Annotated in this window: 36 protein-coding genes (1 of these 36 only partly in view); 16 read left to right on the forward strand and 20 right to left on the reverse strand. The window is 65.7% G+C overall.

The features are described 5' to 3' along the window. From K1X74_14355 to K1X74_14370, 4 genes are all read left to right on the forward strand, one after another. Positions 1-480 carry the 3' portion of a sugar phosphate isomerase/epimerase gene (locus K1X74_14355; GenBank protein ID MBX7167508.1) on the forward strand. The gene continues 330 nt to the left of window position 1, outside the view, so the window shows 480 of its 810 coding nt (coding positions 331-810); its start codon lies beyond the left edge, outside the window; its stop codon occupies positions 478-480. 93 nt (positions 481-573) lie between these two features. Then, complete coding sequence (locus K1X74_14360) at positions 574-1473, forward strand: ABC transporter ATP-binding protein (GenBank protein ID MBX7167509.1); 900 nt, start codon at positions 574-576, stop codon at positions 1471-1473. Further along, positions 1470-2306 (forward strand): ABC transporter permease, encoded by an 837-nt coding sequence (locus K1X74_14365; GenBank protein ID MBX7167510.1) that lies wholly within the window; start codon positions 1470-1472, stop codon positions 2304-2306. Before K1X74_14360 ends, K1X74_14365 begins: the two co-directional genes overlap by 4 nt. Before the next feature lie 173 nt (positions 2307-2479). Next, on the forward strand, positions 2480-4258 hold the full coding sequence (locus K1X74_14370; protein MBX7167511.1) for a tetratricopeptide repeat protein: 1779 nt from the start codon (positions 2480-2482) through the stop codon (positions 4256-4258). Positions 4259-4271: 13 nt separating this feature from the next. Here the strand turns inward: K1X74_14370 and K1X74_14375 are convergent, their stop codons facing one another. From K1X74_14375 to metG, 4 genes are all read right to left on the reverse strand, one after another. Next, positions 4272-4766: a histidine phosphatase family protein gene (locus tag K1X74_14375; GenBank protein MBX7167512.1), complete on the reverse strand. Its 495-nt coding sequence runs from the start codon at positions 4764-4766 to the stop codon at positions 4272-4274. A 2-nt stretch (positions 4767-4768) separates the two neighbouring features. Then, positions 4769-5734: a hypothetical protein gene (locus tag K1X74_14380; GenBank protein ID MBX7167513.1), complete on the reverse strand. Its 966-nt coding sequence runs from the start codon at positions 5732-5734 to the stop codon at positions 4769-4771. 127 nt (positions 5735-5861) lie between these two features. Further along, entirely contained in the window at positions 5862-8921 is a 3060-nt protein-coding gene (locus K1X74_14385; GenBank protein MBX7167514.1) for a hypothetical protein, read from the reverse strand. Between the two features lie 43 nt (positions 8922-8964). Then, complete coding sequence (metG, locus tag K1X74_14390) at positions 8965-10590, reverse strand: methionine--tRNA ligase (protein MBX7167515.1); 1626 nt, start codon at positions 10588-10590, stop codon at positions 8965-8967. Positions 10591-11049: 459 nt separating this feature from the next. Here metG and K1X74_14395 point away from each other — a divergent pair, with 459 nt between their 5' ends. Continuing rightward, positions 11050-12732 carry a trypsin-like peptidase domain-containing protein gene (locus tag K1X74_14395; GenBank protein ID MBX7167516.1) on the forward strand — a complete coding sequence of 561 codons (1683 nt, stop codon included), beginning with the start codon at positions 11050-11052 and terminating at the stop codon, positions 12730-12732. Here the strand turns inward: K1X74_14395 and K1X74_14400 are convergent. The 5 genes from K1X74_14400 to truB all read right to left on the reverse strand — a co-directional run bounded on the left by K1X74_14400 (position 12713) and on the right by truB (position 20725). Continuing rightward, complete coding sequence (locus K1X74_14400) at positions 12713-14431, reverse strand: DUF11 domain-containing protein (protein ID MBX7167517.1); 1719 nt, start codon at positions 14429-14431, stop codon at positions 12713-12715. The genes K1X74_14395 and K1X74_14400 overlap by 20 nt on opposite strands. 194 nt (positions 14432-14625) lie before the next feature. After that, complete coding sequence (locus K1X74_14405; GenBank protein ID MBX7167518.1) at positions 14626-15888, reverse strand: hypothetical protein; 1263 nt, start codon at positions 15886-15888, stop codon at positions 14626-14628. Continuing rightward, on the reverse strand, positions 15885-16424 hold the full coding sequence (locus K1X74_14410; protein MBX7167519.1) for a sigma-70 family RNA polymerase sigma factor: 540 nt from the start codon (positions 16422-16424) through the stop codon (positions 15885-15887). Before K1X74_14410 ends, K1X74_14405 begins: the two co-directional genes overlap by 4 nt. A 238-nt stretch (positions 16425-16662) precedes the next feature. Further along, positions 16663-19431, reverse strand: a complete 2769-nt coding sequence (locus tag K1X74_14415; GenBank protein ID MBX7167520.1) for a DNA translocase FtsK — start codon at positions 19429-19431, stop codon at positions 16663-16665. Positions 19432-19834: 403 nt separating this feature from the next. Continuing rightward, positions 19835-20725, reverse strand: coding sequence for a tRNA pseudouridine(55) synthase TruB (gene truB / locus K1X74_14420; protein MBX7167521.1), 891 nt, complete (start codon positions 20723-20725; stop codon positions 19835-19837). A 366-nt stretch (positions 20726-21091) separates the two neighbouring features. Between truB and K1X74_14425 the strand changes: the two genes are divergently transcribed. After that, complete coding sequence (locus K1X74_14425) at positions 21092-22582, forward strand: response regulator (protein MBX7167522.1); 1491 nt, start codon at positions 21092-21094, stop codon at positions 22580-22582. A 61-nt stretch (positions 22583-22643) separates the two neighbouring features. Here the strand turns inward: K1X74_14425 and K1X74_14430 are convergent, their stop codons facing one another. Continuing rightward, positions 22644-23138, reverse strand: a complete 495-nt coding sequence (locus K1X74_14430; GenBank protein MBX7167523.1) for a hypothetical protein — start codon at positions 23136-23138, stop codon at positions 22644-22646. A gap of 88 nt (positions 23139-23226) precedes the next feature. Continuing rightward, on the reverse strand, positions 23227-24009 hold the full coding sequence (locus K1X74_14435; protein MBX7167524.1) for a sugar phosphate isomerase/epimerase: 783 nt from the start codon (positions 24007-24009) through the stop codon (positions 23227-23229). Between the two features lie 142 nt (positions 24010-24151). Here K1X74_14435 and K1X74_14440 point away from each other — a divergent pair, with 142 nt between their 5' ends. The 4 genes from K1X74_14440 (at position 24152) to K1X74_14455 (ending at position 30136) form a co-directional block, all read left to right on the forward strand. Then, positions 24152-26815, forward strand: coding sequence for a hypothetical protein (locus K1X74_14440; protein ID MBX7167525.1), 2664 nt, complete (start codon positions 24152-24154; stop codon positions 26813-26815). A 34-nt stretch (positions 26816-26849) separates the two neighbouring features. Beyond that, a complete protein-coding gene (locus K1X74_14445; GenBank protein MBX7167526.1) occupies positions 26850-27632 on the forward strand; it encodes a Nif3-like dinuclear metal center hexameric protein in 783 nt (260 codons plus the stop codon). Positions 27633-27743: 111 nt separating this feature from the next. Then, entirely contained in the window at positions 27744-28493 is a 750-nt protein-coding gene (locus K1X74_14450; GenBank protein MBX7167527.1) for a glycosyltransferase family 2 protein, read from the forward strand. After that, on the forward strand, positions 28490-30136 hold the full coding sequence (locus K1X74_14455; protein MBX7167528.1) for a hypothetical protein: 1647 nt from the start codon (positions 28490-28492) through the stop codon (positions 30134-30136). The genes K1X74_14450 and K1X74_14455 overlap by 4 nt, the downstream gene beginning before the upstream one ends. Positions 30137-30215: 79 nt before the next feature. On the opposite strand, the gene K1X74_14460 is transcribed toward K1X74_14455, so the two are convergent. Further along, positions 30216-30425, reverse strand: coding sequence for a hypothetical protein (locus K1X74_14460; protein MBX7167529.1), 210 nt, complete (start codon positions 30423-30425; stop codon positions 30216-30218). 19 nt (positions 30426-30444) lie between these two features. On the opposite strand from K1X74_14460, the gene K1X74_14465 reads away from it, so the two are divergent. Continuing rightward, entirely contained in the window at positions 30445-31740 is a 1296-nt protein-coding gene (locus K1X74_14465; protein ID MBX7167530.1) for a GNAT family N-acetyltransferase, read from the forward strand. Between the two features lie 49 nt (positions 31741-31789). On the opposite strand, the gene tkt is transcribed toward K1X74_14465, so the two are convergent. The 7 genes from tkt to K1X74_14500 form a co-directional block, all read right to left on the reverse strand. Next, entirely contained in the window at positions 31790-33847 is a 2058-nt protein-coding gene (gene tkt / locus K1X74_14470; protein ID MBX7167531.1) for a transketolase, read from the reverse strand. 316 nt (positions 33848-34163) lie between these two features. Then, positions 34164-34571, reverse strand: coding sequence for a hypothetical protein (locus K1X74_14475; protein MBX7167532.1), 408 nt, complete (start codon positions 34569-34571; stop codon positions 34164-34166). A gap of 19 nt (positions 34572-34590) precedes the next feature. Beyond that, the gene (locus K1X74_14480; GenBank protein ID MBX7167533.1) at positions 34591-35238 is read right to left on the reverse strand and encodes an RNA polymerase sigma factor; all 648 of its coding nucleotides are present in this window, start codon (positions 35236-35238) and stop codon (positions 34591-34593) included. A 51-nt stretch (positions 35239-35289) separates the two neighbouring features. Next, a complete protein-coding gene (locus K1X74_14485; protein MBX7167534.1) occupies positions 35290-36744 on the reverse strand; it encodes a hypothetical protein in 1455 nt (484 codons plus the stop codon). Then, on the reverse strand, positions 36745-38904 hold the full coding sequence (locus K1X74_14490) for a serine/threonine protein kinase (GenBank protein ID MBX7167535.1): 2160 nt from the start codon (positions 38902-38904) through the stop codon (positions 36745-36747). Positions 38905-39011: 107 nt separating this feature from the next. After that, a complete protein-coding gene (locus K1X74_14495) occupies positions 39012-40403 on the reverse strand; it encodes a hypothetical protein (protein ID MBX7167536.1) in 1392 nt (463 codons plus the stop codon). Positions 40404-40541: 138 nt separating this feature from the next. Next, complete coding sequence (locus K1X74_14500) at positions 40542-41342, reverse strand: hypothetical protein (GenBank protein MBX7167537.1); 801 nt, start codon at positions 41340-41342, stop codon at positions 40542-40544. Positions 41343-41600: 258 nt separating this feature from the next. Here K1X74_14500 and K1X74_14505 point away from each other — a divergent pair, with 258 nt between their 5' ends. The 4 genes from K1X74_14505 (at position 41601) to K1X74_14520 (ending at position 47186) form a co-directional block, all read left to right on the forward strand. After that, positions 41601-42764 (forward strand): hypothetical protein, encoded by a 1164-nt coding sequence (locus K1X74_14505; protein MBX7167538.1) that lies wholly within the window; start codon positions 41601-41603, stop codon positions 42762-42764. Positions 42765-42939: 175 nt separating this feature from the next. Then, a complete protein-coding gene (gene fbp, locus K1X74_14510; protein ID MBX7167539.1) occupies positions 42940-43998 on the forward strand; it encodes a class 1 fructose-bisphosphatase in 1059 nt (352 codons plus the stop codon). 105 nt (positions 43999-44103) lie between these two features. Continuing rightward, positions 44104-44511: a BlaI/MecI/CopY family transcriptional regulator gene (locus tag K1X74_14515; protein ID MBX7167540.1), complete on the forward strand. Its 408-nt coding sequence runs from the start codon at positions 44104-44106 to the stop codon at positions 44509-44511. Between the two features lie 2 nt (positions 44512-44513). Then, on the forward strand, positions 44514-47186 hold the full coding sequence (locus K1X74_14520; GenBank protein MBX7167541.1) for a hypothetical protein: 2673 nt from the start codon (positions 44514-44516) through the stop codon (positions 47184-47186). 298 nt (positions 47187-47484) lie between these two features. Here the strand turns inward: K1X74_14520 and K1X74_14525 are convergent, their stop codons facing one another. Beyond that, entirely contained in the window at positions 47485-49542 is a 2058-nt protein-coding gene (locus K1X74_14525) for a DNA/RNA non-specific endonuclease (GenBank protein MBX7167542.1), read from the reverse strand. A 290-nt stretch (positions 49543-49832) separates the two neighbouring features. On the opposite strand from K1X74_14525, the gene K1X74_14530 reads away from it, so the two are divergent. Further along, positions 49833-50180: helix-turn-helix domain-containing protein (locus tag K1X74_14530; GenBank protein MBX7167543.1), on the forward strand; the 348-nt coding region annotated here is incomplete at its 3' end.

Here is a 50180-nt window from a genome sequence, read left to right on the forward strand (position 1 = left end):
GTAGTGCCGTTGGAGTTGGCCGTGAAGCGCTATGGCCAGTTGCTCGACGTGAGTGTCGACCGCGGCGTGCCGGCCTCGGTCGAGTTCCTGGGCTTCGTCGACGGGATCAATACGCTCGAGGATGCCTGGGCGATTTGCGCTGGCGCGGCTCGCGCCGAGGGCACCATCACGCCCGACATCTGGCACATGTTTCGCGGCGGTTCGCGGCTCGAGACGCTCGATTCGATTCCGGCCGATCATCTATCCGTGTTTCATTGGAACGATTGCCCAGCCGAACCTCCCCGCGAGCAGCAGACCGACTCGCACCGCGTCTATCCCGGCGATGGCATCTACCCGATCAAGCAAGTGGCCGAGAAGCTGCGGGCCAAGAACTGGCACTGGGTGCTCTCGCTCGAGTTGTTCAATCCGAGCTACTGGGCCCAGGACCTGCGCGAAGTGGCCCGCATCGGCTTGGAAAAGATGAAAGCGAGCGTCGGCTAGAGCAGGTTCAATCCGAGGGACTCGGGTTGATTCACCACGCGCAGCCGACCGCCCCCGAAACGACGGGGCCAAGTGACCGCGAACCGAGAAGACATGGCAAAGCCGTTTGTGCTCACCGAGGCGCTGACGAAGCGCTACGGCTCGTTGACCGCCCTGGTCGACTGCAGCCTCGACGTGCAGGCCGGCGAAGTGTACGGCTTGCTCGGGCCCAACGGCTCGGGCAAGACCACGCTGATTCGCCTCCTGCTAGGCTTTCTGCAGCCCACGTCGGGACATGCCTGGATCGACGGCTTGGACTGCTACCACGACAGCGTGGCTGTGCACGAACGTACCGCATATCTACCCGGCGACGCGCGGTTGTTTCCCCAAATGCGGGGCACCGACGTGCTGCGTTTTTTTGCCCAGGTGCGGCCCGGTACCGACTACCACCGGGCCGTGGCCATGGCCGAGCGGCTCAAACTCGACCTGTCGCGGCAAGTGGCCAACTGTTCGACCGGCATGCGGCAAAAGCTGGCCCTGGCCGCGGTGTTGGCCAGCGACTGCGCGCTGGTGATCCTCGATGAACCAACCGCCAATCTCGACCCCAGCGTGCGCAGCGAGGTGCTCTTGCTCGTGGCCGAGGCCAAGGCCGCGGGGCGGACCGTGATCTTCTCGTCGCACGTGCTGTCGGAGACCGAGCAGGTGTGCGACCGTGTGGCGATTCTGCGTTTCGGCCAGCTCGTGCACACGCAGGTCATTTCGCAGTTGCGCAGGCAACACCGGATTCGCGCGCGATTGACCGGCGCCTTGCCGCCGCCGCCGGAGAATCTGGCCGAAGGCCTGCACGTGGAAACGGGGCCCGGCGGCCGGCTGACGATCGAAACGCCCGGCGAATTGCGGCCGCTGCTCGGATGGCTGGCGACGCTGCCGATGGATGAGGTCCAGATCGAGCCGGTCGGATTGCAGGCGATTTACGATCGCTATCACAACTTCGCGGCCGAGAGCGTCGCATGAACCGTGCATTGTGGACCAAGGGGCTGATCGAGGCCCGGCTGCTGCTGGGCAGCCTGATCCTGTTGATGTTCGTATTCAACTGGATCTTCGTGTGGATCACGAGCAAGGTCGAGCTGAAAGCGCTGCACACCTTTCTGCGGGCCCTGCCTCCCGAGATGACCGGTTTGATCGGCGTATCGATCGACGAAGTCGCGACGGTGGCCGGGCGGATCGCGCTGGCCTACATCGATCCGGTCGTGCTGGTCGTCGCGGCCATCTGGGGTATCGCGCGCGGCTCCGACGTCGTCGCCGGCGAAATCAACCGGGGGACGATGGAAATGCTGCTGGCACAGCCGCTACGGCGAGCGCAGATTCTCATCGTGCCTTCGATCATCACGCTTTGCGGGGCCGTGCTGTTGTCGTGCGTTGCCTGGTTGGGTACGACGGCCGGCATCCTCACGGTGAGCCTGGGCGAAAACCTCTCGCCGGTGCCCTACCTGATCGCGGCGACCAACCTGTTCGCGCTGATCTTGTTCGTCGCCGGAGTGTGCACGTTCTTGTCGAGCTGGGACAGCTATCGTTGGCGCACGATCGGAATCATGGGCGGCTTTTACATCATCTCGCTGGTCATGGAAGTGATGAGCAAGTCGGTGCCTGCCTTGAAGTGGCTGCGCTACCTGTCGTTTCTTGGCGCTTACGAGCCGCAAGTGTTGGTGACGACCTGGCAACGCGCGCCGGCCGAGGCCTGGGCCGCCGCCGGGCAGTACAACGCCATACTCGCGGGGATCGGCCTGGCGGGCTTCGTCGCCGCGTTGGCCGTGTTCACCCGCCGCGACGTGCCTGCGCCGCTCTGATGCCTGAGCGGCGGCGATGGAGGGGGCCGCACGCCGACGCGTCGCGGGAATCCCGGCGGGGGGTGAGGCTGCATAGCCAGCGGCGGACGAAAGGTCCATAATAACCGCAGCTATGCCGAGCGGGGGCCGGTCTCGGCAGCCACGCCTAGCCTCAGTTCAAGTCAGGACGCGCCATGACCCGGTGGACGTTGCGGATATTCGGAACGGTCTTGTTGTTGTCGGTCTCGGCCGCGTCCGCGGCCTATGCCGACGATCCTGGCCAGGAATCGCTCGACAAGGCGATCGAAAAAAAGATCAGCGCCTCGAACATTGCCGAATTGGGCGAGGTGATCGACCTTGCACAACAGGCGATCGACCAAGGCCTCGAAAAAGATAACCTCGAATTCGCCCATCAATTGCTCACGTCGTGCCTGTTGCAACGGGCCACGGCCATCTTCCAGACCGCGATCAAGGGCGCCCAAAACGATCCGCGCTGGATTCAGCAATTGCCCAAGATTCGCGAGCTGGCGCTGGCCGATCTGGAACGGCTCCTGGCCATCGATCCCAAGCAAAGCGAGGCGCAATACCTGGTCGGCCGGCTGCAAGCGCTGCCGGGCGGCGATCGGGCCAAGGGGCTGGCCGCACTCGACCAAGCCGAACAGCTCACCGAAGACCCCGCCGACAAGGCCAAGATCTTGACGACCCGGGCCACGCTGCAAGAGACGCCCGAAAAGCAGTTGGCCGATCTCGATGCCGCTTTGGCCATCGACGGCCAACTGGTCGACGCCTTGCAGCGTCGCGGTCGAGTGTTGCTCGAATTGGGCCAGGCGGAGAAGGCCCTGGCCGATTTCGACGCCGTCCTGGCCGAACAGCCTGACGAAGCGGGCATTCTCGAGGCCAAGGGCATCGCGCTGCTGGCCTTGAACCGCGTCGACGATGCGATGGCCGTGTTCGATCGGGCGCTCGAGATCGAGCCGCGGATGTTTGCCACGTATCTGCATCGCGCCCGTGTGCAGATGTCGCGGGGCAACCTGGAGCAGGCGGTTGATGAGCTCGACAAGTCGCTGTTGATCAACAACGGCAACGCGGCGGCCTACCTGTTGCGTGCGACGTGCCTGCAGATGCTCGGCAAGCACGAACAGGCGGCCAAGGACATCGATCGACTGTTGCAGGTGCAGCCGGGGAACGTCGGCGGCCTGCGGTTTCGCGCGGGCATGCTCGCTAATGCGGGCAAGATCGACGAATCGTTGAACATTCTGGAAGAGATTGCCCGGCAGTTGCCCGACGACGTCGAAGTGCGGCTGCAGCAGGCGTCGATCTTGCGGACGGCCAGCCGCGTGCAGGACGCGATCGACGTGTTGACCCAGGTGCTGGAGAAACAGCCCAAACTGGCCCTGGCGCTTCATACCCGGGCCGACGCGCTGCTGTCGCTCGGCCGTCAGGAAGAGGCGTTGGCCGATTACCGGGCGGCAGTCGAAATCGACGGCCAGAACCCGACGCTACTGAACAACCTGGCCTGGGTCCTGGCGACCTCGCCGAACGACGCCCTGCGCGACGGCAAGAAATCGATCGAGCTGGCCACCAAGGCCTGCGAGCTGACCGAGTTCAAGAAGGCTTTCATCCTCAGCACGCTGGCGGCCGCCTACGCCGAGGCTGGCGATTTCGAAAATGCCAAGAAGTACGTGCAGCAGGCGCTCGACACCGGCGATGAGGATCTCAAGGACGAGATTTCCAAGGAGCAGGCCAACTACTTGGAAGGCAAACCGTGGCGCGAGACGCAATCCGTCGAAGACCAGTCGCACGACAAGACCCCGGCCGAGGAAGCGCCGGCCACGACGTCGGCCGAGACGACGACGGCCGAAGGCAAGTCGCCGGAAAGCCCTCCCGCGGGAGACACCGCGCCGAGCGACGGCCAATCCCTCGACGCGCCGGGCAAGGACGAGCAGCCCAAGTCCGCGGAGCCTGATCGCTAGGCCGGATCGAGGCTCAACAGCCCAACTTCTTGGCGGTGAGCAGCCACAGCAGCCGTCCTTCGCCCAGCGTCACAGCGTCGTCGAATTCGATGGCCGCCGTGGCCCCCTTGGGAAACTTCTCGAGCTCGGCCGCCCCCGTCAGCGCAGCGGTCAGTTCGAGCACGTCGGGCGCATGACCTACCCAAGCGACCGCGGTCTGTTCCTGGGCATTGGTCCAAGCCACCAGCGCGTCGAGATCCGAGCCGGGCTCCAGGGCGGCCAGCTCGACCAGCGGCAGCGGCTGCTTGAGCCGCTCGAGCAGCAAGTCGGCCGTTTGCCGGCAACGAACCAGTGGGCTCGTGGCGATCAGCTCCGGGGCAAAGCCGTGTTTCTTGACCAGTTTCTTGGCGACGCACGCAAAGCGTTCGCGGCCTTCGTCGGTCAGCGGACGCAATCGATCGTCGGGCCAGCGCGGATCGCCGTACTCGCCGGCCCACGCATGTCGCACGATGTAGAGCAGTCGGGCCACGATTACACGTTCCTCCACAAGCTGTGATCGTCGATCCCCAAGGCCGCTTGCGCCGCGGCAATCTCGGCGCGAAACCGCCGGGCGTCGGTCGGATAGCCCGCCGTCCGGCGCAGATCGGGCACGTGTCGCTGCCAGAACGCGTTGAAGGCCTCCATCGCCAGTTCGCGCAGGTACTTGGCCGTCATCGACGCCAGCGCCGTGGGGGCCTCGCATTCGCCGCGCGGACGAAAGCGGAATTCAACCATCCGGTCGTCTTGCCGCCAGCGGTAATGGCTCAACTCGGCGCGTTCGACGAGCGTCGCAATCGGTGCATCGGTGGCGAACTCCTGCAGCAGGGCCGCATAGCGGTTTCGCCCCCCGTGCTTGTCGCAAAGCGCGCGCACCGTACCGGTGGGGCAGCGCTCGAGCAACTGCCGGGCTAGGCAGATCGTGACTTCCGAGAGCACCGCGCCCTTGGTCCCTCGCCGGGCAACGAGTTCGTTGAAGCGGCGCGGATCGATCACCGCCGCGCGAATGCCGCACAAGCGAACGCCGGCCTGCGCGAGTCCCTGCTCGAGACACGCGGCCGCGTCGTCGAGCTGTGCCGGGTCGACGGCCATGGGCAAAGCGCGGTCATAGTCGTCGTGCCCGGGCTGCGCCGCCAGCGCGTCGGCGTCGTCGGGTGCCAGCAACGGCCAGAGCTCCTGCCAGGTTTGCGGATCGAGGCCCGCTGCGCGGCAGGCGGCCAGCACGCCGCGTTCGATCGACGCGAGACCACGTTGAGGAGAGTAGAGCGCCTTCGAATCGGCCACGATGACGCGCCGATCGCTCGCGCCGCGCGGCGGAAACGCCGAAGTGATCGCGCCCGGCGCCAACTCGTACAGGCCAGCGTCGGCGCAATGGTCGGGGATTTCCCACGCGGTCGCCGCGACGACCAGGGGGCCGAAATTGGGCCCAAAGCCGGCTTCATCCGTGCCGATCAAATACATGTTCGCAGCTCTCGCGCGATGGCGGGGGGCCGAAAAGGCACCGCTCATCCAGGCCAAATCTCCGCCCATTAGACCGGCCCGGGAGACTGCGCCAAGCCGCACGGCGATGGAACTCGCGAGCGGGGCGCTATTCGAAGCGCAGCAAGCCACCGGCCGGCAGGATCGGAACGACGGCGGCCGGTTGCGTCCAGCTTTGCAGGCCGACGCCCGGCACGACGCGCTGGATGCCGAGCGCCCAGGTGTCGCCAGACACCGGAGGCTTTTCGACCAACTCGTTCCAGGCAATCGCGGCTTCGATTTGCCACGTGGTTTCGGTGCGTTGCGAGGCCACGAACCAAGGCGGATTCCAAGAGTCGTCACCCCAGCACGATTCCTGCGGATGACCGCGATGATCGATCGCCAATTGATACGCGGTTACCCAATCGCGGTCGACGTCGAATGTCCAGATGACTCGATCGTGCGTGGCCAGATCGTCGTCGTAACTGCGAGGGCCCAAGGCCGTGACGTACCTGGCCCCATCCGCGCGGCGACAGCTTGCCGCCAGGTAGAGGTATTCGTCGTCGTAGGCGATCAGCGCCACGGCCGGCCAGGTTGCATCGTCACCGAGGGTGCTCGTGAGCGCGAGCGGAGCAGCCGTGCGCCAGACGGCATCGTCCAGCTGGCCGTCGAGGTAGGGTTTCTCCGTGGTACGGTGCGCCGTGCCGAGCTGTTTGGGTGGCTGGCCGTGCGGGTCGCGCAAGAATGTCTCCGTGGCTGCGCAGCTGGACCACTGCGGATCGGCCGCAAACAGGGCCCCCATCGTTTCGCCCGTCGCCGAACGAGTGCGAGGTTCCAGGGCGCGTCGCGCCGCGGCCAACGGGAACTCGACCTCGGGCAAGGCGGCCAGCGTGACGTCGACCGCGCGGAGCGTTTCGCCCGCCGCCAGCGCGCGGCGGAACCGATCTTGAGGCCCCGGCGCTTCGACGGCCGCAGCAGGTTGCACGTCTGCCGGGTCCGCCGCGCGGTCGGGGAAGAACTCGCTGCTCCGCGCGCCGAACGCGGCAAAGTCGACAGGCGCAACCGGCTGAGCGGCGAACCGCTCGGTGCGCCAGGCGGCCTCGCTGCTCGCCGCATATTGGACGAGCCACAGGCGCGCAGCGGCCGCATGATCGTCCATTGGGTAGCGGCGCAACAGCAGTTCGTAGACTTCGGCTGCCAACGGGAACCGGCCCGAGTGGTGGTATTCTTCGCCCAATCGGTATAGGACCGTCGCGGCGCGCCGCGGATCGAGCTCGGAGGTCAGTGTCTCGGCACGAGCCAGCAGTTGCTCGCCGGCACGAACGTCTCGCGTCCGCTGGGCCAGCAGGGCCTCGAGATTGCGCGTCCGCTGAGCCACGCGAAGTAATGCCTGGGCATCGTCGATCGACAGGGGCAGCGAGCGCCGGGCCTCGCCGCCGGGCGCCAAGTCGAGGCCCGCCATCAAGTCACCGCCGCGTCGCGCGGCCGTGCGATCGGTCAACAGGTTGAACCGCTGCAAGGCCGGCGACCTCGTGCGGTCGCCGAGCAGTTGTCGGGCCACGTCGGCTTGCTCGCGCAGCGTGTGTCCCAATCGCAACGACAGTTGGCCGGTGGCGAGTTCCATGCCGGCACCCTCGCCATCTCGAGCCAGACCCCAGACGCGCTGCACCTGCCAGGGCCCCAGGCCGATCGCGGCGAGTGGGTCATCGGCTTGCGCGCCGGCGGCTTCGACCGCGGCGAGGCAGGCCTGCGAGATGGCGTTTTCCAGCGCGTCGGGATCGGCAGTCGGCGCGCCAGTGAGCACGACGTCGGGCCGCCACATGCGCAGTAGGCGTACGAGTTCGTCGCGCAGCGCGTTGTCCGGATCCGGTCCGGCGGTCGCTCGCCAGACGCCGCGATGGGCTTCAGCGCCGATCGCCAGCGACGGTTCGCGCCGCGGAAACTGCCAGCTCGTGCTGATGCCCGAGATGCCATTGGCCAGCGCCGCGGCGGACAGCCGCGCCTCGTCGCACGTTGCGGCAAGCTCACGCGTGACGACGTGAATCGCCGCCAGGTATCCATCGTCGCCGGCGAGCTGCGCCAAGGCTTCCCAAGGGATTTCCCTGGGCGAAGTAACGATCGCCAACACCGCGACGCGCGCGCCGCCGGAGTGTGTGCGTTGCCAGGATTGCCCCCCGTCGGTGGTGCCCAGAATCGTCCCCAGCGCGCCGACCGCGCAGCCGCGCTGGGCGTCGACAAAATGCAGATCGTCGAGTGGCAGCGCCTGGCCGGTCGCTTGCCATTTCCAGGTGTGCCCCGCATCGCTCGAATGCAGCAGCTGCGTGCCCGGCGTGCCGGCAATCCAGATTTGCTCTTCATACGTTGCGATAGCGTGCCAATCGAATCGTGGGCTGCCGGCGGGCAACACGGCGGCGACATTCTCCCAGCGCTGTTCACCGGAGGGCAGGTGCAGCACGAGCCCACCTTCGCCGACGAGCCAGACGCCTTGTGGCGTCACGTGCGCGGCGCGCACGAGGCGGCCGCCCGTCGAGGGGAGCTCGGCGAGCCGCAATCGGCGTTCGCCGATCTGCCCCCAGGTGCCGTCATCGCCGCAGACGATGCCCGAGAGTGGGTCGCCAAAATCGCCAACCAGCCAGGAGACTGACCGGCTGGTCGCCAGGGGCGTCCACGACTCGGCGCCGTCGTCCGTCGCGAACAGCCCCGAGGGGTGCAAGGCCGACGGCTCGCCGAAGGCCCAGCCTTGACGGCGATTGAAGCCTTGCACGCGCGACAAGGCCGGCAGAGTCGGGCACTTCTCCGGCTGCCACGACTGTCCGCCGTCGCGCGTGCGCAGCAGCACAGCGGCGCTGGCGCGCGACAAGGGCCGATAGGCACCGCCCGCCGCCCAGCCGTTCGCGGCATCGACCATCGCGACGCTTTCCAAGGTCGCCGCAGTGGGCGAGGCGCACAGCAGCCAATGTTGGCCGCCGTCACGTGTGGCCAGGATGGTCCCCTGCCCGCCGACGGCCCAACCGCGCTGCGCGTCGATGAAACAAACGTCACGCAGGGGTGCGTCGCTGCGCCAGGCAGCGGCTGTGAAATCGGCTTGAGCGGGAGCAACGTCGGTCGCCGGGGGCATCTGCCCAGCGGCGATCCGGTGTAACAAGAACAGTGCTGCCAGCGGCAGCCCCAGGCGGCGACTTCGCGTCATGCTGGTCGACCTGCGTGAGAAATGGAAAAGGACCGACGTTCCGTCAGGACTTCTTGGCGGCGGCGTCGGGGGCCCGCTCGGCCTCGATCTTGGGAAACAGCGGATCGATCTTGCCGGCCTCGTTGACCGGCGCCGTGACCTGCAGGTCGGCCGTCAAAGGCGGCCGGGCCGTAATGGTTTCGAACGTGGCGTCGGCCAGCGGCATCGGGAAATTGAATCCCGCGTACAGTGCGGCGCTCGAACGCGGCAGGAAGGGGCGCAGCAAGATGGCCGCCACGCGCACGGCTTCGGCCAGGTTGGCCAGGACCCGCGCGCAGGCCGCGAGGTCGTACTCGGGTTTTTTTGGATTGGCCAGGTTCCACGGCTGCCGCTCTTCGATGTAGCGGTTGCCGGTGTCGAGCACCTTGCGCCAGATGGCCTCGAGCGCGGCGCTGTAGCGGCACGTCTCGATATCGGCCTGGACGCCGCGCACCACCTCGGCCAGGTCGATCCCGGCAAAGATCTCGTCCGGCGCGAGCTGGCGCGAGTCGGGCAGGGTGCCGTTGAAATAGCGCTGCGCCATGCTGATCGTGCGGCTGAACAGGTTGCCGAGGTTGTTGGCCAGGTCGGCGTTGTAGCTGGCCGCGAACCGCGCGAAGCTGAACTCGCCGTCGCCGCCGAAGGGGCATTCGCGCATGAAGTAGTACCGGAACGCCTCGCTGGAGAAGTTCCGCAGGATGTCCATCGGCTCGACGACGTTGCCCAGCGACTTGGAGATCTTCTGCACCTCGTCGGTGCCTTCGTTCTTGATGTAGACGAAGCCGTGGGCAAACACGCTGCGCGGAAGCTCCAGGCCGGCGCTCCAGAGCATGGCCGGCCAGAGGGCACAATGAAACCGCGTAATGTCCTTGCCGATAAAATGACAGTCGGCTGGCCAGCGTCGGGCAAAAGCCGCCTCGTCCGTGCCATAGCCGATGCCGGTGATGTAGTTGAGCAGCGCGTCGAACCAGACGTAAATCTTGTGCTGCGGATCCCAGGGGATATCGATGCCCCAGGTGAAATTCCGCCGGCTGATCGACACGTCTTCCAGGCCGCTGGAGACGAAACTGAGCACTTCGTTGCGCCGCGAGTCGGGCTGGATGAAATGGGGCCGCTCGTCATACAGGGCCAGTAGCCGCTGTTGGTATGCGGAGAGCTTGAAAAAGTAATTCTCTTCGTGCACCAGCTTCAATTCGCGATTCGGATGGTTCGTGCAGCGTCCTTCGGCGTTCAGGTCGCGCTCGGTCTTGAACTCCTCGCAGCCCTCGCAGTAGAGCGCCTCGTAGTTCTTCAGGTAGATGTCGCCGCGATCGTACACCTGCTGGATGAATTTCTGGCAGCCGATGCGATGCCGTTCTTCACTGGTCTGAATGAAGTCGTCGCACGAGATGTCGAGCGCGTTCCACACGTCGCGGAACTGCCGGGCCATGTCGTCGACATACGGCTTCGGCTCGAGTCCCAACTGCTGGGCGCGCTCGAGCACCTTGACCGTGTTCTCGTCGTTCCCCATCAGGAAGAACACGTCGTAGCCCTGCTGGCGCCGATAGCGGGCTTGCACGTCTGCGCCGATCTTCTCGAACGCCGTACCGATATGCGGACGGCTGTTCGGATAATCGATGGCGGTGGTCAGGTAGTAGGTTCCGCGAAGCATGTGCCGCCAATCGAGCAAGAAACAGGGACGTACAGCGGGTGAAAGCGGCCAATTGTAGCCGCGCGGCCGCCACCGCGGGAATGCGGGACCAGGTCGCAGGTGCCTGCTAGCGTCTACTTCAAAAGACGCTGCCGAATGTCGCGGGTTCACACCGCAACGCGGCGCCGCGGCATGCAATGTGCCCCAGGGCGGCTTGTCCGCTGCTGCAGTGCGCCGGCCAGGCGACAAGAATTCTGTACCTGGGCCGCGAAAAACCCGCGGCGAAAGTCGTCGGTTTGCAGCCCGTGGCGGGCAACATTGGCGTTGTAACGATTACATTTTCTCGGCAACATACGGCCCGCTTTTCGACGACCGGAACGCCCCGGCTCGGGGACAACCACGCCCACCCACACGCGGCAGGATGCCGCGCGGGCAGGCTTGCCGTCTGCGGCTGTACGAAGACCAAGGAGGGTCGGGTTCATGGGTGCTGTGCACGTTGCGCTGTTGGCCGTGGCCGCGATCGGCTCCACCGATACGGTGCTGCTCGACTTCCAGGCGCCTTGGTGCGGACCATGTCAGCGCATGGCGCCGATCGTCGCCCAACTGCAAGCGCAGCAGTTCCCGATTCGCACCGTCGACTTCGACAGCAATCACGAACTCGCCACGCGATACGGCGTCAACAGCATCCCCTGCTTCGTACTGATCAAAGACGGACAAGAGGTCGATCGCATCGTCGGCGCCGTGCAAGAACGAGAACTGGTCGAGATGTGCGCAAGGCACGGCGTCGGCCCAGCGGCGCCTGCGCAAAAGCCCGGCCTGTTCGGCGGCGCGTTGTCGCGCATCGGCGGAGGAAAATGGTTCGGTCGCGGTCGCGAGGCGGCGCCGCCTGTGCCCGGCGGCGCGGATCCCGATGCGGCTGCACGCCAGGCCTATGCCGAGGCACCAGCCTTCGAACCGCCGCCGGCCGCGATCCCGACGGCTGCGACGTTTGCTCCGGCCGCTGCGCCTCCGGCTGAGTTGGCCGGCGCGCCGACAATGCCGGCTCCCCCGGCGATGTCACCGATCGGTCCGGCGGCGCCGGAGCAGCCCGCCTCTGCGCCGGGCGCCGACGCGCTTCTGGCCGCAACCGTGCGGTTGCGCATTCAAGAACCGAACGGCCACTCGGTGGGCACCGGCACCATCGTCGATGCTCGCGAGGGTGAAGCGTTGGTCGTCACCTGTGCGCACGTCTTTCGCGAATCGAAGGGCCAAGGCCAGATCACCGTCGATCTGTTCACGCCCGCCGTGGCGAACCTGCCCGGCCGGATGATCAGCTACGACCTCGAATCGGATGTGGCCCTCGTGGCCTTCCGGCCGGGCGGACCGGTGAGCATCGCGCGGGTGGCCCCGGCGATGTTCAACGTGCGCGAAGGCGACGGCGTGTTGACCATCGGCTGCAATCACGGCGAGCCGCCCACGGTCGTCTCGAGCCAGGTGTTGTCGCTGAACAAGTTTGCCGGAGCGCCGAATCTGCAGATTGCCGGCCAGCCCGTGCAAGGACGTAGCGGCGGCGGGCTGTTCTCGCGCGAGGGCTACCTGATCGGCGTCTGCAACGCGGCCGATCCCCAAGACAATCAGGGGCTGTTTGCTGCTTTGCCGGCAGTGCAAAGCGAGTTGGACAAGATGCAACTAAGCGACGTATACCGGGCAACCCCGGCCGATCTGCAAATGGCCGCGGCCAGTGCGACACCGCAGATGCCCGACCAGATGCCGCTGGCGCCGCCGCCGGCCGCGCCGCATGCCGTCACGGCTCCCCCGGCCGCCGCCATGGTGCCCGTTGCCTTGGCCAACAGCACCAGCGCGCCGCCACCCTTGGCGCCGACGATGCCCACCGGCGCCGCCGCCAGCATGACGCCGGAAGAGCGCGCCACGCTTGCCGAGCTTGAATCGCGTACGGGCGACGCGGAGGTGATCTGCGTCATTCGGCCGTTGAACAATCCGCAGGCCAAGAGCGAGATTATCGTGCTCAACCAGGCCTCGCCGGAATTCATCCGGCAATTGTCCGCGGCCAAGGCGCAGCGGCCCCAGCGGCAGTTGACCTCGCTGGCCGTTCCGCGCGTGCCCCAGGCAACGGCGACGACTGCCGTTGCGCCGGCGCAGCCGGTCAATCCTCGTACACGGTGACCAGGCACTCGGCCTGAATCACGTCGGGCTGCTCGGCACAACGGGCATACGCCGTCGCTCGGCCTTTACCGGCGCCCGCGCCGCGGAGGTGAACCGAGAAGGTGGTCGACTCGCCGGGCTCCAGCGCGGCAAGCGGAGCGAACACGACGTCGCCGCTGTCGCACTTCGCCTCGGTCGCCCCAGAGGCTCCCGTGGCGTCCAATTCGTCGCCCAGCCGCAGGGCGACCTCGAGATTCGTGGCCGGCTTCGACCCGCGATTTGTGAGCCGGAGCTCGTGCACCGTCTCGGCGCCGATCTCGACGGCATCGTCCGCCGAGACCAGTTCGATCTCCAGCGCCGCGACGCCCTCGACTTGAATCACGCCTTCGACGCTCGCCGTGGCGCCGCCGTCGCCCGTGGCGCTGGCCGTCAAGGGCTGTTCGCCCGGCGCTTCGGCGGCCACGTTCAGTGTGACCGTGGTTTTGGTCTGGGGCTCCAAGCGGCCGAGGAACCAGGTGACCTGGCGCGAGGCGGCGTCGAAACCGCCGCCCGAACCGGCCGACACGAACCGCAGGCCCGGCGGCAATTCGGCGGCCAACCGGACGTTGCTCGTCGCGGCCGGACCCGGGTTGTGTACCTCGAACGTGTAACTCGCCGGGCGACCGACGTAGCGCACCTTGGGGCCTGCGGCCGTGAGTTCGAGCGTGGGCCGCTCGACGACGACGGCACACGAGGCGTCGGCCACGGCCGAGTTGCCGACGTGGACGGTTCCCTGAATGTCATATTCGCCGGCCGCGGCCGGGGTACACGTGATTTCGATCGGGCGACTCTCGCCGGGACCCAGCGCACCGAGTGCATAGTGCACCTCGGGGCCGTCCGGATGTTGCAATCCTTCCGGCAGGCTTACGACCAACTCGATGTTGCTGGTCGCTTCGCCACGATTGACGACGGTGAACGCGAGCGTTTCGCTGCGGCCAAGCTGCCATTGCGAGTTCGCCGTGGCCGTCAATTCAAGTTGCGGACGGATGACGCTCAGCGCGCCGGCGGCGACCGTGGTCGAACGCACCGTGGCGGTAGGGACCAGGTTGCCTTGGCCCGTGGGCGTCAGTTGCAGCGCGATGCGGCGCGAGGCCCCGGCGTCGAGTTGGCCCAGGTTCCAAGTGCAGATGGTGCCGTCGGCTTCGGCGGGCGGCTCCGAGCCGTTGAGCATCAGCCCAGCCGGTAGCTCGGCTTGAACCACGACCTCATGCGCCATGGCTGCGCCACGGTTTTGTACGACCAGCGCGCCTTCGACGGCCTGCTCGGTCGTCGCCGCGGCGGGCAGTTTCCAACTGAGTGAGATGGACGCGACCGGAGCCGGCTGGCTCGACGCCTGTGGCGCGGGACCAGCGATGTTCAACATCGGGGCCTCGGCCACGGGCATCGTGCGCGGGGCCGCTTCGTAGGCGGCGCGCTGCATCGGCCCGGTTTCCCGGCGCTGGGGAAAGCGCCGAGCCGAGTCGCTACCCCCAGGCAACAGCGGCGGACAAATCCGCTGCTTCTTGGGCGATGCAGCGGTGGGCGCCGGTGCCGTAATGTCAGGCGACGCAGCGAGCCGTTCGACGGGAGCTTCCCACGGCGATTCCGGCGGTCCGGCGATCGTGGGCGTGATGACGGCGAAATAGCTCGCCGCTAGCACCGCCAAGGCGGCAACGGTCAATTGACCCAGCATCCGTGCCATGGTCGCGTCCCCGATGAGCAGGAGGGATAAGGAGCCTTGCAGGGCCGAGCGGTGATCGTGCCAGCGCAGCTAGCGCGGCACATCGACATCGGCCCACAAGCCGGCTCATGTATCGACCGGGGGGACTGCGAAAATGCAGACGATTCCGTGGACTTTGCGGCCTTGCTGGCGCGGCGCCTGCTTGCACCGGACGGTTAAGCGCCCGGCAGCTCAGCCGCAGGGATGACCGCCGCGGCCGGCGTTGCCTCGGACGCATTGGCCTTCAAATGCGCGGCCGGTTCGTACCACGCATCGGGACGCGGTTGTTCCGCGACCAGATCGACAGTCATCATCGTCAGGCCGCAGAACTTCGAGAAGGGCTGCCAGTGAAACTGAATCCGCCGCATGACGCCCGTGTCGGGATGGGCCCAAAGGTCCATTAAGTAGGGCTGATGAGGCTGCAGCGACTTTGGCCGGCAGCGGATGCGCTGCCAGGCCACGTACGGATCGGACAATGTCTGGCTCGAGGCATACGTCGCCGGCGACTCGCGCGGGTCGATCATCTCGGCGGGCAACAACTCGAGATCGAAATACTTGCGGGCCTCGTCGAGCAAAGCGGTCAACTGCAGCTCGGGCATCGTGATGCCCTCGTCGCGCGCCCAGGCCAGCGTGAGCTTGGGATCTTTGCGGCCCAGAACGATATTGAACGGGTTGACCATCCAGCCTTGGCGCCCGTTGCTGCCGATCCACAGGTCGCCGAGCATCGTGGGATGGCGGAGGACGAACTTGTCGCCGCCGCGCACGTACAGGTCGGTCACCACGTGCGACTCGGTACCCTTGATCAAGTCCTGGAAGCGCGCCTTGACGTGATAATGGCGATCCTTGGGTTGCGCCGCGGCGCGGTACATCGCGTCGACCGCCGCCTGGACCGTTTGTTGTCCGGAGGATGTCCACGACAGGAACAGGGCCACGCCGCTGACGGCCACGGCCGTGGCCAGAATCGCCGCGATCCGGCCGATCGTGCTCGTGCGTCGGCGCATTCCCTGCACCGATCGCACGGCAACGCGCTCCCTGGCCATGACTGTTGACACGGGCTGCGGCGCGCTCTCCGCGTGGACCGCCGCCATCACGCGGGCGACGCGCGCCTCGCGCTGGCGATGGGCGAGCGTGCCTTCCGCCGACGTGGGAGAAAAGCACTGCTCGAGCAGCACGTGCATGAATTGAAGATCGGCCGCGTCGCGCCGCGACTCGGGATCGGTAGGCAAAGCGGCCGCCGCCGGTTCGAGAGTCGGCGACCCCTGCTGGGGAACCGGCGACGTGCCCCCAGCGGTGTGCGAATCCGCGTCGTTGTCCAGCGCCTCGCTCGACCAGGCGACCGCCTCGGCAGAGATCTCCCGTGGTGGGTGCGGCTCGGCACTGAAAGGTTCTGAATAATCGTCGCCGGATGAATCGTGGTAATCGTCGTTGGTGTAGGTCATGACATCACCCCCGCGAGCGTAAGTTTTCTTCGCAAGCAATCCAGCAGTCGGATGCGGCCGCGCTGTAAGCGCTTCTTCGTCGCCTCGCCCGAGATGTCGAGCCGCTCGGCCAGCCGGGCCCCGTGCAGGCCTTCGCGGTAGCGCAGCTCGACCGCCAGCCGGTAGGTCTCCGGAAGTTGTTCCAGGCAATCGCGCAGGCCGTCGAGTTTCTCATCGAGCGTGTCGCCCGGGCTCTGCGCCAAGGCGGCATGTCGGGCTTCGAGGTGCTCGAGGATATCGGCATCGCAGAGCAACATGGATCGTGCCGACTTGCGGCGATGGGCCAGGATCAGCTTGGCGGCGATTCCCCGCAGCCAAGGGCCGAAGGGGCGCGTCTTGTCGAAGCGGTGCAGGTTGCGCCAGGCGGTCAGCATGGTCTCCTGAAACAGATCGTCGACGACGCTGGGATCGCGCACGGCACACCGCAGGAACACGGTGAGCATGTCCGCGTGCTCGCGCACGAGAATCTGGAACAGGTCCTGGGAGTCCATCGACATCGACGGCGGTCCAACCGGCTCGATTCGCACCATCGCCGGGGATCGGCCTCGGATGCCGCGGCACCCAGCAGAAACCTCGTGAGGGCGTTACTGCAGATTGTCCCATCCCATACGGTCGGGGACAGCACCGGCGAGGGGTGCGGCGACTTGCCCGGCACGGGGTGAATTGGGCTCGGCGGTCGAAAGTCCATGAAAGAGAAGAAGTTGCGACGCTGCTTGGCGGGAAGGCCCGCGGTCGCTAGGCTCTTTTCCGCCTGCTCGGGGGGGGCACGGCCTTGGTTTCAAAGGGCGGCTCCTCGACATCCTCGTCCGCCACTTCGTCCTCGTCGAATTCCTCCTCTTCAGCCTCTGCGTCCTCGGCTTCGTCGAATTCGCCGTCTTCGTAGGCCTCTTCCTCCGCGTCGTCTTCGGCGGCTTCTTCTTCGTAGTCGTCTTCCTCCTCGACCGCTTCTTCGTCCTCGTCATGAGGCTTGAAGCGGTTACGCGGCACGGCCGGCGCAGCGTTCATCCAGTCGGGCGCCGACGGCGCAGCCGGTGCCGCACGGTTGCCGCTCGGCGCGGGAGGCGCAGCAGCGCCCGGCACAGGCGCGGCGCCGCCCTGTTGCATCTCGGTCCATTGCTCGGGAGTCAACAGCACCTCGCGGGCCTGCGAGCCGTTGTAATTGCCGACAAAGCCGTCCTCGGCCATGAAATCGACCAGCCGCGCCGCCCGGCCATAGCCGATACCCAGCGCACGCTGCAACAGCGACACGCTGCCACGACCCTCGCGCACCACGACGTCGACGGCCGCTTCGTAGAGTTCGTCGCGGCTCTTGAGCGCCGCCATGCCACCCCCCTCGGCGCTGGCCGCGGGGCGCAACTGGACCAGCTCCTTGACGAACTGCGGCTCGCTCGTGCCCACGAAGTCAATCACGCGGTTGATTTCATCGTCGGAGATGAACGTGCCCTGGCCGCGCAGCAGGGTGCTGGTGCCCGGCCAGAGGAACAACATGTCGCCGTTGCCCAGGAGCTTGTCGGCGCCCATTTCGTCGAGTACCACGCGGCTGTCGGTGCGGCTGGCCACCTGGAACGCAATCCGCGCGGGCAGGTTCGATTTGATCAGGCCCGTGATGACGTCGACCGTCGGTTTTTGCGTGGCCAGCACCAGGTGGATGCCGACGGCCCGGCTCTTTTGCGCCAGGCGAATGATGTGCTGTTCGACCTCTTTAGCCGCTGTCATCATCAGGTCGGCCATCTCGTCGGCCACGATGACGATGTAGGGCAGGTTCGTCGGGATCTGGGTGCGTTCCTCGTCGCTTTCCGGCTGCAGCCGGTCCATCAGCTCTTCTTCGCCCAGCTGGTTGTAGCTGCTGATGTGACGCACGCCGGCGCGCGCCAAGAGCGCATATCGCTCTTCCATCTTTTCGACGGCCCAGGCCAGGATCGCCTCGGCCTTGCCCATGTCGGTCACCACCGGGTGCATCAGGTGCGGTAGCGACTTGTAGGGGCTCAGCTCGACCATCTTCGGGTCGATCAACAGCATCTTCACTTCATCGGGCCGGCGGGTCATGATCATCGAGGTGATGATCGTGTTGAGGCACACGCTCTTGCCCGTGCCGGTGCGCCCGGCGATCAGCAGGTGCGGCAGGGTCGTCAGATCGATCACCAGCGGCTTGCCCGAGACATCCTTGCCCAGGAAGATCGGGATCCGCATCTTGGTCACTCGGCCATTGGCCTCTTCCATCACCTCGCGCAGGCGTACCAATTGACGCTCGGCGTTGGGTACTTCGATGCCCACGGTGTTCTTGCCCGGGATGGGCGCCACGATGCGCACGCTCGGCACCCGCAGGGCGATCGCCAGATCGTCGGCCAGGCTGGTGATCTTGCTCAGCCGCAGGCCGGCTTCGAGCTCGACTTCGAACTGCGCGATGACGGGCCCGGTCTCGATTTCCACGACGCGCACCTGGAAACCGAAATCGGCGAACGTCTTCTCGAGAATCTTGGCCTTCCGGCGAACGTCCTTTTCCTGCTCTTCGTACGCGACGCCCTCGGCCTCGAGCAGCATCGAGATGGGGGGCAGCTCGTAATCCTCGGCATCGTCTTCGCGCCGGCTGGCTGCTTCGAGCTCGGCCAGCATGGCCTGCCGTTCGGCGCTCGACTTCGGCCCGCGCAAGCGGAGCGCCGCAGCCAAACGCGAGGCCATGCCTGTGGCCGGCTTGGCGGCGGCGGTTTCTTCTTCGGCTGCTTCGGTCTCGTCGTCCGTGGCTTCTTCCGCGTCGTCGGCTTCCTCGGCTACGGGCTCCGGCTTCGCGGCCGATTTGGGATTGACGATCCGCACCGTCGAAGCGGCCTCCTCTTCCTCCTCGGCCTCGGCGGCGGGCGCTTCGGCGGGTTTCAGCCGAATCTTGCCGTTGTGCTTGATCGTCGGCGCACTGCTGCGGCGGCGCTCGTAAGCGTCGCGGGCCAGCATCAGCCCTCGGCTGACCTGTTTGACCGGTCGTCCCAGCACGATCGCTACCAGCCGGACGAGCACATAATCGGTGCACAGCAGCAGCCCGCCGATGATGGCGCTGATCACGAGCACGTAGGCCCCGGCCGTCGCGAGATGCGCGCGGAACCACGCCTCGAGTACGGCGCCCAAGTAGCCGCCGGCACCGATCACCGGGCCGGGGGACAGGCCCGGCAGCGACATCGCCGCGAGCGTCGCCAGGCCCGTCAGCGACAGGGTCCAGCCGACGAACCGCAGCCAGGGTTCGGCGATCGGTCGCCGGGCCAGCAGAATCGCGTCGAATGCGATCAGCGAGATGAGCAGGTAGTAGCCGCCGACGCCCAGAGCGGTGAACAGTGCGGTGGCCACGAGATGTCCCGCGCGCCCGCACAGATTGTGCACCTGGTCATGGGCCGGCAACACGAGCGTGCTCGGCGGATCGGCCGGGTCGTAAGTGACCAGGGCCAGCGCAAGAAAGATATTCCAGCCCAGCAGGGCCAGCGCGAGCAGATCGAGCTTGAGATTTCGCTGTTCGAGCATGTTGGCGTTTGGTCGAGGTCAGCGACCATGCACCCGGTGCTCTGGCGGCCTGCTCGGCGCCAGAGCGTCCATGCCCGAAGGCAAACCGTGTTGTCCTCGGATTGTTTCGGCGCGCCGCGACAGAAGATTTGAATGCGTCGCGCCGCGGCGCTGCAGGTTGCCCGAACGGGACAGCCTGGCCAGCGCGTGCGTTGTGCACATCCGGAACTTGCGGCCGCGGCGGCGGATTCGCTCCACCCCCGCGGCGCGCACGAGACGTGACCTCGCACAAGTTTACCCGCGCCCTGGCAGCGAGCGGGCAACGCCAGCGTGACAACGCGGCCTGCCGCGCGGTCTTCTTGCGCGGCAGTAACGACGGCGAAGAGTTTGCGGTGGGCGGCGCGACGGACCCAAGCCGCGCGGCTCAACCGTCCGTGGCCGCGGCGAAGTTTGGCGACGCAAACCACAAGTCGCCTCGCCGCCGCAAAACGCCTAGCAATTGCTCGTTGTCGTCGATCGCCGCCAACAACGAGATGGCCGGGTCGTGCGCCAACTGCAAAGGTCGGCCGTGCGCAAGTTCTTGCCGCAAGGTCGGGTCGATCCGTTGTTGCGGGATATCTCCCAGGGCCGCTAACGCCGGCAATAGGAACGACCGCCAGGCATCGGTCTCGAAAGCTTCGAGCGAGCAGCTCTGGTCGAGTGTGAAGCGGCCAACTGCCGTGCGGACCAGCGCGGTCATGACGGCTCCGGTGCCGAGTCCCGCGGCCAGGTCGCGACCCAGGGCCCGAACGTAGGTGCCCGAGCTGCAATCGATGTCAATTTCCAGGTGGGGATATTCGTACTTCAGCACTTCACAGCGGTCGACGCGAATGGGCCGCGGCGCGAGTTCCACCGCGCGCCCCGCCCGTGCCAGTCGATAAGAGCGCCGGCCGTCGACTTTGATGGCGGAGAAAGCCGGCGGGCGTTGCTGCAATTCGCCGGTGAGGTTGCCGGCGGCCGCCTCGATTTGGTCGCGCGAGGGCACAGGCGGCGCCTGCAATTCGACGAGCTCTCCCTCGATGTCGTCGGTTTCGCTGGTTACGCCGAGCTGGAAACCAGCGCGATACGACTTGGTCTGAGCCTGGACGAACTCGATCAATCGCGTGGCCCGACCAACGCAAACAACCAGCACGCCGGTCGCGAGGGGGTCGAGCGTTCCGGCGTGACCGGCTTTGGCGGGGCGAACGGCGCGCGCAACCACATCGATCGCGGCTCGCGAGGAGATCCCGCGCGGTTTAACGATGCTTATCAGGGCGCTCTCGATCGATGCAGACACGTTGTTCGCCGGATGGTGTGCGTGTTTGGTCACTGCGGTGTGCGGAGATCGACCATCCAGGCTGTGACCCCCCCGAGGTACCACCGTAGGGATTTTTTTCGTGTTACGAAAAGCGATTTGCGCGATTTTGGCGCCGCACTTGGACCGCACATTTGAACTTGATTAGTTCGCTAAGCAACGATTGGGCGGACGAGAACCATCAGACTGGGGGCGCGAGGGGGGACGATAAGCCCGTCGTGTTGTGATGCCCCCAGCCTCCGCAAGGGTAAATCCAGCAGACCTCCGGCCTAGTTCGGTTCTAGGATTCCATGAATCGCCGAATGGTCACAACTTGGGTGATTAGCCTAGCATTTCTCCAATCGCGCCATGTCTCCTGACCGGCAACAGAACGACGCGGCAGCCGAGCTCAGCCGGCAGTTGGGCGAAGTTGCTCACCAGCTCATGCAGGCTGTCGATGGAGATTGTGTTGGAACCATCGACGTCACTTCGGTCGATCCCCCCTTTCAGCTATTGCAGACGCAGGCGTATCGGCTGATCGATGTCACTCGGCAGGCGTTGGCCGCGCTGCAGCATCGCAATGCAGAACTCGAGTCGGCGCGGCGCGAGGTGGCGCATCATACCGCTACGGCTCGAGCGGCCTTGGCCCAGGCCGAGGCGGGCAATCGGGCCAAGAGTGAATTCCTGGCGAATATGAGCCACGAGATTCGCACCCCGATGACGGCCATCTTGGGCTACGCCAATTTGCTGCTCGAGGAAGACGACGTGGACGCTGCGCCGCCGCATCGCGTCCATGCATTTCGCATGATTCAGGACAACGGCCAACATCTGCTGCAGATCATCAACGATCTGCTCGACTTGTCGAAGATCGAGTCCGGCACGCTCGGCGTCGAAACGCGGCCTTGCTCGGTGACCGAGATCATCGCCGACGTGTTGGCGCAGCTCGACCATCGCGCTCAGGGAAAAAACATCGCGCTGCGCGTCGAATACGAAAGCGAAGTGCCCGTGTCCCTGCGTACCGATCCGACGCGGCTGCGGCAGATTCTGGTGCAGTTGATGGGCAATGCGCTGAAATTCACCGACGCGGGCTCGGTACGGATCGTCGTGCGACTGGTGCGCGACGCGCAGGCGCGGCTGGAGTTCGACGTGGTCGACACGGGCATCGGGATGACGGCCACGCAACAGCATCGGTTGTTCCAGCTATTCTCGCAGGTCGATACATCGACGACCCGCCGGTTTGGCGGCGCCGGCTTGGGCCTGATCATCAGCAAGCGGCTGGCCCAAATGCTCGGCGGCGACGTGATGCTTGTCTCGTCCGAGCCGGGCGTGGGCACGCGGTTTCGGTTGAGCCTGGCGACCGGGGATCTGAGCGGCGTGGCCTCGATCGCGCCCACGCCTGGCCCAACGCGACAGGTCGCTTCGATCGCGGCGTCGCTGACCATTGCCAGCGACGCGCTGGCAGGCTGCCGGATTCTGGTGGCCGAGGATGGGCTCGATAATCAGCGGCTGATCGCTCACCTGTTGAAGAAGGCCGGCGCCGTCGTCACGGTGTGCGACAACGGGCAACTGGCGCTGGATGCAGCCCTGGCGGCCCGTGCCGCCGGCGAGCCGTTCCACGTGCTGCTGATGGATATGCAAATGCCGGTGCTCGACGGTTATGGCGCCGTCGCGCAATTGCGCGCCCAAGACTATGCGGGGGCCATCATTGCGCTCACGGCACACGCCGCCAGCGGAGAGCTGGAAAGGTGCCTGGCCGCGGGCTGCGACGACTACGACACCAAACCGATCGATCGTCCACGGCTGATCGGCAAGATTGCCGCCGCGTACCGCGCGGCGCCGGCCGCGCTGAGCAATTGCTGAATCGTCGCTGAGTGCGGGGCGTCTCGATTTGCGCCCGGCCATCTCACCGGACGGGTTTCCGTTACGGCTGTGCACCGGGCGACGCGCCATCCGGCGATTTGGACGCCGACGTTTTTGCATGCTCGATTCGGCCGAACAGGTGCCCGCCGTGGTCCTTGCCGTTCCAAGTGCCGGCATAATGATCCTCGTAGAACAGCACCCGCGCCGTGAACGTGCCGAGGCCGGGCACGAGGATGTTCGTCAGCGTAATCACGGGCGTATCGCCGGCCCAGCGCACTTCGAGCGGCATCTTGAAGACCTGGTCCTTGCCTTCGTACTGGATGCGGGCCTCGAAGACGAAGAAGTTGCCCTTCCCCTTGGTGACCTTGTCGATCTGGTAACGGTCTTCCTTGAGCGTGCCATCGCCTTCGCCGGTGACGGTAAACGAACCGACGAGCGTGACGCCGGTCAGCGACTCGCAGAATTTCCGCTCGAGGGCGTCACGCTCGGCGGTCGCATCGGCCGACTGGGGTTCCGGATCGTCGGCCCTGCCCTGTAAGGCTGCGGTCGCGCCCAGCACTGCCCAGACGATCGCGCCCAACCACAAGCTTCGAAGGTTCATCGAAATTCTCCATGCAGTGTGGCGCGGCCTTGCGCTCGAGGGATCAAAAGCTGTTCAGATACTCGATCGCCGCGGTGGCCTCGGTGACGGGGTCGTCGGCACCCGGCCGTCCCACGGTAAAGTATCCCCGGTAGTCGCGTTCTTCCAAGGCGCCGAGCAAGGCGGCGTAGTCGACGCTGCCCCGGCCAAGCGGTACGTCGAGGCCCCGCCCTCGCGCCAAATCGCGGACCCCGTCGGTCGCGTGCACGTGCCGAATTGCCGGGCCTACGGCTGCCAGCACCTCGAGCGGCGAGAAGCCATTGACCAAGATGCTGCCCGGGTCGAAATCGACGGCCAAGGCCCCCTCAGGCAGGGCATCCAACAGTCGCGCAAGCGCGGGCCCGTCTTCGCCGCCGGTTTCGGCAGCCAAGAGAGCCCCGGCGCGGGCCGAATATTCCACCAGCTCGGCGAGCACTCCGCGCATCAGGTCCCAGGCGGGGCCCTGCGGCTGCTCCGGAATGTGGCCGACGCGGTTGACGACCAGCGGAGCGCCGACCTGGTGGGCGAAACGCAACGCCTGGCGGGTCGCCTCGACGCGGCGGTCGAGCTCGTCGGCCAGGTCGTAGCCGCGCCGCGTCCGAAAACGCACGGCGGCCACGCGCAGCCCATGGTCTTCGAGCAATTTGCGCAACTGGCGCACGCCGGTTTGCGACATGTCTTGCAACCGGACGTCGCTCCGGGCATCCAGCTCGATGGCGCCGACCCCGAGCCGCGCCGCCGAAATCAGGGCCTCGCGTAACGGTTGGCGAAACGAGGCCAGGCGAACTCCGAGCTTGAGGGCAGGCACGATGGCAGACTTTCGGGGTGGTAGCGGATGCAGCGACGGCGTATCGAGCCGCATACCGACGGCGGCCGATAGCAAAGGGGAGGTAGTCGCGCCGGTCGCGGCTGCGTTGGTCAGGGTGCCCGACGGCTAACGGCACGTTTCCATGACACGTCTCGCGTCCACCCTGGCGATGCTGTTGATTCTACCGGCCTGCGGTGCCGCGCCCATTGACCAGCGGTTCCCCGACGCCGTGCCGATCCTGACGGCCGAATTCGAAAGCACTTCCGACCACGATTTTGACGGCTGGCCCGACGGCTGGACGCGTCAGCGCGGGCCCGGCTATCCCGCGTATATGGAGGTGCGGATCCAGCCGACGGACGGCGCCAGCGGCGAATCGGCGTTGCACGTGGCCTGCAACGGCGGCGCGGCCGCAGCGTTCAGCCCTCCGGTGCCGATCACTCCGCGGTTCGCCTACGTCTTCGAGGGCAGCCTCCGCACTGAGGGTCTTTCGCAGAATTCGGCCCGCTGGGGCATCGTGTTTCTCAACGAGCAAAAGCGCCCGATCGAGGAACATTTCTGTCTGCCGCTGCGCGGCACGACGCCCTGGACGAAAATTCGCATCGGCCCGATTCAGCCGCGCCGCGCCGGCGTAAGGTATGCGGTCATCGTCGCGCGGGTTGGTGTCGGCGCGGCGCCAGATTTGACGGGCGAGGTCTGGTTCGATGACGCCTGGCTGGCCCGAACGCCGCGCCTGAGCGTCAAGACCAGCACGCCGCACGGCTTTTACACCGATGCGGCCGATGTAGCGATCGCGGGCGAGTTGTCGGGCGTCGAATCGCACACGGTCACCGTGCGCTCGCAGTTGCTCGACGTGACCGGCGCGCAGCTCGAGCAACATGAACAGCAATTGACGCTCACCGAAGTGGCGCCGGTCACGGCGACGGGCGATCCTAACCCCGCCAATCCGTTGTTGACGTCGAAAGAGTTTGCCGGAGCCTTTGCCTGGAAACCGCATGTGCAAGGGGTCGGTTTCTACCGCATTCGTGTGTCGATCATCGGCCGGGCCGGCACTCTGCACCAACAGGACATGCCGGTGCTCGTCGTGCCTGACGACGACGCGACCGCGGGGCTCGAGTTTGGCTGGAGCCTGCCGCGGGGGGACGACCCGATCCCGCTGGCTGATCTGCCGCGCTTGTTCCTGCGCTCGGGTGTGCAGCGCGTGAAGTTTCCCGTTTGGTTCTCCGAAGAGGACGGCGAACGTGCGCAAGGTCTGGCAAATTTCGCCGAGCGACTAAGCAATCGGCAAATCGAGTTGATCGGCCTGCTGAACGACCCGCCGGCAGCCGTGCGCAAGTCGTTTCAAGGGGAAGGCGAACTGCTGGCGATCGACGTCTTCAGCCGGCCGCCCGACCTGTGGTATCCCTCGCTCGAGCCGGTGTTGACCCGGCTCTCGTTGAGCGTGCGGTACTGGCAACTAGGCGACGATCGCGACACGAGCCTGGTCGGTGCGCCGAATCTCACGGCGCGCGTCGGCGAAGTCAAACGCCAGCTCGATCACGTCGGCCAGGATCTGCATCTCGGCTTCGGCTGGGATTGGCAGCACGAGCTGCCGGTACCTCACAAACCGATGAACGCCGCGTCGTCGGCGTTGCCTCGACATTTGCCGTGGCGATACGTGTCGCTGGCCAGCAGCCCTTCGCTCACGCCCGAGGAACTGGCGTCCTACCTGCGCGATCTGAACCGCACGCGCGGCGAGCGGTGGGTCAGCATCCGCCCGCTCGAGCGCAGCCGGTACGACCTGCCGACCCGGGTCAACGACCTGGTGCAGCAGATGGTCACGGCCAAGAGCTTCGGCGTCGAAGGCATCTTTCTCGATGATCCGTTTGATGACGAGTGCGGGCTACTCGACTCCCAGGGTCGGCCGACCGAATTGTTGCTGGCCTGGCGGACGACCGCGCTGGCCCTGGCGCAGGCGCGCTATCTGGGGCGCATCGATTTGCCCGAGGGGAGTGCCAACGCAATTTTCGAGCGCGGGGGCAAGGGCCTGATCTTTCTCTCGGCCGGTCGGCCGGTGCGCGAGTTGCTCCGCTGGGGGCCCGAGGCGCGGCTGCTCAACGCCTGGGGGCAGACTCAAGAACTGCCACGCGAGGACGGCAAGCAAGCGGCCGAAATTGGTGCGTGGCCCGTGTTCGTCGAAGGCGCCGATTTGCCGCTCTTGGCCTGGCGGTCGGGCGTGCGGCTCAGCCCCGAGCGCGTGCCAAGCGTGCTCGGCACGCCGCACGAATTGACCCTGACCGTGCGCAACACGTTCAATCAGGAAGTCAGCGGCACCGCCCAGCTCGTCGGGCCCGAAAGTTGGCGGTTGGACAGCTTTCCGATCGACTTCAGCATTCCGCCCGGCAAGGAAATCACCCTGCCGATCGAGATCAATCTGCCTGTCGACGCGGGCATGGGGTCGCATGTCATGCGGGTCGACTTTGAGCTGAACGCCGACGACGCCTATCACTTCTCGGCATATCCCCGGCTGGAAGTCGGCGCAGGCGACGTGAACCTGGAAGTCAGCACGCGGCTCAACGACCATGGACAGCTCGAAATCGAACAACGGCTGACCAATTTGACCGACGACGAGGTCACGTTCAAATGTTACCTGTCGGCCCCCGAACGCCGCCGCATGAGGCGCCAGATTGTCGAGCACCGGCGCGGGACCGACGTACAGAGCTATCTACTCAAAGACGGCCGACAACTCCTGGGCAAAACGCTGTACTTGCGGGCCGAAGAAGTCGGCGGCTCCCGAACTCTCAATCTGCCGTTCGTCGCCGAGCCCTAAGCTCGATTGCCGCGCACCCAAGGTGGTTCGCTCGATGACTCGAATTGCCGATATCGCGAGTTTTCTCGAAGGCTTCGCGCCGCCGCATCTCGCCGCCGACTGGGACAACGTCGGGCTGCTCTTGGGAGATGCGGCCGGCAAGGTCGAGCGTGTGATGACGTGCCTGACCATCACCGGCGAGTCGGCTGCCGAGGCGCTGGCCGACAGGGCTCAATTGATCGTCGCGCATCACCCCCTGCCCTTTCGTCCCTTGCGGCGCATCACCACCGATTCGGTCGAAGGCCGGCTGCTCTGGGAGCTGGCCCGCGGCGGCGTAGCGATCTACAGTCCGCACACCGCGTTCGACTCGGCGGCCCGGGGCATCAACCAGCAGCTTGGCGAGCTGCTGGAACTGGACGAGCTGGCGCCGCTGGCGGTCGGCGGCGACGGTCTCGGTACCGGTCGCCAAGGGAGGCCGCGGGCACCGGCAACACTGGGGCAACTGGCCGATCGCCTGAAGCAGAAACTTCAGGTGTCCGGCGTGCATCTCAGGGGTGCGCCGGCGACGCCGGTGACGCGTGTCGGGATCGCCTGCGGCAGCGCGGGCGATCTCTTGGGCGCCGTGCAAGCTGCCGGTTGCGACTGTTTCGTCACCGGCGAGCTGCGGTTCCACGACCTGTTGGCGCTCGAAGCGGCCGGCCAGACATCCGTCCTGCTGGGCCACTATGCCAGCGAGCGCTGTGGGGTCGAAGCCCTGGCCAGCGAGTTGCAGCGCGCGTTTCCTGCGTTGCAAGTTTGGGCCAGCCGCAAGGAGCGCGATCCACTGCTTTGGTACTAGCCGGCGTTCGTTGACTCGTCGGGGGGGGCATCTAGAATGAACCACCGCCGTGCCACGGACGTACGCAACACGATTGCCTGAATTCTTGGGCCCGCAGGGGGGGACGGCCGTATGTCCACACGCTTTCTCACGGCATTGCCGGTCTTCAACGAGGCGGCACACGTCGACCGCGTGCTCGACGAGGTCCGCCGTTACAGCGAGCATGTGCTCGTCGTTGACGATGGCTCGACCGACGGCACGGCCGTCTTGCTCGAGCGGCGCCGCGATGTACAGGTCGTGGCCCATCCGCAGAACCGTGGCTATGGCGCCGCACTGAAGACGGCCTTCGCCTACGCGATCGATCATCGCTACGAGTATCTTGTGACCATCGACTGCGACGGGCAGCACGAGCCGCAAAGAATTCCGCGGTTTGTGCAGGCTTGCCAGCAGGCCGACATCGTATCGGGCAGCCGCTATCTACGGCATTATGCCCACGACAGCGCGCCGCCGGCCGATCGCCGCCGCATCAATCAGCAAGTCACGGCCGAGTTGAATCGCAGGTTGTGCCTGCGGCTGACCGACGCCTTCTGCGGCTTCAAGGCCTATCGCGTCGAGGCGCTCAAGAGTCTTGAGTTGACCGAGCCCGGTTATGCGATGCCGCTGGAGCTGTGGGTGCAGGCTGCGTTCCATGGACTGCGCGTGATCGAGCTGCCGGTGCCGCTGATCTATCTCGACGAGAAGCGGTCGTTCGGCGGCGCGCTCGACAATGCGATGACGCGGCTGGAGTATTATCACCTCGTGCTCGATCGCAGCATGGCTGCGGTGGCGCATTTCGATGGCCGGCTGTGGGGTGGCACGCTCTGCGGCGAGTTGGCCGGATGAGCTTGGGTGGCGGCAGTCACGCGTTCGGCGACTCGGCTCGTTCGGTTCGTGAGTTGCGCACGCCTGCCGGTCACGGCTCGGTCTTGATCGATCCTCCCGCGCACCGTGCGGCCGAAGTGCTGGCCATCAATCGGCAGCGCCTGAACGTCTCGGTTCGCGTAGCCGGTCAGCCGCTCGCGGACCTGCGGTGTCAGGCCCGGGCCGAATTGCTGGCCGCCGCCGCGACCGCCACCCGAGCCTACTCCGACGCGCAGCCGGTCTTGCAAGATGCTCCGCTGTTCGTCGCGGGGCATCAACCGGGTCTGTTTCACCCGGGCGTTTGGTTCAAGAACTTCGTGCTCGACGCCGTGGCTCACGCGCAGGGCGGCACGGGTGTGAACCTACAAATCGACGGCGACACGATCAAGGCGGCGTCGGTGCGAGTCCCGGTGGGCGGCGTCGACGAGCCGCGCGTCGAAACGGTCGAGTTCGATGCGGCGGCGGCCGAGATGCCCTGGGAAGAGCGGCCGGTGATCGACGCCGAGTGCCTGGCATCGTTCGCCCCCCGCGCGACGGCGGCGATCGCCGATTTCGTGCGCGAACCGGTGGTGGGCGAGCTGTGGCCCCGGGTTCTCGCGCGGCTGCGCGACGCGTCCGGCGCGGCACGCCTGGGCAGTTGCCTCGCCACCGGACGGCATCGGCTCGAAAGGGACTGGGGTTTGAAGACCCTCGAGGTCGCGCACAGCGACACGCTGCAACTGCCGACGAGCCGCTTGTTCCTTGCCGATCTAATGCTCCGGGCCGAGGAGTTTCGCGCGGCGCACAATGAGGCGCTTGCCGAGTATCGTCGGCGCTACCACGTCCGCAGCGCGAATCATCCGGTTTCGGAGCTGGCCGCCGAAAGCGATTGGCTCGAAACGCCGCTGTGGGTCTGGACGGCCCAGCGGCCACAGCGGCGGCGATTGTTCGTCCGTGCGACGGGAGATCGCCTGTGGCTCGCCGATCGCACGGGGTGGCAAGAAGCCATCTCGACCAGCCAGGGCCTGGCGGGCGTGGCCGCGGGGCTCGCGGACCTGGAAGCTGCTGGGATCAAGGTCCGTACGCGGGCCCTGCTGACGACGCTGTTGGCCCGGCTGCTGTGGGCCGATGCGTTCATTCACGGCATCGGCGGCGGCAAATATGACCGCCTGACCGACCGTTTGATTGAGCGGTTTTACGGCGTCGAACCCCCTGAATTCTTCGTGGCCACGGCCACCTGGCAGTTGCCGCTGGCTCGGCCGCTCACGGCGGCGGCCGAGCTGCAGGCCATCGATCAGCAACTGCGAGAATTGACCTATCACCCCGAGCGGTGGCTCACGACGAAGCAACTCGAAAGCGCAGCCGCGGCGATCGTGCCCGCGCTGATTGCCGAAAAGCAGCGCTGGCTCGATCGGGCTGTGACGCGCGCGAACGCGCGACAGCGCTGCCATGCGATTCGTCGCTTGAACGAGTCACTTCAGCCGGCGATCGTCGCGCGGCGCGCGGAATTGCACGCTGCGCGTGGAGCGATCGAGCGTGGTCTTCGCGCCGCAGCGGTGCTGGGATCGCGAGAATATGCGTATTGTTTGTTTCCAATCGCGGAAATCCGGCATTTTTTGCTGGAAATGTCGCGCGCGAGCGCCTAACATAGTGCGACATGCCCGAAACGGCATGACGGAAAGGAATCTTCAAGAGAAAGGATTCTCGCATGCGTGCGACCAATTCTCAGGCGAATTCGCAGCCGCGCACGACTTGCAAATCAGCTCGCCCTGCCCGTAGCTCGCGGTCGAAAACGGCCGCTTCACGCCGCAAGCCGCGCACGGTCGCTCGTCGCAAGCCCGCCACGCGCGGCGCCGCCGCCCAGCGCACCGCGGCGCCGGTCAGCGCGCCGTCGATGAAGCGGGCGGTCGGAACGAGCGCGAACTCGCATGGCACCCTGGCCGCGCCCCCATGCGTGGCGAAGCCTCTCAATCTGGCGCCGCGGGTGGAAGAATTCCCCTTGCCCGAGGCCGAAGTGGCGTCGGCCGCCGATCATGCGGCCGTCCATCAATTCCTGATGGCCGTGTTTCAAGGCCCCTCGCGCGACGGCTTCTTCGCCCTGCTCGAGGACCCCTTCTACGAACCGAACGAGCGGGTGCTGTTGAAAATCGGCAGCCAAATCCTGGGCCATGCGCAGACCGCGAAGCGCACGATGCGTTTCGGCGGCACCGACTTGCCGGTCGCCACGCTGCATTGGTTGGGCACCCTGCCCGAGTACCGCCTCCGCGGCGTGGCGCAGCGTCTGCTGGCCGCCGCCGAGCGTGAAATGAAGGCCGATCAGTCGCTTGCCGCGTTCCTGGTCACGCGCGTGCCCCAGGTCTTTCGCCGCCAGGGTTGGGCCGTTTGCGGCGCGGTGAGCTGCTCGCAGGCCAACACCCGCGATCTGTTGGCTCAGCTCTCGGCGCTCGGCCGCGGCGGCACCGAGTGGAAGCTGAATATCCGCCCCTGGCGCCATGTCGAGATGCCGGCGCTGATGCGGATTTACGCGCAAAACACCGACCGCGCGCACGGTCCTTTGGAGCGGACTGAGGCCTATTGGCGGTGGTTGATTAGCCGCAAACACTTCGATCAGATCCACGTCGCCATCGACGGCCCCGACCGGCTGGAACTCGAAGAGGGTGATTCGCCGATCGTCGGCTACGTGGTGATGCGCCAGGACAAGATCGTGGAGCTGATGGCGGCGCCGCACCACCCCACCGCGGCGCTGGAATTGCTCGCCCGGGCCTGTGGCGAGGCGATCGAGCGCGACTATCACGCCGTGACGTATCATGGGCCAGCCGATTCGCCGCTGCACGGATTGTTCCAGCAGGCGCGCGGCGGCATGTATGCCCAGCCGCAGCAGGTCGATTACGTCATGGCCCGGTTGTTCGATCCTGTGGCGGTACTCGAAAAGCTGCCGGACGTGTTCCAGGCGCGGCTGGCGGCGTCGGGCGAACGCAGCCTGGAACTCGGACTGCAAATCGACGGCGCTCGCATGCAGCTGGTCGTTTCGCGGCGCGGCACCAGCGTGGTCGCCGGCCGGCTGGGGCGCAGTTATTTGAGTTGTTCGATGCGCGAATTCACCCGGCTGGTGTTCGGTCAGCTCGACGTGCACGAGGCCGTGGCCCAGCAGCGGATCGAAACTTCGACCCGCGTGGCGGCCGACGTGGCCGCGGCGCTGTTTCCCCGGCTGCCGCTGTGGCGCTCGCCGTTGGACGACTTGGCCTGCTGATTAGCCAGGCGGGCCGTGCATCTTGGCCCCCCATTAACGCCAGCGAGCCTCAGCCCGCCAGCTCGCGCGCTTTGGCGACGATCTGGCCCGTGGTCAGCCCGAATTTCTCGTACAGCGTGGCGAACGGGGCCGAGGCCCCGAAGCTGTTCAGGCCAATGAACCGTCCGCCGGGGCCCAGGTATTTGCACCAGCCCTGCTCGATACCCGCCTCGACAGCGATGCGTGCCGCGACCTGCGGCGGCAGCACCTCGTCGCGATAGCTCTGCGGCTGCTCGTCGAAGACCTCCCAGCACGGCAGGCTGACCACGCGCGTGCTCACGCCCGCCGCCGTCAATTGCTCGTAGGCCGCCATGCACAGCGTCAGTTCGCTGCCCGTGCCGATCAAGACGACCCGGGGTGCGCCGGACGGCGGATCGGCCAACACATATCCACCGCGCTGCACGCCGGACGCCGGGGCGAATTTCGTGCGATCGATCGTCGGCAAGTTCTGACGCGAGAGAATCAAGGCCGCCTGGCGGTTTTTCCAAGGCAGGATCATCCGCCACGCTTCGACCACCTCGTTGGCGTCGCCTGGCCGAATCACGGCCAGCCGGGGAATCGCGCGCAGCGCGGCCAGATGCTCAATCGGTTGGTGCGTCGGGCCGTCCTCGCCGACGCCGATCGAGTCGTGGGTAAATACGTGGATCACCGGCAACTCGAGGATCGAAGCCATTCGCAAGGCCGGGCGCGAGTAGTCGCTGAACACGAAGAATGTCGCGTCGAAGGGGCGCAGCTGCGACAACGCCATGCCGTTGGCGATCGCGCTCATCGCGTGCTCGCGGATGCCGAAATGAAAATTGCGTCCGGCCGGGCTCGCCGCGCTGAAATCGCCGGCACCGGTAAAGGTCAGGTTGGTCATCGTCGAGGGGGCCAGGTCGGCCGATCCGCCCAGGAGCCAGGGCACGTGCTGCGCGACGGCCACGAGTGCCTTGCCGCTCGAGACTCGCGTGGCCAGCCCCTTCGGGTCGGCCGGATACGGCTGGAGATCGCGGTCCCAACCGGCGGGCAGCTCGCCAGCGGCCATCTGTCGCCACTGCTCGGCCAGTTGCGGGTGCTCCTGCGCGTAACGCTTCCAGTTCGCGTGCCACTGGGCATAGGCCTTCGCGCCGCGCTGGCCCAGGTGCGCGTCGAAATGTTCGCGGACGCCCGCTGGCACCGTGAACTTTTCGTCCTCAGGCCAGCCGTAGAATCGCTTGGTCAAGCGGATTTCGTCGTCGCCGAGCGGCGCGCCGTGTGCTCCGTGGGTGCCTTGTTTATTCGGCGCGCCGTAGCCGATGATGCTGCGGACGATGACGAGCGTCGGCCGATCGGCCGACTGCCGGGCCTGTTGATAGGCCGCCCGCAGGGCCACGAGGTCGTTGGCGTCGGCTACCTCGACCGTGTGCCAGCCATAGGCCGCGAAGCGACCGGCGACGTCGTCGCTGTAGGCCAGCTCGGTTTCGCCCTCGATGGTGATCTGGTTGTGATCGTAGATCCAGCACAGGTTGCCCAACCTCAGGTGTCCCGCCAGCGAGGCCGCTTCGCCGCCGATGCCCTCCATCAGATCGCCGTCGCTGCACAGGGCCCAAACGCGGTAATCGAACGGCGAACACCCGGGCCGGTTGAAGTGTGCGGCGAGCCAACGCTGGGCGATTGCCATGCCGACGCTGGTAGCGATGCCCTGGCCCAGGGGGCCCGTCGTCGTCTCGATGCCGGGGGCCATTTCATGCTCGGGGTGGCCCGCGCACGGACTGCCCCATTGACGGAAGTTGCGAATATTGTCGAGCGAAATGGCGAGCTCTTCACGCGGCTCACCAGCCGCGTCGACGCGCCGGACGCCCGCCAGATGCAGTGTGGCGTAGAGCAACATCGAGGCATGGCCGCACGACAGCACGAATCGGTCGCGGGCCGGCCAGTAGGGGTGGAGCGGATCGAACTGCAGGAAGTCGTTCCACAGCGTGTAGGCGACAGGGGCCAGGGCCATCGGCGTGCCGGGGTGCCCGCTGGCCGCCGCCTGCACGGCGTCCATTGACAGCGTGCGAATGGTGTTGATGGCCAGTTGTTCGATCGTCGCGTTTCCGCTCGCCATGCGCGCAAGATCCTTCCCGGAAATTCGTTAGGGCCGTCGCACGGGCGGCGGCCAGGGGGGCTCGCAGGCCCTGTTTTCGCTGTGGGTGCGATGAGTTTACGGGCCGCCGGCGAGAGGCGTCAACGCGCCGCGCGCGGCCCTCACAGCCCGTTGAAATATGCCTTCGTGGCCTATTTCAACCTCGCCAAGTGCTGAGCGAAGCTCCGCACGGCTCGCAAAATCGCGACTTACGTCGCCATTCTTGAGACCGCATCCATGCGGTCACGCAGCCCGCTGATAAGAATCAACGGGCTGCTAAGCGGCCGTCGGGGCGAACCTAGCGTCGCCCGAGAAGCCCGGCGCTCGATTGGAAGTATTTGCGCCGGCGGACGGCCGATTGGGCGACATTGCTCTTCTGGTTGTTCAAATCGGCCAGGTTGGCCTGGCACCAGCGGCAGCCGACCGTTTGCAGATGAAACTCGACGTACTCGCCGGCCGTCGGATCGATGGCGCCGAGCAAGAAGCTGCCTAATTGCTCGCGCGACGGGCAACTGGCCCGGTGCCGGCGCCAGATTTCGCCCAAGGTATGCACGCCCGCGTCTCGCCGGCTGTGAATGGCAGTGAGCTGCTTGAGCAGGGCCGGGTCCTGACGCAGGGCGCCTTCGATGAGCGCGATCTCATCGATCGGCAGCGCCTCTTCGAGAAAAGCCTCCAACTGCGAGCTACTGAAACTGGGTTTTGCCATCGCCGTGTCGCCCCCCAAGCTATTCGGTTGCCTCGGCCAGTTCGGGAAACACGTCGACCGAGAGTCCCTGCGAGCGCACGGCCGATTTGAGCTTGGCCAGAAAGTCGAACTTGTGATTCGCCACGGTCTGCTCAGAAATGGCCAAGGCCGTAGCGACATCCTTGTTGGCCCAGCCGCGGACGAACAGCAGCTCGACGCACTTGATCTTTTCCCAGTCGCCGCGGCCGCGCCAGCGCTCGAGATGCTGCACCAGCGCCGCCGCGAGCGCCTGTTCCTCCAAGTGCTTGCGTTCGCTGCTGCGGGCAATGCTGCTGGCTCGCGGGTCGCGGCCGGGCAGGTCCCAGCCGCTGGTCGAGGTGCCGACGGCGGCCAACGGGATGGTCGGGCGGCGGCCTTCGCGACGCAAGGCATCGGTCAGTTTGTGAGCCGCGATCGAGAACAGGTAGCTTTCCAGCGGCTTGTCCGGGTCGAAATTGGGCAAGCTGGTAAGGAAGCCGACGAACGTTTCTTGGACGACGTCTTCGGCGGCTGCCCGATTGCGCAGCCGGCTTTCGACGAAGGCCAGTAACCGGCCCTCGAATCGACCGATCAACTCTTCCCAAGCGGCGGCGTCGCCCCGGCGAATCCGGTCAATCAACAGCGTGTCAAACTGGTTGGCCGAACTCATGGCGCTAGTTTACCAGTCGGGGCCCGATACCGCTGCTCGCGGACGGCAGGCTCAGAGCACGCCAATTCTGTCGAGCCAGAGCGCGGCCAATCCGCCGATGGCCGCCAGTGCGGCTCCGGCGGCCACTTTCAAGCGACCGCGATAGTAGCCGCGCGTGGCGGTGTCGACGCGCAGATAGCCGAACACGGTGCCGATCGTCGCCAGCACCAGCCCGATGCCGACGCTGCCGTACAGGAGACGCTCTTGTACGAGGTGTTGCCGCAGGCGTTCGCGCAGCTTGTCGCGCAGCGGGCGATCGATCACTAACTGCTGGTGCAACTGGTACATCGTGCCGAACTCGGGGTGCTCGATCGATTCGACAACCGGAGGTCCCGCTTGCCAGGTCTTGATCTCGGCCAGCGGCGGCAGGACCCGTAGGGACTTTGGTCCGAGCAATTCGTCGAGGTAGTGGGCCACGCCCTTGGTCATTTGCAGGTTCAGCTCGCGCTGGCATTCCTCCTGGGTCACATAGGGGCCGGCATGCACGATCAGGTGATACTGACCCTGATCGGCATGCGAAAGCTGCTTAACCCAGGCAGGCAGGCCGTCGGGGCCGACCGGCGTCGCGGCCGCAGCCTTGTCGGGCGCCGTCGGGGCCACGGAAGGCGCGACGGTCGGAGCCTGCGCCACGGCAGGCGCCGGCGGCTCAGCGGGAGCCTGGGGCGCGGCAGAAGTCGGCGCGACCGCAGGGGCCGGCGGCTCAGCAGGCGGTAGCGGTGCCTCGCGGTGTTCGACGAGCAGGTTGGACGCAATGTCGCGATTGCGCTCGGCCGGAATGCGCAAGCTGACCTTCTGCTCGTCGGTGTAGATATGCACCGTGAATTCCGGCGCCCAGTCCGGAAAGTGGGTCCGCATCGCCTGGGTGGCTCGGGCCAGGATGTCGTGCAGCGCCGGCGAGTTGGCGGTCACTTCGACCACCACGTCGCGCGGGCTGCCTTTGCGCGCCGGACGGCGCGACAGGTTGGCCACGTCGCGCAGGGCAATCGGCTCGGCGTCGGAGTCGCGGTGGACGACGGTCTCTTGCAGGTTGGCCATCGAAACGGTGTTGGCATCGGGCGGTTCGGCCGCGAGTCCAAACAACAGCGACTTGATCGTCAACGCTAATTCGTCCTCGCTGACTTGCTGCATGGCCGGCGTCGGTCGCAAGTCGACGCGCAACAGGTCGTCATTCGAATGCAAGTACGCCTCGCGACGGGCATCGATCCGCCGGTTCGTAGCTTCGTGCCACGCCCGATCCCGTTCGATCAGCGCAGTCTTGACGCGCTCGCGCCAGGTGACCACGTGCTCGCGGAACGGGTGGCCCGGATGCAGCAACATCCAGGCCACGGCCCCGGTAATCAGCCAAGGCAGCACGCCCCAACGCTTCTTGCCACAGACGATTCGGGTCCCAATCTTCGCGAGCAGCAGCGTGCCCACGAGGACAATCACGATGTCCCAGAACGTAAGCATTGAATCGATGGATTGCATTTATGCCGCCTTCGCGCTGGCACGACGATCGACCCAAGGACTCGACAATTGCACCGCGACGGAAATCGTGCCCGCGACGAGCATGCCCATCGGCTGTGGATACTGCCAGAAGTTGCTCAGCAGCGCGGCCCAGCCGACGCAGACGGCCGTGGCCCACAGGCTCAAGCGTTGTTCGCGCAGGGGCTCGGCCTGCTTCCACCAGCGGAGTACGAGGAACAGGAAACCGAAGTAGGCCAGGTACATGGGCAACAGCAGTTGACCGTCGGGCCCGGCAAACACGCCGATACCACCGTTGGGCAACAGGTTGGGGCTGTCGCCGGCCGAGTAGCGAGGTTGGACCAGCAGGGCGGTGTCGACGCCGAATGCCGCAGCGCCGACAACCAGGCCCACAGCGAACAGCACCAGGCGCCGCATGATCGGTTCGCCCTCGGTGCCTTCCCAGAACTTCGCGGGGACCAGCAAGCCCCAGGCGCCGAGCGTGCTGATGATGGCCAACGAGGCCAGGTCTTCCACGCCGAAACGACTTGGTTGGAGGATGAACACCAATCCCGCGGCCGCGGCGGCAGCCAGCGCCGAGAACAGCAGCGAACCCATCAGGTCGGCTACGCGATCGCGGGCTGGCTTGATCACCAGCGGTACGGCCGCCTGATCGTGTCCGGCGAACCGGGCGTGCCATTGCGTATGGGCGTCTCGGGCTGCGGATCGCTGGGCTTCATGCCAGGCCGCGTGCCGTTGCGCCCAACCGCCGGGCTGTGCCGTGGCGGTCGCATGCGGTGGTTGCGGCGGCTGGCCAGCCGTCATGGCCGGCGCGCCCGCAGGTGACACCGGGGGTATCGGCGGAGGCCCCGAACGGCCGCGCGACCAGCCCAACGGCGGGCCAAGCGTATAGCCGAATAGCTTTGCGCCCGGTGCCGTCAGCAACCAGAAGATCAGGTAGAGCACATAGAACGTGCCGAACACGATCATCAGGGCCAACAACGGGCCGGAGAGCGCCAAGACGCCGATCACGCCAAAGAACAAGATGATGAGCTTGGGCAGCAGGCCGAGTTGCGACTCGTTCCAAGCGTTCCAAACGCGGGTCGTCGCCTCGCGCGCCGAGGTCCAGATCGGCTCGCCTGGCAGAAACACGGCCCGTTGCGCGCCTGCCGGGCGCGCGGCAGCCGCTCCGCCCAGCGCCGCCCCGGCAGCCGCGGCGGCAAAGCCTTGGGGGGCTGCGCCCGGGTTTGCCCGGGCACTGCCGTTCCAGGCCACCGTGTGTGCCAGCGGATCGGAGGGCTGAGGCGTGCTCTCCAAGGTCGGCTGGATCTTGGGCATCCCGCTGGGTGGCGGCGGAAGCATCGCCATGAACTCTGCGACGCTGTTGATGCGCTGCTGCGGATCTTTTTCCAAGGAACGAGCCACGAGCGTGCGGTAAGGCTCCGGCAGCGCGCTCAGATCGGGCTGCGCCGTGAGATGCTTCATCAGCACCTCGCCCACGCTTTCGCCCTCGAACGGCACTCGGCCCGTGAGCAGCTCGTAGAGCATGATGCCCAGGGCATAGATGTCGATTTCCTTGCCGTAGCGGCCGTTGGCCACCTCGGGCGCCATGTAATGGACGGTGCCGACGCTTTCGGTCTGTCCGCTACGGCGACTCGAAGAGATGAACTTCGAAAGTCCGTAGTCGCCGATCTTGACCAGGCCCTCGTCGTTGAAGATGTTGCCGGGCTTCAGATCGCGATGGACGATGCCGCGGTCGTGCAGATAGGCCACGCCCGCGCAGATGCCGTGCATCCAAGCGAGGACCTGGTCTTGCGGCAAGCCGTGCGGATGTCGGGCCACGACGTCTTCGAGCTGTTCGCCGGCGACGTATTCCATGACGACCCAGGTATCGTCGGCCTGGTCGTGTTTGACGTCGTAAAGCGCGACCAGATTCGGGTGCTTGAGATTCAAGCACTGCATCACGCCGCGGAGCTCGATGTTCAGATTGCGGCGAATCAGCTTGATCGCGACTTCTTTGCCAGCGTCGCTGGTGGCGTAGTAGACCTCGCCAAAGCCGCCGTGGCCGATGCCACGTTTGACCGTGTAGCCCTCGAGCGGCCGCGAACCGCTCGGATAGGCAAAGCGATTTGCGCCGCTGCGCGGTTCGCGGGGTGCCGTTTGCTCGGAGCCTGGCAGGTTCATCGGAGCATCACTGTCTTGAATTAGGGTAGCTGTGCTTTCTTGCATCTGTCCAGCGCCTCGGGCCCCCGTATGGCTGTGAGCGCAGCTGCGTTCGAGCGTGCGGGGCCTCAAATGGACTCCAGCGACAGCGAAAACGCCTCTCCCGTGATCCTCGATCCCGGCCTGACCGTGCCGCGACCTTCGTACCGTACGCCGTCAATCTCCAACCCCGCCGGTGCACGGCACCCCAGTTCCTCGCCTCGTCCGAACAACACCACCTCGTGGGGCCATTGAGGACAAACGACGTGGCTGTCGCGTCCCGGCCCTAATACGCACGAATCCGACATCAAGATCACCCCGTCAACCGGCGGCTGGGTGCGATGGCGGCTCGCGAATTCCAAGCGTGCGGTCTGGCTCAGCGCGTGTGGCCGGCGAAACCGCATTTGAACAGTTTCCCCCAGCGTCAGCAGCGCGCCGTCGTGCAGCGGCGTGGGCTGGGTGACGGGCTGGCTGTCGATCTTCACCGCCCGCAGCGGGTGGAGCACATAGCCTTCGCCGATGCGTTCGACGATGGCGTGCTGCCGGGACAAATCGCCCAGGATGCCGACGTCGACGCCGGCATCGCGATCGGGCTGCCCGATGACGATCCGATCGCCCTGGCACACCAGGTATCCGCCCACGGCGTCGATCCACAGCACGAACCGCGGTCCGGGCACGTGGCCTTGCGGAGCGAGGTTCTTGGGGTCGGCCAGGTCGTGGGGCGAAAGTTGCATGGCGCGTCGCGGTGCGAACCGTGCCTGGGGGACTTGAGTAGCTGCCAACTGCGTGCCGACCGCTGCCCACGCTCGCCGGCGGGCGTCGCGCGCGGCTTCGTGCGCGGGCGAGACCTCGAGCAGCGCGTCGGCCGCGGCCAAGACTGCCTGCCAATCGGACGCGGCCAGCGCCTGGTGCAGCGTCTGCTCCTGGCCACGGGCCTGCTCGCAACTGGCGGCCAATTGTTCGCGGCGCTGGGCCAGGGGCTTGATTTCGGGACACAGGGTCGCGGCCGACTGCTGCTCTTCGACCGCTTCCGCCAGTCTACCCGAGCGGGCCAGCCGTTGGGCGGCAGCGGCATGTTGCGTGGCTTGCAGCAGTTTGCGCAAATCGGCGTTGGCGGGCTCGCGGCGTGCCAGTTCGTCGAGCCGCGCCTGGGCCGCCGCATAATCGCCAGCCGCCAGAAAGTCGCGCACTTCTTGCATTCCCTTGTCCAACAACTCGCGTCGCAGTCCCGCAACGACTTGCCACTGGGCGCCCCATTGCGAGGCGGTCTGGGCATCGCGCCATCCGGCCGCCGTTTCGCCCCGCTGGAGGCGGGCGTTGCCCCGGTCGATCAATCCTTGGGCCACCTTGGCGAGCAGCTTCTTGGCCGGCAGGTACCCGCGCAGCTCGCCGTCGTTCAGCAGTTGCCCGGCCTCGTCGAGCCGGCCCTGCTTGAGGGCTTCTTCCGCTTCGCGGTACTTGAGTCGCCAGGCCTCGAACATGCCTTACACCCATCGATGGCAATGCTTGATGCTTAAGGCGCATCGCCAGGGTCGCGGCCTCGCTGTGCGGCGAGACGCGCGACCCTGGGCCCACACAAGGAAACTCACCGGCTGTCCTGCCCTCAGCCAGGGCTCAAGCTAGTTCGCCGGGTTCGCAGCCACGGCCGGCGCGCCCTGCGATTCGAAGTAGCTCGTCACCTGGTCGACGATGTCGCTCGGGGCGCTCTCTTCGACCGGAATCTCACTGCGATACTCGTCCTCGACGTGCATCACCTTTTCGTCGACCTCCAGCCGGGTCGCGATGTCCGAGACCAGTTGCTTCAGCCGGCTCAGGCGGCTGTCGTCGAAGTGGTAGCTGCACGTCGTCTGCGCGGCTTCCACCATCTTACGCCGGGCCTCGACGTTTTCGATTTCCACTTCGAGCTGACGCTTGGTGCTCAGCATGCCGTCCAGATTTTGCCGGGCCGCCAGCAGGCTCTGGCCCCGAGCATCGTGGATCTTGCGCAAGCTGGCCAAGGTGGCGTCCTTGGTCTTATACCGCTTGAATCGGTTGGCCAAATCGGCTTTCACCTGGTCGGCCGTGTAGCTGTGTCCGGCGTATTGGAACGTCGTTCCGCCGCCGGCCAGGTCGCCGCTGAGCCGTTTCAGCTGGGCCTGTTCGTCGTTCAGCTTGGTCTCGACCGACGCGATCTCGTTTTCCAGCCGCGACAGCTCGACTTCTTCCTTGGCGATCACATGCATGCAATGGCGGATGTCCGGTTGCAGCTCGTGGAGCATCTTGCGAGCCCGTTCGATTTCGAATTCGACCGGCACGCTGCTGCGAACCGAATCCTTCACCCAACCCCCGGCCGTGCGGAAATAACTCCAGGCGTCACGGCCAAAGAACATCCCGGCCAGCGCAGCGGCCGCCACCGTCGAAAGCAGTACCTTCTTGATCATGGCTCTACACCCTTGTTTGCCAACGCACGCCGACGAAAAACATGTGGGTCGCAATGGTCCGGCACCGGCGGCTGATGCCGTCACTAGGAGTAAATCGCCGCTGGCGCGCAAATCTTGGAAAAATCGGACGACAATTGGGCTGTCCCCGGTCGGTCAGCAACGTCGTACGTGCTAACATGTGCTGTGGATAGGCTTTGCGCCGTAGGCTTCGGCACCGTTGTTGGCCCCGGTTTTTTCTCCGTCCGCGCAGAGGCCGCTATGTCCCTCCGGCAGATCAATCCCGAGGCACTCGTCGCGGCCATCCACAGCCAGCGGGCCTCGGTTGTCCTCGCGGCGACCGGCGGGGGCAGCCGGGCCATCGCCGAGCTGTTGGGAGTTCCCGGGGCGTCGCGCACGCTGCTCGAGGCCGTGGTTCCCTATGCGTCGGCCGCGCTGGCCGCGTGGCTCGGCTCGCGCCCTGAACGCTTTTGCTCGGCACGTACCGCCCGCGCCATGGCGATGGTCGGGTTCGATCGGGCACGTCGGTTTGCACGAGCCGACGGGTATCCCGATCCCGACGGGGTGGCGGGGGTGGCCTGCACGGCCAGTTTGGCCAGCGACCGGGTGAAACGGGGCGAACACCGGGCCCACCTGGCGCTGCAATCGGCCGCACGGACGCTGGCCTGCTCGATCGTGCTGGTTCGCGATCGGCGAACCCGCGCCGAGGAGGAAGAGGTGATTTCCCGCGCGCTGCTGAACCTGATTGCCGAGCATGCGGGCTTGGAAGCGCGAGCGCCATCCGGGTTGCAATCGGACGAGCCGGTCGAGCGCATCGAGACCCGCGCCCCCGACGACTGGCGCGAATTGTTGTTGGGTGCCCGACAGGTTGTGGCGGCAACCCCTGCGGCGCGCACCAGCGAGCCGACCTCCCCAGGGCGCGTGGTTTTCCCTGGCGCGTTCAATCCGCTCCACATCGGGCACCGCCGGATGGCCGAGATTGCCGCCGCCGAGATCGGCCGGCCGTGCGAGTTTGAAATCTCGATTCGCAATGTCGACAAACCGGCGCTCGACTACACAGAGATTGCCGAGCGACTGACTCGATTTTCGCGCGACGAAGCCGTTTGGTTGACCGACGCGGCGCATTTCGTCGACAAAGTCGCGGTATTTCCCGGCGCGGTGTTCGTCGTCGGTGTCGATACGATCCGCCGCCTGGGCGACCCGCGCTATGCCGGCGGCGAAGCGCGACTGGAACAACAGCTCCGTACGCTCGCCGAACAAGGCACCTCATTCCTGGTGTTCGGACGCAAGCTTGGCGAGACGTTTACGGGCCTGTCCAATTTGACGCTGCCGCCGTTGCTCGCCGGGATGTGCCGCGAGGTGCCACAGGCACGGTTTCGCGAGGATATCTCGTCGACCGAGCTGCGGCTTTGCGAAGGAATGTGACGCTTGCAGCGACGCGACTCGGCCGTGCGACAATCTATTGCCCGTGGCCCGTGCATTTGAGCCATTTCTGCCGTGCGGCGACGGCTTTCGAGCGATATCATTTTAGATAGGTGGTTGCACATCCGAAGTGCAGCCGGTCCATCCCGGGGTAGCCTCCTTTAGCTTCCGCACGAGCATGAGCGCACCGTCGACCGATTTGACGCGGATCAACAACGGGCAGATCGTGAGCTGCGCGCCACCCGCCACGGCCGAACAGCACATTCTGCTGCAGCAAAGCGAGAAGGCACCGCATGCCAGTGGCAACTTTTCCTGGCTGCTCTGCGGGATCACGCTGGCGACGAAAATGGTGGCCTCCGAGGTGCGCCGCGCTGGTTTGAACAACGCCTTGGGCACAACCGGTGACACGAACGTACAAGGCGAAATCGTCCAAAAGCTCGACGTGTTTGCCAACGAGGCGCTGCTGCACTGTCTGGGCAACCGCGGCAACGTCGGTGTGCTGGCGTCGGAAGAAAACGAGAAGCCGGTCGTCGTGCTCGATAATCCCAGCCACGGCGAATACATCGTGATCTTCGACCCGCTCGACGGGTCGAGCAACGTCGACGTCAACGTCAGCGTTGGCACGATCTTTTCCATCTTGCGGCGCGATCATGCGAACTCGGCCCATCCCGACCGCGACGTGCTGCAGCCGGGACTGAAACAAATCGCCGCCGGCTACGTGCTCTACAGTTCGAGCACGATGATGGTCTATACGACCGGCTACGGTGTGAACGGGTTTACGCTCGACCCGTCGATCGGGGCCTTCGTGCTCAGTCATCCGAACATGCGGATGCCCGAACGCGGCAGCATCTACTCGTGCAACGAGGCCAACGCCGACGGCTTTCCCGAGTATGTGCGGAGATATCTGTATTGGCTCAAGTCGGGTGCGGACGGCACGGTCTACTCGTCGCGCTATATCGGCGCCCTGGTGGCCGATTTCCACCGCACGCTGCTCAAGGGTGGCATCTTCCTCTACCCGCCGACGGTGCACTTTCCGCACGGCAAATTGCGACTGATGTACGAGGCCAACCCGATTGCCATGCTGGCCGAACAGGCGGGCGGCATGGCCAGCGATGGCTCGCGGCGGATCCTCGAGATCGAGCCTGAGACCCTGCACCAGCGCACGCCGCTCTTCGTGGGTAGCCCCTACCTGGTCGAACGCCTCCACGAATTCGCCCGCCAGAACCGCCGCGGCTAAGCCGCGGCAGTCGAGAATTTCTTGCTTGACGACAGTTGTCGTCTTCCACTACGCTCCGGGTGACGACAACTGTCGTCTGGTTGTTGCTGGTTCAAGGAGCCTGCCATGGCGCCACCGCCGGACGCCGCGCTGACCGCGGTGCAGTTCGAAATCATGCAGGCCGTCTGGTCGGCGCCCGAGGGGGCCACCGTGGCCGAAATCTGGGAAGCGATTACCCGCCAACGGGAAGTGGCCCGGACCACGGTGCTCAACCTCGTCGGGCGGTTGGAGAAACGCGGCTGGCTGAAGCGCCGCAAATGCGAAGGCGTCTACCGCTACGTGGCTACGGTCGAACGCGCGGCGGCGACCACGCTGTTGACCGAGCGATTTGTCGACGACTTCTTCGGCGGCTCGGCGGCGGAACTCGTCTTGAACCTGTTGGGTTCGCAGCAGATCAAACCGGCCGAAATCGACCATTTGCGCCGGTTATTGACGGACGCCGACCGGAGCAAGAAACCCCAGGGGAGGAACTGAAGATGTGGTTTGCGCCCACTTCGGACCAGGCGTTCGCACTGCTCGTGTTTCTCGGCAATCTGGCGGTAGCCGCCTCCTTGGCCGCGGGGGGGGCCTTGGCGGCGAACCGCTTTTTTTGCCGCGCGGCTTTGCCCTTGCGCAACACGCTGTTGCTGGCGGGGCTTGGTTTGACGTTGGCGGCGCCGTTCGTGGTCACGGCCGGACATCGTCTCGGTGTGGCGCGGATCGTCTTGTGGTTGCCGGCCGGTTCGATGTGCCCGGCGCAGGTGCCCGACGAGTTGGCGCTGCGTGTGCCGTCGCGCGGCGCGCCGCGCGATCAAATCGCGGAAGCCACGGCCGCGGCGACTCCTCGCAGCGCATCACCCAGTACCACTCAGGCACCATCTTCGCCGCGGCCTGCGATCGCGGTCGCGCGCTGGGCGAGCGCCGCGCAATGGCTGCCAGGCTTGGGCGGCGCACTGGCAGCGCTGTGGATCATCGGCATTTGCTGGCAGCTTTGCCGGCTGGCGCAGGGTGTCGTACGTGTCAGCAAACTGCTCGCTGGGGCGATGCCGGTTCGATCCCCGAGTCTCATGCGCCTCGCGAGCGCAGCGGCGCGCAAGGCCGGGCTGCGTCGCGCGCCACTGCTGCTCGAATCATCTCGGCTGGCGGCACCTGTCTCGCTGGGCGTGCTGCGGCCGCGCGTCGTATTGCCGGCGCTCGACCGCTGCCGGTGGAGCGACGAGGAATGGCAGCTCATGCTGCTGCACGAGATGGCTCATTTGCGCCGCCGCGATCCGTGGATCGGATTTGGTCAGCGGTTGGCAACGGCGATCCACTGGTGGAATCCGCTGGTGCGTGCCCTGAGCCGGAAGATTTCGCAGGTCCGCGAACAGCTTTGCGACGATGTAGTCGCCGCACAGATCGACGAGCCACGCCGTTACGCGGCGCTGATCGTCAACCTGGCCGAGCGCATGCTCCAAAGTCCCAGCACGGTCCCCGGCGCCGTCGGGATTGCCGACGGCACGCCGTCGGAGCTTACCGTGCGCATCGAGCGGTTGCTGGACGCGCGGCGCGAGATCGTGACGCAGCTGAGCCGCCGCGCAGCCTTGATGGCCTTGGCCCTTACGCTGGGTGTGGCCCTGGTCACGATGGCCGTAGGCGTACGGGTCGCCCAGGCCGTGAACCGTGAAGTGGAACCAGCGCCCGCGGATCGCACGGAGCAACCGACCGAACCCGAGGCTTCACCGCCGGCGAGCGATCCGGCGGCCGACGCGGGTCAGGTGAACGCTGGAACGCCGCTACTGGAAAAACGCATCCGCGTCGTGAACGCCCAAGGCAAGCCCATCGCGGGAGCGCAAGTCGATACATGGGCCGCGCACTCGGTCCTGGGGCACTCGCTCTGGAGAGGCAGCGACAATCAACCGAAGCCCGAGCTGGCGGTCACCGACGCGAATGGACAGGCGACCCTTCGGTATCCGGCGCTGATGTTCGCAGCGGAGAAAGTTCGCCCCGAGCGCCTGACATGCAGTATCACCCATCCGGACTATGCCGGCACTTCGCATACCGACGTCGATGTGCGTGACGCGGGGCAGCCAAACGCGGTGCAGACGATCACACTCGAGCGCGGCGCGCAACTCGTCGTGATGCCCGACGCCGGCGACCGCGTCGTCGATCGTCAGTATCTCTACCTGTTGGACAGCGCCCCGGCGCTGGATTATCGTCAGCCCTTGAAATACGACTCCGACGGGCGGCTGCTGCCGCCGCGCGTTCCGGCCGGGACACTGCTGCTACGACTGGCCTATCTCCCCGACGACGGCCCGGCACTGTTCAGCCCTGTGCAGCAGATCGATCTGGCCAACGACGAGCGTCGCGAGATTCGACTGACTTTGGAGCCCTGCGCGCGGGTCACAGGACGGCTCGACGACTCGGTTCCGCGTCCGGTCCGCGAGGGCCGCATCAACGCCGCGACCGTGCATCGCGTCGCGAGCAACTTTTGGCAAGCGATCGATTGGAGGGCGGTGGCCACGATCGACGGCGACGGCAACTTCATGCTCGAAGGCCTGCCGCGCGGCGACTTGCTGCAAGTGATCGCTGTTTGCGATGGCTACATCGCCAGGTCGGGGACCATGCCTGAGCGTGGGGTCGTGGAACCGGATCGTGCGAGTTCGGGGTTGTTGCGACCGCAAGCGTTTCCGTTGGCTGCTGAGGCCAACGCGATTACGGTGGCGATGACGCCGACGGCTACTTGCCGGATCCAGGTCCAGGGGCCCGAAGGGCAACCGCTCGCCGGCGCCGAATGTATCTTCAGTCCCAATGTCCATTGGTGGGACGGCGGCAGCCAGATCTATTGCGACAATCGCGTATCGAGCCGCGACATCTTGCGAGATGCGAGTCGCCGAGGGATCGACGCCTGGATCAACCCGCGGGCCGCCGCCGCTTATCGTGGACTCAGCGATGCCGCAGGCGTGGCGGAGGTGAGAAACCTGCCGGCCGGCGAAGAAGCCTTGATGATCGTGCACTCGAACTTCGAGCTGCCGATAGGTCCGGGGGCCTACCGCGCTCAACGCGTGAACTTGACCAGCGGCGCCACGACGGAGACGAGCGTCCGCCTTCAATCGAAAGGCCACGAGTTCCTCGGTGATTCGGGCGAAGTTGAGGAAGAGTTCTTCGAACCCGTACCCCAGCCCCGTTGATTTTGAGCTGGTTCCCTGGTTGGACTTCGGGCAGGACGGCAGTCAAAAACAGGCTGCCGGTTGTCCGGCGGTGCAGCGTGGCAGTGACGCACGAGCGTGGGGAACGCCGCTTCGCTACTTCAGGTCGAATGATTTGCTGATGGCAGTCCAGAGGGGTTGCTCCGGCCCTCGCCTTGATGCCCCGCTGCAGCCCCGTCATTTCCTTCGGCTCCATCCCCCGACTTTCATGCGAGCCTCTTCAAACGACTCACCGTGTGCAGCGCCATTTTCCATGCATGCGGTATCGCCTCGTCGACCATCAATCCAATGGTTCCTCGCCACCGTTGCTGGTGTCATGCTTGACGATGTTCTCGTGGAACTCGAGGCCGGTTATACGCTCGATTTCTCCGATCGGAATCTGGCTGGTCTTGAAGACCTCGTCGAATCTCAACGCTTCAAACTCGATTTCTCCCACGAGTTTCTCCTGGGAGAGCCGATAACAGGTTGTCTGCAACTGCTGTTCTGCGTTGTACCAGACAACAATCTTGTAGAACTTGAGCGCTACCGCGACACCCTTGAAGATCGGATCCTCCTCATCAAACAGCGGGCCGTTAAAGACGCAGATGCGCGCTGACAGGCCGGTCTCGTCCTCAATTCCCTTTTCCAGCAACTCTTCTTCGAGCTTGCCCCAACGACCGGTGTACCCGAATCGAGCTCGATTGAGCGCGGGCACTTGAGGCACCGCGTTGGCATAGCTGCAGGTGAGATCGGCAGCTAGTTTTGCCTTGGCCACGCTAGTCCCCCACTCGGCATCTTCACGCCTGGCCAAGTGGCCTTTGTCGAACCCGCTGTACTTGTAGAACTCGTCGTTCAATTGCACGTCAAAATCAATCCGGTTGTCACGATACCAGCGATCGACACGAGAGCCTTCGACGTTGAGTTCCTGATAGCGGTGCTTGCCGTGGACATTGATGGCGCTGACGATCGGCACGCGTCGCACCGCGTGGTGAAGCGTGCTGAAGTGATGGTACTTCAGCGTGTAGGCACTGGGATTGTCGACGAGAAACGCCAGTTTCTTCCGCAGGTTCGGGCTGGGAATCGGCATCGGAATGTATTGGCCGAGGAAGTTCGCATCGAAGCCGGTGCAGTCCGAGAAGTCGAGTTCGTCTTCAAACTTCTTTTCGAATGCCGCGTCGGTGGTCGTCAGCGGTCCAGGCAGTCCTGCGGACGACACCGCAGAAACCTGGCCGCCTGAGCCAATGCTGATATGGATGTTGACGGGTGGGCATGTGGCCGGGAGAGCCGTGGCGGGGGCGACGTTCAGCGTCGTCCGCTCAGCATCGACCGTCGGCCGCGACAGAAACGCATAAGGCCGGCTGTCGGTGTAGGCCGCGGAGAAGAGGGGCTGAATGAGTGGATGTGCCGCAACCGCGGAGTTCAGGTGCTGCATCATCGCGCTCACGCGGATCCCACGATTGCTCTCCCATACGATCCGGTCCCCGTCAATGCGTCCGTTGACGCTTTCGATGACCTGGTTGTCCCGATCAACATACTGACCTTGCGCGTTCTTTTTCCCCACACCTGCGCTATGGAGCGCGATGACTTGCCATTGGTCATTGAACACCGGCGCGCCGCTGCTGCCTTGCGCGGTGTCGCTCACGTACTGAATCGAGTACTGCTGGTCGGTGGCGATAACCTCGTTCTTGCGAATCGCGATTTGTTTCTCTTTGCCGCTAGGATGTTGAATAATGCTCGCGAAATCCCCCAGGCCGACCTTGCCGAGATTTCCATTCAGCACGAGGTAGCCTTGGGACTTGAGCGCGTATTTGTTCGTGCGATCATTGGGGCTGACGGCCACGATCGCCATGTCCAGGTCTTGGAACGTATACAAAAAGCGGTCAGGCTGCAGCGCGAACCGTACGGACTCGCCGCGATTGCCGTCGATGTCGTACTCGAAATTGAATTCGACCGTGGCGTCTTTGGCGAAGTTGAGAAACTCTGCAGGATCTTTGACGGGAAACACGTGGTGATTCGTCAGCAACAGGCTCTCGGAGATCAGGAAGCCCGTGGCCATGGCTTCTTTGCCTTCCTTGCGATCGAAGTAGCGTATGAGGCCGACCGATCGACTTTGCAAATATCCGAGCAGCAGGTAATTGATGGGGAGTAGTTCGTTGTCCCCGATGTAGCGCTCGTATGCGTCCGCCAAGTCTTCCGCTGCAACTTCCGCAATCATGCGTAGCCGGCGCTCCGCCTTTTCTCGGCCATCCAGCGTGTGGGGATCGTTGGAGGCGATGCGAGCGCGAGCGGTGTCGATGGCGTCGCCCTTGAAAGACATTTCCGCCTCGGCGCGATCCAGGAGATGCACGGGAAGTTTCATGGTCGTGTCCTTGCAAAGGAGCGAACGGCGAGTCGAGTGATTCTAGCCGCATACATCGCATCAAGAAACAGTGTCGCCGTTCATCTCTTTGCTATGCTGTGCGCGATAGGTAATCGGCTTCTGCTGTGCGCCCGCTGAAAATACCGAAGATTGGCGACGCCTTTGGCTTGACCCCCGTGATGGTGCAGGCTTCTTTGTTACTCCCCCTGCGCTTCTTCTGAACCGACCGTATCGCTAGCACCGTAGTACGGTGCATGAGCCCTTCTTCTTCACGCAGCCGGGAGGATTGGATGGTCCTCCGTCGCTTGGCCGTGGAGTTGCTCCAAGATGGATCGACCCAGGATGCCGTCGCCGAGCGGCTGCACGTCAGCCGTTCGAGTATCAAACGCTGGATCAAGGCCTTTCGCGGCGGTGGCGTCGCGGCCTTGAAGCCCAAGAAGCCCAAGCCCGCCGCGCGCCGCTTGTCGGAAGACCAATGCCACCAGCTCTGCGATATTCTCGTCGCCGGGCCGCTGGCTGCCGGCTTCGACAGCGACCTCTGGACCTGTCCGCGGATCGCCGAAGTCGTCCGCCGCAAGTTCGGCATCGCGTACCATCCGGACCACCTCGGCCGAATCTTGCATGCGCTGGGCTTCTCG

This window comes from Pirellulales bacterium (assembly GCA_019694435.1).
Classification (GTDB): Bacteria; Planctomycetota; Planctomycetia; order Pirellulales; family JAEUIK01; genus JAIBBZ01.

Bases quoted from the DNA above. Each gene is read 5' to 3' on its own strand.
- K1X74_14480 (MBX7167533.1), bottom strand. From the start codon at position 35,238: ATGAGTTCGGCCAACCAGTTTGACACGCTGTTGATTGACCGGATTCGC.
- K1X74_14495 (MBX7167536.1), bottom strand. From the start codon at position 40,403: ATGTTCGAGGCCTGGCGACTCAAGTACCGCGAAGCGGAAGAAGCCCTC.
- K1X74_14365 (MBX7167510.1), top strand. From the start codon at position 1,470: ATGAACCGTGCATTGTGGACCAAGGGGCTGATCGAGGCCCGGCTGCTG.
- K1X74_14385 (MBX7167514.1), bottom strand. From the start codon at position 8,921: ATGACGCGAAGTCGCCGCCTGGGGCTGCCGCTGGCAGCACTGTTCTTG.
- K1X74_14455 (MBX7167528.1), top strand. From the start codon at position 28,490: ATGAGCTTGGGTGGCGGCAGTCACGCGTTCGGCGACTCGGCTCGTTCG.
- K1X74_14520 (MBX7167541.1), top strand. From the start codon at position 44,514: ATGTGGTTTGCGCCCACTTCGGACCAGGCGTTCGCACTGCTCGTGTTT.
- K1X74_14475 (MBX7167532.1), bottom strand. From the start codon at position 34,571: ATGGCAAAACCCAGTTTCAGTAGCTCGCAGTTGGAGGCTTTTCTCGAA.
- K1X74_14490 (MBX7167535.1), bottom strand. From the start codon at position 38,904: ATGAACCTGCCAGGCTCCGAGCAAACGGCACCCCGCGAACCGCGCAGC.
- K1X74_14525 (MBX7167542.1), bottom strand. From the start codon at position 49,542: ATGAAACTTCCCGTGCATCTCCTGGATCGCGCCGAGGCGGAAATGTCT.
- K1X74_14450 (MBX7167527.1), top strand. From the start codon at position 27,744: ATGTCCACACGCTTTCTCACGGCATTGCCGGTCTTCAACGAGGCGGCA.
- K1X74_14485 (MBX7167534.1), bottom strand. From the start codon at position 36,744: ATGCAATCCATCGATTCAATGCTTACGTTCTGGGACATCGTGATTGTC.
- metG (MBX7167515.1), bottom strand. From the start codon at position 10,590: ATGCTTCGCGGAACCTACTACCTGACCACCGCCATCGATTATCCGAAC.
- K1X74_14505 (MBX7167538.1), top strand. From the start codon at position 41,601: ATGTCCCTCCGGCAGATCAATCCCGAGGCACTCGTCGCGGCCATCCAC.
- K1X74_14405 (MBX7167518.1), bottom strand. From the start codon at position 15,888: ATGACCTACACCAACGACGATTACCACGATTCATCCGGCGACGATTAT.
- K1X74_14400 (MBX7167517.1), bottom strand. From the start codon at position 14,431: ATGGCACGGATGCTGGGTCAATTGACCGTTGCCGCCTTGGCGGTGCTA.
- tkt (MBX7167531.1), bottom strand. From the start codon at position 33,847: ATGGCGAGCGGAAACGCGACGATCGAACAACTGGCCATCAACACCATT.
- fbp (MBX7167539.1), top strand. From the start codon at position 42,940: ATGAGCGCACCGTCGACCGATTTGACGCGGATCAACAACGGGCAGATC.
- K1X74_14445 (MBX7167526.1), top strand. From the start codon at position 26,850: ATGACTCGAATTGCCGATATCGCGAGTTTTCTCGAAGGCTTCGCGCCG.
- K1X74_14380 (MBX7167513.1), bottom strand. From the start codon at position 5,734: ATGTATTTGATCGGCACGGATGAAGCCGGCTTTGGGCCCAATTTCGGC.
- K1X74_14415 (MBX7167520.1), bottom strand. From the start codon at position 19,431: ATGCTCGAACAGCGAAATCTCAAGCTCGATCTGCTCGCGCTGGCCCTG.
- K1X74_14440 (MBX7167525.1), top strand. From the start codon at position 24,152: ATGACACGTCTCGCGTCCACCCTGGCGATGCTGTTGATTCTACCGGCC.
- K1X74_14515 (MBX7167540.1), top strand. From the start codon at position 44,104: ATGGCGCCACCGCCGGACGCCGCGCTGACCGCGGTGCAGTTCGAAATC.
- K1X74_14370 (MBX7167511.1), top strand. From the start codon at position 2,480: ATGACCCGGTGGACGTTGCGGATATTCGGAACGGTCTTGTTGTTGTCG.
- K1X74_14360 (MBX7167509.1), top strand. From the start codon at position 574: ATGGCAAAGCCGTTTGTGCTCACCGAGGCGCTGACGAAGCGCTACGGC.
- K1X74_14425 (MBX7167522.1), top strand. From the start codon at position 21,092: ATGTCTCCTGACCGGCAACAGAACGACGCGGCAGCCGAGCTCAGCCGG.
- K1X74_14500 (MBX7167537.1), bottom strand. From the start codon at position 41,342: ATGATCAAGAAGGTACTGCTTTCGACGGTGGCGGCCGCTGCGCTGGCC.
- K1X74_14410 (MBX7167519.1), bottom strand. From the start codon at position 16,424: ATGTCGATGGACTCCCAGGACCTGTTCCAGATTCTCGTGCGCGAGCAC.
- K1X74_14395 (MBX7167516.1), top strand. From the start codon at position 11,050: ATGGGTGCTGTGCACGTTGCGCTGTTGGCCGTGGCCGCGATCGGCTCC.